30 protein-coding genes and 1 tRNA gene (1 of these 31 only partly in view) are annotated in these 57,671 nt (G+C 58.0%); 26 read left to right on the top strand and 5 right to left on the bottom strand.

What is annotated here, in order from left to right; all coding sequences use genetic code 11:
• From J5441_03495 to J5441_03485, 3 genes are all read left to right on the top strand, one after another.
• On the top strand, positions 1 to 214 hold a 214-nt coding region (locus J5441_03495; GenBank protein ID MBO4934219.1), incomplete at its 5' end, for a hypothetical protein.
• Between the two features lie 18 nt (positions 215 to 232).
• Positions 233 to 787: an adenine phosphoribosyltransferase gene (locus J5441_03490; GenBank protein MBO4934218.1), complete on the top strand. Its 555-nt coding sequence runs from the start codon at positions 233 to 235 to the stop codon at positions 785 to 787.
• A 171-nt stretch (positions 788 to 958) separates the two neighbouring features.
• Positions 959 to 1,960 carry a zinc ribbon domain-containing protein gene (locus J5441_03485; GenBank protein MBO4934217.1) on the top strand — a complete coding sequence of 334 codons (1,002 nt, stop codon included), beginning with the start codon at positions 959 to 961 and terminating at the stop codon, positions 1,958 to 1,960.
• 67 nt (positions 1,961 to 2,027) lie between these two features.
• Here J5441_03485 and J5441_03480 read toward each other — a convergent pair whose 3' ends face one another.
• Positions 2,028 to 3,626 carry an MBL fold metallo-hydrolase gene (locus tag J5441_03480; protein ID MBO4934216.1) on the bottom strand — a complete coding sequence of 533 codons (1,599 nt, stop codon included), beginning with the start codon at positions 3,624 to 3,626 and terminating at the stop codon, positions 2,028 to 2,030.
• 151 nt (positions 3,627 to 3,777) lie between these two features.
• Here J5441_03480 and J5441_03475 point away from each other — a divergent pair.
• From J5441_03475 to J5441_03455, 5 genes are all read left to right on the top strand, one after another.
• Positions 3,778 to 3,851: transfer RNA gene (locus J5441_03475), tRNA-Gly, on the top strand.
• 374 nt (positions 3,852 to 4,225) lie between these two features.
• A complete protein-coding gene (locus J5441_03470) occupies positions 4,226 to 5,173 on the top strand; it encodes an alpha/beta fold hydrolase (GenBank protein MBO4934215.1) in 948 nt (315 codons plus the stop codon).
• A 47-nt stretch (positions 5,174 to 5,220) separates the two neighbouring features.
• Entirely contained in the window at positions 5,221 to 6,039 is an 819-nt protein-coding gene (pgeF, locus tag J5441_03465) for a peptidoglycan editing factor PgeF (GenBank protein ID MBO4934214.1), read from the top strand.
• A gap of 9 nt (positions 6,040 to 6,048) precedes the next feature.
• Positions 6,049 to 7,131: a hypothetical protein gene (locus tag J5441_03460; GenBank protein MBO4934213.1), complete on the top strand. Its 1,083-nt coding sequence runs from the start codon at positions 6,049 to 6,051 to the stop codon at positions 7,129 to 7,131.
• 8 nt (positions 7,132 to 7,139) lie between these two features.
• Positions 7,140 to 7,694: a hypothetical protein gene (locus tag J5441_03455; GenBank protein ID MBO4934212.1), complete on the top strand. Its 555-nt coding sequence runs from the start codon at positions 7,140 to 7,142 to the stop codon at positions 7,692 to 7,694.
• Positions 7,695 to 7,909: 215 nt separating this feature from the next.
• Here the strand turns inward: J5441_03455 and J5441_03450 are convergent, their stop codons facing one another.
• On the bottom strand, positions 7,910 to 8,428 hold the full coding sequence (locus J5441_03450) for a spore maturation protein (GenBank protein MBO4934211.1): 519 nt from the start codon (positions 8,426 to 8,428) through the stop codon (positions 7,910 to 7,912).
• Positions 8,416 to 9,027, bottom strand: coding sequence for a spore maturation protein A (locus J5441_03445; GenBank protein ID MBO4934210.1), 612 nt, complete (start codon positions 9,025 to 9,027; stop codon positions 8,416 to 8,418). The genes J5441_03450 and J5441_03445 overlap by 13 nt, the downstream gene beginning before the upstream one ends.
• Before the next feature lie 147 nt (positions 9,028 to 9,174).
• On the opposite strand from J5441_03445, the gene mscL reads away from it, so the two are divergent.
• The 13 genes from mscL to wecB all read left to right on the top strand — a co-directional run bounded on the left by mscL (position 9,175) and on the right by wecB (position 50,570).
• Positions 9,175 to 9,570: a large conductance mechanosensitive channel protein MscL gene (gene mscL, locus J5441_03440; protein MBO4934209.1), complete on the top strand. Its 396-nt coding sequence runs from the start codon at positions 9,175 to 9,177 to the stop codon at positions 9,568 to 9,570.
• Between the two features lie 144 nt (positions 9,571 to 9,714).
• Positions 9,715 to 12,810 (top strand): hypothetical protein, encoded by a 3,096-nt coding sequence (locus tag J5441_03435; GenBank protein MBO4934208.1) that lies wholly within the window; start codon positions 9,715 to 9,717, stop codon positions 12,808 to 12,810.
• Positions 12,811 to 12,823: 13 nt separating this feature from the next.
• Entirely contained in the window at positions 12,824 to 13,996 is a 1,173-nt protein-coding gene (locus J5441_03430; protein MBO4934207.1) for an aminoacetone oxidase family FAD-binding enzyme, read from the top strand.
• Positions 13,993 to 15,558 carry an FAD-binding protein gene (locus J5441_03425; protein ID MBO4934206.1) on the top strand — a complete coding sequence of 522 codons (1,566 nt, stop codon included), beginning with the start codon at positions 13,993 to 13,995 and terminating at the stop codon, positions 15,556 to 15,558. The genes J5441_03430 and J5441_03425 overlap by 4 nt, the downstream gene beginning before the upstream one ends.
• 1 nt (position 15,559) lies before the next feature.
• The gene (locus J5441_03420) at positions 15,560 to 16,684 is read left to right on the top strand and encodes a class I SAM-dependent RNA methyltransferase (GenBank protein MBO4934205.1); all 1,125 of its coding nucleotides are present in this window, start codon (positions 15,560 to 15,562) and stop codon (positions 16,682 to 16,684) included.
• A 197-nt stretch (positions 16,685 to 16,881) separates the two neighbouring features.
• Complete coding sequence (locus tag J5441_03415; GenBank protein ID MBO4934204.1) at positions 16,882 to 21,333, top strand: fibronectin type III domain-containing protein; 4,452 nt, start codon at positions 16,882 to 16,884, stop codon at positions 21,331 to 21,333.
• Positions 21,334 to 21,574: 241 nt separating this feature from the next.
• The gene (locus tag J5441_03410; GenBank protein ID MBO4934203.1) at positions 21,575 to 26,365 is read left to right on the top strand and encodes a fibronectin type III domain-containing protein; all 4,791 of its coding nucleotides are present in this window, start codon (positions 21,575 to 21,577) and stop codon (positions 26,363 to 26,365) included.
• A 228-nt stretch (positions 26,366 to 26,593) separates the two neighbouring features.
• The gene (locus J5441_03405) at positions 26,594 to 30,442 is read left to right on the top strand and encodes a hypothetical protein (GenBank protein MBO4934202.1); all 3,849 of its coding nucleotides are present in this window, start codon (positions 26,594 to 26,596) and stop codon (positions 30,440 to 30,442) included.
• 503 nt (positions 30,443 to 30,945) lie between these two features.
• Positions 30,946 to 37,416: a hypothetical protein gene (locus J5441_03400; GenBank protein MBO4934201.1), complete on the top strand. Its 6,471-nt coding sequence runs from the start codon at positions 30,946 to 30,948 to the stop codon at positions 37,414 to 37,416.
• A 745-nt stretch (positions 37,417 to 38,161) separates the two neighbouring features.
• Positions 38,162 to 42,856 carry a hypothetical protein gene (locus J5441_03395; GenBank protein ID MBO4934200.1) on the top strand — a complete coding sequence of 1,565 codons (4,695 nt, stop codon included), beginning with the start codon at positions 38,162 to 38,164 and terminating at the stop codon, positions 42,854 to 42,856.
• Between the two features lie 665 nt (positions 42,857 to 43,521).
• On the top strand, positions 43,522 to 47,526 hold the full coding sequence (locus tag J5441_03390; GenBank protein ID MBO4934199.1) for an InlB B-repeat-containing protein: 4,005 nt from the start codon (positions 43,522 to 43,524) through the stop codon (positions 47,524 to 47,526).
• 16 nt (positions 47,527 to 47,542) lie between these two features.
• A complete protein-coding gene (locus J5441_03385; GenBank protein MBO4934198.1) occupies positions 47,543 to 49,399 on the top strand; it encodes an InlB B-repeat-containing protein in 1,857 nt (618 codons plus the stop codon).
• 88 nt (positions 49,400 to 49,487) lie between these two features.
• Complete coding sequence (gene wecB, locus J5441_03380; GenBank protein ID MBO4934197.1) at positions 49,488 to 50,570, top strand: UDP-N-acetylglucosamine 2-epimerase (non-hydrolyzing); 1,083 nt, start codon at positions 49,488 to 49,490, stop codon at positions 50,568 to 50,570.
• A 525-nt stretch (positions 50,571 to 51,095) separates the two neighbouring features.
• Here the strand turns inward: wecB and J5441_03375 are convergent.
• Positions 51,096 to 52,403 (bottom strand): trypsin-like peptidase domain-containing protein, encoded by a 1,308-nt coding sequence (locus J5441_03375; GenBank protein ID MBO4934196.1) that lies wholly within the window; start codon positions 52,401 to 52,403, stop codon positions 51,096 to 51,098.
• 183 nt (positions 52,404 to 52,586) lie between these two features.
• Between J5441_03375 and ychF the strand changes: the two genes are divergently transcribed.
• Genes ychF through J5441_03360 form a run of 3 tightly spaced genes read left to right on the top strand, consistent with a single transcriptional unit; the run spans position 52,587 to position 54,963 of the window.
• Positions 52,587 to 53,687, top strand: a complete 1,101-nt coding sequence (gene ychF, locus J5441_03370; GenBank protein MBO4934195.1) for a redox-regulated ATPase YchF — start codon at positions 52,587 to 52,589, stop codon at positions 53,685 to 53,687.
• Positions 53,687 to 54,427, top strand: coding sequence for a DUF1624 domain-containing protein (locus J5441_03365; protein MBO4934194.1), 741 nt, complete (start codon positions 53,687 to 53,689; stop codon positions 54,425 to 54,427). Before ychF ends, J5441_03365 begins: the two co-directional genes overlap by 1 nt.
• 2 nt (positions 54,428 to 54,429) lie before the next feature.
• A complete protein-coding gene (locus J5441_03360) occupies positions 54,430 to 54,963 on the top strand; it encodes a DNA-deoxyinosine glycosylase (GenBank protein ID MBO4934193.1) in 534 nt (177 codons plus the stop codon).
• An 89-nt stretch (positions 54,964 to 55,052) separates the two neighbouring features.
• Here the strand turns inward: J5441_03360 and J5441_03355 are convergent, their stop codons facing one another.
• A complete protein-coding gene (locus J5441_03355) occupies positions 55,053 to 55,271 on the bottom strand; it encodes a helix-turn-helix transcriptional regulator (GenBank protein MBO4934192.1) in 219 nt (72 codons plus the stop codon).
• 112 nt (positions 55,272 to 55,383) lie between these two features.
• On the opposite strand from J5441_03355, the gene J5441_03350 reads away from it, so the two are divergent.
• Complete coding sequence (locus J5441_03350) at positions 55,384 to 56,145, top strand: hypothetical protein (GenBank protein MBO4934191.1); 762 nt, start codon at positions 55,384 to 55,386, stop codon at positions 56,143 to 56,145.
• A 12-nt stretch (positions 56,146 to 56,157) separates the two neighbouring features.
• A protein-coding gene (locus tag J5441_03345; GenBank protein ID MBO4934190.1) for a leucine-rich repeat protein crosses the window boundary here: on the top strand, positions 56,158 to 57,671 show its start. Its footprint extends 2,230 nt past the window's final position; the window shows 1,514 of its 3,744 coding nt (coding positions 1-1,514); its start codon is at positions 56,158 to 56,160; its stop codon lies off the right edge, out of view.

Genomic DNA, 57,671 nt, shown 5'->3' with positions numbered 1-57,671 from the left:
TCGTTCAAAACTGCTCCGCATCTTAAAAAGAGAGATTTTTGTGTCGGACAAGGCGAAAGCGCGATGGAATACTGTATGTATTCCGAGCGCTTTCAACGCAGTCCGGCGCGAAAAGATCCTTTTTAAGACCGGCGTATCCCTGATTTGCGCGCCCAAAGTTTTTTCTATTGACCTTTTCACAAAAAAGTATTATCATATTACCGTGATGATTTGAGAATAAGGAGTTGGCAGTATGTTTTACAAAATGAAAATCGCGGGGCTTGACCGCGCGCTTCCTATTTGCAGAGTGACGGACGATCTTTATATCGCGGGCTTCGTCATCTTCGGCGATCAGGAGCTCACCGTCGCCTGCGCCCGGGAGCTGCTGAAGCTCGCGCCTGAATACGATTACCTCATCACCGCCGAGGCGAAGGGCATTCCGCTCGCGCACGAGATGGCGCGTCAGCACGGCGACGCCAAATACATGCTCGCCCGCAAGGCGACGAAGCTCTATATGCAGGAGGTCTTCGAGGTCGCGGTGCGTTCCATCACCACCGACCGCATCCAGCACCTCTATCTTGACAAGGCGGACGCCGATATGATGCGCGGAAAGCGCATACTCATCGTGGACGACGTCGTTTCGACGGGCGAATCCCTCGCCGCGATCGAGCAGCTCGTTGAAAAGGCGGGCGGCAACATCTGCGGAAAACTGACCATCCTCGCCGAAGGCGACGCCGCCGAGCGCACGGACATCAAGTATCTTGAAGTCCTCCCGCTCTTCAACCCCGACGGCACGATAAAGGAGTAATAAGCAAGCGCACATAAACAAAGCCATCCGCAACGGATGGCTTTTTGCTTTTTATTTTGTCTTGACACAATTATTATCTGATATTATAATTGTATCTATATAAATCGAAGCTGGTGCGTTGCATTTTTAATTACTGCTTGTAAGCTAATTCTATGAAGGAGTTGTGTTTTTATGAATAGAAGGAATGCTGGTATTATCTGTGCAATAATGAGCGCATCTGCGTTTTGTTGTTTTTTCGGGCCATTTATCAGCACTAGTCTATCGGGCGTAAGAATAGCGAATATTAGTGGCTTTGAATTAGCATTTGATTTGTTTAATGCGATCAAAGAAGAAGGAGTAACTTATGGTGAGCTCGCATCAATATTTGCTTGGGTTTCGTTGCTTGAAACTGTTAGTTTATTTTTCTCTTCGCTTGCTCTAATAGTCGAAGAAAAGAAACAGCAAAAAAACAAGTGGTTAGCAGTCGGGAATCTATGTTCGGGTATAATGGTCTTAATTCTAAATCTATCTATTGTCGCTGTTTCTGAATATAATAATATAGCACATTTGGGGGCGGGAGCGATAATATCGGGTTTGCTGCTTCTTATTGCTGGTATTATGCTGTTTGTTGCTATAAAGAATGATTACAGTGATAAAGCAGTCCAGAATTATCTTCAAGGATTAAAAACTGCCAATAATAGTAATGCAAAGCAGGTTTCAACTGGTAAAGTCTTCGGCAAAGAGGTGAAAGCAAAAGAATACTGTGATATATGCAATAGAAAAAGAGAAACATTGTACCATGTTGTGCATACGAGCGACAAGATGGCAGAAGCAGAAAAATATGTGTGCGATGAGTGCTTAAAAGAGTATAACTGTAGAATTATCGAGAAAAAAACAAACGAAAAAACTGATGATAAGCAGGGAAGTTATATGGGCGGCTGGGTAGTCTGCCCAAATTGCGGAAAACTCCGACAAGAGAGCGAATCATTCTGTGGAAATTGTGGGAAAAGTCTTTCAAAACTAGGTGACGATGATAATACAAATGATTCGACTATTAAAACCGATAATCAATCTATTGGCATTTTGAATGATTGGATTACTTGTCCGAATTGCGGTAAGATTCAACGAGTGAGTAAATCCGTATGTTGGAATTGTGGTAAGAGTATTATTGATAATACGCAAGGGAAAGGATAATACTTGTCTATATCAAAAAGCCATCCGCAACGGATGGCTTTTGTGTTATATCGAAAGTTGTTTACCCTCAGTCCGTTCTTCTGTCGACGTCGTCGGCGAGGGCGTTGACCTTGTCGGTCAGGGCGGAAAGCTCGCGGTTGCTGCGGCCTTCACAGCCGCGAAGCGCTTTCATGAGGCGCTCCGCCGCGGCGAGCAGCTTCGCGAAGACAGCGTTCTTCACGCCGTCCTTCCTGACCGGCTTGCCCTCCGTGCGCACTATCGCGGAGGCGTCCCTCAAGTCGAACACCGAGCCGCTGAACGGCGCTTCGGCGTCGTAGCCGAGCCCCTTCAGCGTTTCAACGAAGCTCGTGCAGGATACGTCGTCGCCGTGGTTGACGAAGATATGCCGCGGTCCCCTTCTGAACGCCTTTATCCACGCGATAAGCCCGTTTTTGTCCGCGTGGCCGCTTATCCCCGGCAGGAGCGAAACGCCGCAATTAACGGCGATTTCCTCGCCGAAAAGCTTGACCTTCTTCGCGCCGTCGTAGATTATCCTGCCGAGCGTGCCGTTCGCCTGGTAGCCGACGAAGAGCAGCATACTCTCCTTTCGCCAGAGGTTGTGCTTCAGGTGGTGGCGTATGCGCCCCGCCTCGCACATTCCGCTCGCGGAGATGATGACCTTCGGCGTCGGATCGAGGTTTATCGCCTTCGACTCCTCGGCGCTGACCGCGACGTGCAGGCCTTCGAACCAGACGGGGTTGACGCCGCTGTTCACGAGCGCGAGCGTTTCATCGTCGAAGCAGGCGTGGTCGCACTGCATGAAGACGTCGGTCGCCTCGAGCGCGAGCGGACTGTCGACGTATACCGGGAAGTCCGGGTGCTCGGGCAGCATATTCTCCTCTTTTATCCTGCGGATGAAGTAGAGTATCTCCTGCGTCCTGCCGACGGCGAACGAGGGGATGAGCACGTTGCCGCCCGCGTCGAGCGCGGTTTTGATGCAGTCGCGGAGGATTGCGACGTTGTTCGCGCCCTCCTCCTCGTGGAGGCGGTCGCCGTAGGTGGATTCGACGACGAGCCAGTCGCATTCCGCGACGGGCTGCGGATCCTTGATTATCGGCTGATTGACGTTGCCGACGTCGCCGCTGAAGACGATCTTGCGGTCGGTCCCGCCCTCGGAGAGCCATATCTCGATCGCCGCCGAACCGAGCAGGTGGCCGACGTCGTTGAAGCGGACGTCAATGCCCTCGAGCACGCGGATGCGCTCGCCGTAGTTGCAGGGGCGCAGCTTGGAGATGACTCCCTGCGCGTCGTTTGCCGTATACATCGGCTCGCAGCCCTCGCCGCCGGAGCGCTTCGCCTTGCGGGTGCGCCATTCGGCCTCTGCCTCCTGTATCTGCGCGGCGTCCATCAGCATTATCTGCGAGAGGTTGCAGGTCGCGGAGGTCGCGTAGACCGGCCCGCGGAACCCGTTTTTGTAAAGCAGCGGCAGCTTGCCGGAGTGGTCGATGTGCGCGTGAGTCAGCAGCACGCATTCGATCTCGCCCGGGTTGACCGGCAGCTCCGCGTTGACGAAGGTGTCCGCGCCCTGCTCCATTCCGCAGTCGACGAGCACGTTCCTGCCGTTTATTTCGATAAGGGTGCAGCTCCCAGTGACTTCGTGGTTCGCGCCCAAAAAGGTTACCTTCATACAGCCCTCCGTGTGTGTTTTCGTTGTGTTCTCTATTGATAATGTTACCGCCGTTTGCCCGATTTGTCAATATTTTGCGGCGCGGAAAATTATTGTTGACATCGGCGCGGCGCTGTGCTATAATGTTACGCGTTCGGAAAAAAGCGAATACGCGGGTGTAGTTCAATGGTAGAACACCAGCCTTCCAAGCTGGATACGTGGGTTCGATTCCCATCACCCGCTCCAGAAAGAGTCCGGCGCGTAAGCGCCGGACTCTTTCAACTCTATTCGCCTTCGACGGGTGATATTGCGCTTCGCGCGGTTCGGGAGGCGAATAGAATATCACTTTTTCGTTCGCTTAGAAAAACAGGTTTGTCAGCCCGTTCGTCCCGTTTGCGTATCCGTTCCGTGATCACGGAAAAAACCCCGTCGGTTTTGGGCGTGCAGGTAATCTGCGCGCCCTTTGGCGGGGGTTTTTCAATGCTGCAGGTTCGCGGGAGCTTTCACCTTGCCGCGGCGCTTGCGTCCGAGCCTTCATTTCGCTTTTCCCGTTGCATTTTCGACGGAATGATGATATTATATATAAGACAAAAGACAGATAAAAAACGGAGGTATGCGATATGTGCCTTGTTTCGATGATCTATAAAAAGAACGTCGTCAAGCGCTATGACGATGAACGTACGATAAAGTACTTCACCCACAAGGATTATCCCGGGCTCGACGCGGAGCCGATAGAGTTTCTGACCGCGCACGGGGACGAGCTGAAGGGTTACGTCTACTCCTATCCTGACGCGGACGGCGGGAGCCTCGTTGTTTTCGCGCACGGGCTCGGCGGCGGACATCAGGCGTATATGAGCGAGATCGAACGCATTTGCCGCGCCGGCTACCGCGTCGTCGGCTACGATAACTGCGGCTGCTTCGCCTCCGGCGGAAAGAATATCCGCGGTTTGACGGAGTCGCTCGCGGATCTTATCGCCTGCATCGACTGGCTGCGCGGACAGGAGGAGTACGCCGGCAAGCGCATTTCCGTGATAGGGCACTCCTGGGGCGGATACGCGGCGTCGAACATCCTGAATTACCGCAAGGTCTATGCCGTCGTTGCTATTTCCTGCTTCGTATCGGTGGAGGTGTTCGTCGACGCGTACCTGAAGGGGAAGCCCGCGTATATGAAGCGCGGAGTATACAACTTCGAGCGCAGAGCGAACCCCGATCTGGTCGCTTCCTGCGCCGTCGACGCGGTGAAGGATACAGACTCCAAAGTGCTCTTCGTCCACTCGCGGGACGACAATTTCGTCTCGGTTTACGTCGGCCTCGACTACGTCAGAAAGCGCGTGCACAACCCCAACGTCGACTACCTCGTCGTCGACGGCAAGAAGCACAATCCGAACTACACCGCAGACGCGGTCAAGTATATGAACTCCACCTTCGGCGAGTATAACCGCCTCGTCGCGGAGAAGAAGCTGCGCACGTTTGAAGAAAAATGCGCGTACTGCGCCGACTTCGATTTCAGAAGGATGACCGCGCAGGACGACGAGGTCTGGAACGTCATCCTCGAGCATATCAAATGATGCCGAAAGGACTTTACATTCCCGCGCTTTTGTGATAGAATACCGGTATGAAAAAAACGTTTTATAAAACAGAAAACAAGGGCGTAACGCTCGTCAAGAGCGGCCTTCTCGAAGCCGAGCAGTCGGTGCGGCACTGCTTCACCACGCGGCTCGGCGGCGTCAGCTCAGGCTATTGGGCGTCAACGAACCTCGGCTTCGGCAGGGGCGAGGAGCGGGATACCGTTCTGCGCAACTTCGAGCTCGTATGCGAAGCCGCGGGGCTGAACTTTTCGCGCCTGACGCGCTCCTTCCAGAAGCACGGTATAAACGTCACCGAGGTGACGGAGGAAAACGTAGGCAGCGGCTTTTTCGAGCCGCCTTTCGACGATACCGACGCGCTCATAACGCGGCTTGAAAACACCCCGCTGGTCGTGCATATCGCGGACTGTACTCCGGTGCTGCTCTACGACCGCGCGAACCGCGCCTGTGCCGCGATCCACGCCGGATGGCGCGGTATGGCCGCCGGCGTTATCGAGGCGGCGATAAACGCCATGGAGGATTCCTACGGCACCGATCCTACAGATCTCGCAGCCGCTGTCGGTCCGTGCATCGGGCCGTGCTGCTTCGAGGTCGACGAGGATGTGGCGGACGTCTTCCGCTCCGACTTCGGAGAGGGAGTCGTCATCCCTGCAAAGGACGGCAAAAAGACGCGGATTGACCTTCCGAAATGCGCTTTGGAGGCACTGACCGGCAGGGGAGTTCCGGAAAACAGCATAGACGTTTCCGGTGACTGCACGTTCTGCGATGAACGGTTATACTACTCCCACCGCCGCATGGGCGAAAACAGAGGCACTCAGACCGCGATCATTCAGATCTCCGGACGGTGAGGGAACGAAATGGTAATCGAGTATTTCAAGATCAAAAGCTTCGGCAACGTCGACAACGCCAGGGTGGAGCCCGGCGAGGTATCCTCTCTTGCCGGCAAGGGCGGACTCGGCATAGCCGCGCTGACTGCGTTTGAGCTTTTCATATTCTACGGAGTCAAGGAATGCGCCGCGGAGGTGCAGCCGTACCTCGACTCCGCGAAGGGGCCGGTCGCGGGCGGCTACGCTGTCGTCGCGGACGGCACGAGGCGCTATATAGTTGCGCGTGAATACCTGCACGGTGAAGAGCGTTTGCTCGTCAAGGACGCCGACACGGACGTTGAGATCAAGCTTCCCGGCAGCGCGGGAGAGTTCTTCTTTTCACGTACCGCCGCAGAGTTTATCAACGGTTCGGAGGGCGCGCCCGCCGACATCAGCGACATACTGAAAACGTCGCGCATACGCATCGATTCTACCGAAAAGATCAAGACCAACGAGATACTCGCCCTTCGCGAAAAGCTCGATTCGCTCGGCAAAAAGCAGATGCGCCTCGGCGCGGAGAGCATGGCCGCGCGCGGAGTTAATTCCGCGGAGCGCCTGCGCAAGGCGCGTCAGGTGCAGAAGGAGCTGCTCGAATGCGACAATCGCATCCGGAAGCTCGACGGCTCGGGAAAGAAGCCGCTGGCTATGAAAAGGCGGTATTTCATCGCCGTGCTGTCGACAGGCGCGGGGATACTCCTGCTCGGCGTGCTGTTTTTCCTGCTGATGGGCAGCATAAATATGGATAAGGCGAAGGCGTTTTTCATTTCGCTCGGACTGATCGGCGTCGGGCTGACGGTGCTGCTCTGGGTGCTGTTTTTCAAGATAACCGAGAAGCTCGTCATGAAAAGCGTTCCGGACGCCGAGAAGGCGCTCGCAGCGAGGCGGGACGAGCTTTCGGAGAAGCTGAATATACTGCTTGAAGGCTCCGATTTTGAGGAGCTTGAGAGGCAGGCGAAGCAATCAAAAGGCGTTTCTTCCGCCAGATCGGCGGAAGAAATAGAACGCGATCTCGAGCAGGTAAGCCGCGAGATCGACGAGGTAAGAAAGCAGCTGAACGAAAAATTATCCGCGTGAGGTGAATTATGGACGAGGAAAAGACATCCGGCGCGTCCGGCGGGGAGGGGCCGCCCTCCGAAACTTCAACGGCGAAGCGCGTCGTCGCGCTGGCGGCGGTCGCCGTGCTGCTCGTTGTGGGCATAGCCGTGATACCGATGTTTCTGGCCGGCAGGCAGGCCGAGATAAACAGAGAAACGAAGGCTTCAAACGTCTCGTATTCCGCCGCCGCGGAGCTGAAAATCATGGCTCCGACGAAGGGTTTGAACGACGGGGAGCTGCAAGCGCTCACCGCAGACAGCGAGTTTTTGAAAAGCGTTGAGGTGAAATTCGACGTTCCGTACACGAATGAAGACGAACGAGCCGTGCTTTTCTTTCCGTCGTCTGACGTTTCGGTCGAAGCGGAGAGCGGAAAGCTCGAAAAAACCGCCCTTTCTGACGGGATACTGATTGTCTGGACGCCCGAAGGAGCGGGCGCGGGAAAACTGAACGTCTCTGAAGGAGCGAAAAATTACGTTATCTCGCTCAAAAAAGGCGAGGAGGACGTTTTCGAGGCTGTCGTTTCGGCGTCGGATAACGGGTAAAAACAGACGAAACAGGTGCAAAAAGCGGTCGTTTTCGGGAGGATCACTCCGAAAACGACCGCTTTCGCGTTTACCGGCCGAAATCGCCGCTTTTGAAACCGGCTCAAGCTGCAAACCCTTTATTTATGCGGCTTCGCAGACAATATGAATAATATTGATATGAGCGTTATTCATATGAATAACGCTCATATATACGTTTTTGGGGTATTTTGGGGTTACAATCCGAGCCTGACAGCGACGACCGCGGCCACTGAAACGGTGAGGTCCGCAATCAGCGCGGCGGGTATCGCGTAGGAGGTCTTTTTAACTCCCGCTCCGCCGAAATAAACCGCAAGCGCGTAAAACGTGGTTTCTCCTCCGCCGCAAACTATGCTCGCGATTCTCCCGACGGCGGTATCGGCTCCGCTCTTTGCGAGTATGCTTTCGAGCACCGCCAGGGCGCCTCCGCCGGAGACGGGACGGAGCAGCGTAAGCGGCAGGACCTCCGCAGGAAACCCGACAGCTTCCGTGAGCGGCGAAATCAATCCCGCCAGCGCGTCGAGCGCGCCGGAGGAGGAGAGTATGCCGACCGCCGTTATCAGTCCGAGCATCGACGGCGCGATGTGTATGACCACGCGCAGTCCGTTTTTAGCTCCCTCCGTGAAAAGCGCGAATGCGTCGAGCTTTTTGAAAAGCGCGGCGCAGACTGCGGCGCAGATGAAAAGCGGCACGAGCGCCGCGCCTACGTAAGCCATAGCCGTTTCCTTCCTCCGAGTCCGCGCCGCCGCTCCGAAAGCCGCCTGAAAAACTCCGCCGAAGCGAGCCCCGCGGCGAGCGCGGCAAGCGAGCTGAGTAGCACGGCGGGAACGATATCGAATGGCGCGGCGGCACCGTATCTTCCGCGCATGGCGGCGACGGTCGTCGGTATAAGCTGCACCGACGCGGTGTTCAGCACGACGAAGCGTATCATCTCGGCGTCCGGCTCCGCGCCGCGTTCCTTCATCTCCGCGACCGCCTTGAGCCCGAACGGCGTCGCCGCGCTGCCGACGCCTATCATATTCGCCGCCACGTTCATGGAGATAGCCTCGGCGCAGGCTTCGTTCTCGAACGAGCGCGGGAAGAGCCGCCGCAGCAGCGGACGCAGCAGCTTTGCCGCGCCCTTCGTTACTCCCGCGGCGGAGGCGATATTCATTATCCCGCTCCAGAAGGGGATGACCGCCGCGAGAAAGAGCAGGAACCGAACGGCATTTTCCGCCGACGAGATCACCGAGGCGCCGAGCGCGTCGAGCCCGCCGGAGAACGCGGAATAAGCGAACGCGGCGAGTATCATTCCCGCCCAGACGAAAGAGAGCATACCATCACCCGTGCGATAATATGAGCCGGAGGATTGTCCGTATAACGAAAAAACGCGCAATTACGCGCGATATTAAAAAGAAAATATTGCAAAATCGCTTCGGATTTGTTATAATCGACTTACAAATAAAACTGCGAGGTGTCAAAAATGAAAAAATTCTTCAGGGAATTCAAAGAATTCGCGGTCAAGGGCAATATGATGGCTATGGCAGTCGGCATCATCATCGGCGGCGCTTTCACCGCCATCGTGACGAGCCTTGTCAACGACATCCTTATGCCTCTGATCACCGCCCTCACCGGCAAAGCGACCATCGAAGAGGTTTCTTTCACCGTCGGCGGGACCGAGATCTTCTACGGCAAGTTCATTCAGGCGATCATCGTCTTCCTGATCACCGCTTTCGTCGTATTCCTGCTCGTCAAGGGCATCGCGAAGATGACCGAGAAGAAAAAGAAGGAAGAGGAAGCCGCTCCCGAAGAGCCCGCGGGCCCGACCAGCGAGGAGCTGCTCACCGAGATCAGAGACCTGCTGAAAGAGAAGAAATAATTTCGCCGGTTTTCCGGACGGGATCATGAAATGAACGTGTGTCGGCGCGTCGGTTTCCGGCGCGCCGATTGCGTTACACGGCTTACCTGCCGGACGGCGGGAGTAAAGACGTCAATGAGCGAATAATCAATGAGCGAGCGTTTTATGAACGAAAACGAAAACCCGATAATCGAAAAGAGAGGTTCTCCGCTGCCGTGGATACTGCGCATAATATGCCTCGTGCTGTGCGTAGCCTTGTTCGTTGCGGTCTTTACGCTTCCGTCCTCTGAAGGGAACGGCGGCGCGACGCCCTCGCGTGATAAAAAGATACCCTCCTCCGCCGTTGCCGCCGCGTACAAGGAAAAGCAGAAGGCGCTGAAAGCGGAAGGCTCCGTCGCGCTGATAGTGCCGACGGATGAGCCGGCATACGCCGCCGACCTGAAAAAACAGCTGAAACAATACGGACTTACCGTCGACGTTTACACCTGGGAAAAGGCGGAGAACAATCCCGTCGCCTTCATGCCCGAGAAATACAGGACGGTCATATACACGGAGGCGTCGGGGATACCCGAGGGACTTATCGGTCCGGTGGGACATTATCTTCGCCGCAAGGGCGGTCTGATATGCATCGGCGGGCCGGCGTTTTCGGATATATACTCCAAGAGCGGCTCCGGCTACGTCAAGACGCGGCAGATGACCGCGACGAACGACGCTGATCAGAGCAACCAGTTTTCGGCGGAGCTGTTTGCAGACTGCCTTTCTCCGGCGTACCAGACGTATCCGGTGACCAACGCCGTGAAGCTGGTATCGCGTGATATTCAGGGCATACTGCCCGAGGCGGAATACACTACTCCGTACGAAATGTTTTCCCCCTCGCCGCGCACCTACGGCACCGGGATACTCAAAAACCGCAACCGCAGGTTCGTTCCTCTTATCGAAGCGATAGACGAGAAAGGCGAGACTGCAGGTTATCCGGCGTTTATGCTGCTCTCGACGGGCGTTGAGGAGCAGGTAAACTATCTGCCCGGAATGTGGGCGGGCTTCAATACCAACGATACGAACTTTCTCTGCAGCGACGAGGTCGTCGGCGCGATCGCGTGCGTGGCGGCGTACTTCAACGTGCGCACTATGCTTTACGGCGGCGGCGCGGGAGAATACACCTACTTCCCCGGCGACGAGTGGGAGCTCGGCGCGGAGGTTATAAGCGACGGTATGCTCTTTGACGGCGCCGACATAAACGCGGAGGCGGGCGCACTGTCGGACTGCACGGTCAACGTGACCGTCGCGTCGGGCGGCGCGAACGTCTTTGAGAAGGAGTTTCAGAATTACGAGTTCGAGCGCGTGACGGATACCGAGCTCGGCACGTATACGCTTTTCAAGACCGGCTGGACGCCGCCGGACGCGGGCGGCTACCGCGTAACCGCGGAACTGCGCTCCGGCGGAGTGGTGCTCGACAGACTCTCCCACGACGTCGGCGTTTACGTCGCGAAGCCGGAGAGCGAGCGCAAATACGTTACCGCCGCCGGCAAGGATCTCTATCTTGACGGCGAGGTCTGGAAGTGCTACGGCGTCAATTACATGCCTTCCACCGGCATCGCGCTCGTGGGCGACGATTACGAAAAATGGGTTTCGCCGTCGGCGTTCGATATCGACGTGGTGTCGAAGGATCTGCGCAGGATAAAAGCGATCGGATTCAACGCGGTCTCGGTCTTCGGATACGACGTCGCGATAGGCGACAACACGCTGCTGACGCTGCTGCGGCTGTGCGAAGAGAACGGCCTCAAGGTCTTTTTCTCGTTCAGAGAATTCGCCAACCCCGTCTATTTCAACGGCGGCAACGAGCAGCTTATACGCGATATGATAACCTCGTGCCGTCTTGCGGAAAGCGACACCCTGATCGGCTACGACGTTTCGTGGGAAACGATGCCCGGCTCTTATCAGCCGAGCTGGTGCAACGATATGGGAATGGTGTCCTTCGACGAGCTCTGGAGCAAGTGGGTCACCGACAACTACGGCAGCCTCGAAGCGGCAGAAGCCGCGTGGGAATGGAGTCCCGGCCGCACCGCCGGAGGCGCCATGAAGGGAGTCGACATAGGGCAGGTCGCGGGCCGCGGAGTCACGCAGGCTTCAAAAGCCGTGCTCGCATACCGCCGCTGGCTCGACGACTGGTGCGCGGACATTTACGGCAATGTCGCGGACATAATCAGGGATTCCGACCCCAACCATCTCGTCAGCGCGAGAAACGGAATGTACACGGGCTGGCCGAATGGCCGCTTCCGCGACGTCGGCTGGGAATACGGCGCGCTCGCTTCCGCGCTCGACGTTATGGGGCCGGAGGGCTACGGATACTATTACAAATGGGAGGACGACTTCGAGACCGCCGTCTATTCCGTCGCGTATTCGCGCTATTCCTGCGACAAACCGCTTATCTGGTTCGAGTTTGGCAAGAGCGCGTGGACAGGCTCCAACTACGATAACGAACGCGGACTCGCGATGCAGTCCGACTATATCGCGAACATTAATAAGGTGCTCGCCGAGAGCCGGTCAAACGGCGTCTTCTACTGGTGGTACGCCGGCGGCTTCCGTCTGAACGAAGCGAGCGACTACGGCATAATAAACCCCGACGGCTCGGACAGGCCCTCCACGGTTTTGATCCGCGGTTACGCGGAGGAGTTCAAAAACGGCGGCAGGGTCGGAGAACCGGAGGTCGTCGCGACCGCCGGCAGAGACGAATACACCTACGGCGTTATTGGCATGTACCTCGAGCACCAGTCGGAGTTCAAGCAAGCTATGGAATCCGGCAAGACCTTCGGCATCAGCTGCCGCTCCGACGCGATGACGTCGCTCGACGCGGAGCTTACGCGCCTCGGCGACCTCGACGTCGGCCCGCTGCGCTTCCTGAACGCGACGATACGCAGGGCGTACTACCGCGTCGAGGGCGGCGAATGGGCCGAGCTGAAGGACGGCGAAGTCATCACCGCCGCGCGCGGGAGCAGTATCGAGCTGAAGGTGACCGTCGTCAACACAGGCAGGGCGAAGTGGATATGCCGCGCGAACGCGGGCGCTTCCGCGGGAGCGGTCTGCGTCAACGCGGACGGCATGAGCTTCGATATCCCGTCGGACGCGGCGCGTCACGATATGATCACCGTCGACGGCATTTTCGTCACGGCGGATAAGTTCAAGACGGTAGCTTTGGAAATGGCCGCCGAGGGCAGAGCGCACTTCGGCGAGAGGATAAGATTCAATGTCAAGACGGTCTGACGGAGGTGAGCGTATGAAGGATATCTGCATTATCGGCGGAGGCGCGTCCGGAACGGCGGCGGCGATCGCAGCCGCGAGAAGCGGCGCGTCCGTCGTCATAGCCGAGGGCAACGCGAGAGTGGGGAAGAAGCTGCTCACCACCGGCAACGGCAGATGCAATCTCACACACGTTTCGCCGTCCGCGGAGGCGTACCGCGGCGACGCGGAGTTTATCGCCGACGTGCTCGGCGAGTTCGGCGCGACGGGCGCCTTCACATTTTTCAAGAGCTTGGGGCTTCTGCTCCACAGCGACGGCGAAGGCAGGGTATACCCCTACTCCAACAGCGCGAACACCGTGCTCGACGCGCTGCGCCGCGAACTCGACCGCTTCGGCGTTGAGACCGTCTGCGGTTTCAAGGTCAAAAGCGTGGCCGGACGCGACGGGGATTTTTCCGTTCGTTCGGCTGACGATAAAACGATAAAGGCGAAAAAAGTGATATTCGCCGCCGGAGGCAAGGCGGCTCCGTCGAGCGGAAGTGACGGCAGCGGCTTCGCGCTGCTCGGCACGCTCGGGATAAAATCAACTGAAACGCGCCCCGCGCTGACGGGTCTGAAATGCGGCGGCACGGCGCGCTTCAAGGGTATCCGCGCGAAGGCGCGGGTCACGCTGCTGCGCGGAGGCGTGGAGATATCCTCCGCCGCCGGCGAGGTGCAGTTCGGCGACGCGGGCCTTTCGGGGATATGCGTCTTTGACGTCTCGCGCTTCGCGCAAAAGGGCGACGAAGCGAAGGTCGATCTTCTGCCGGACTATACGCCGGAGCTTGCGGCTCAGGTGCTCGCGGAGCTCGACGGCGGCAGGGGATTGCCCGCCGCGGAACTGCTCTGCGGCGTCTTTAACCGCCGCCTCGCGGAGTACGCGGCCGCGAACGCTCACGGAAGCGGCTTCGCCGCGCTCGCGGAATCCGCGAAGTCGCTGCGCTTCACAGTCGAAGGCGTTATGCCGTTCGCGAACGCGCAGGTGACCGCGGGCGGAGTTCCCGCGTCCGAAGTCGGGCGCGACCTGCAGTCTGTGCGCGCGCCGGGCGTTTATATCGCGGGCGAGCTTCTCGACGTCGACGGGATCTGCGGCGGCTACAATCTCCACTGGGCGTGGTGCAGCGGCATCCGCGCCGGCGAAAGCGCCGCGTCCGCGCTGAAACGGTTATGAACACTTATATATTGAGAGAAATCAAGCTGCTTCCGGGCAGCGGAGATAAGGAACTGAGAGCGGCGGCGGCGTCGCGGCTCGGCGTGAGCGAAAGCGAGATCGCCGGAGTCGAGACCGTGCGCCGTTCAGTCGACGCGCGCAAAAAAGAGGATATACGCGTGGTTTATTCCGCGGCGGTCACGCTTGCGAAAAAGCTGAAAAACGCGGAGCTTTACGAGCGTCCGCGCTACGAACTGCCGACGGAAAGCCGCCTTTCGCGCCGTCCGCTCGTCGTCGGAGCCGGCCCCGCCGGACTTATGGCGGCGTATACGCTCGCTCACGCGGGAGCGCGCCCGATACTTATTGAGCGCGGTCTGCCCGTGGAGGAACGGGCGAAGAAGGCGGAGACCTTCTTCTCCTCCGGAGAGCTCGATGCCGAGTGCAACGTGCAGTTCGGCGAAGGCGGAGCGGGCGCGTTTTCGGACGGCAAGCTGACCACGGGCATAAAAAACGAACGCATCGGCAAGGTGCTTGAAATATTCGTCGAAAACGGCGCTCCCGCCGAGATCGTCTACGAGGCGAAGCCGCACGTCGGCACCGACCGCCTGCCCGCGATGGTCGCCTCCGTCCGCCGCCGCATAATCGATATGGGAGGCGAGGTGATCTTCTCCGCTAAGCTGACCGGCCTCGATATTTCCGGCGGCGCGGTGAAAGGCGCGAAGTGCCTCGTCTCCGGCCGCGAAGAATACTTTGAAACCGACCGCGTGATACTCGCCGTCGGGCATTCCGCGAGGGACGTTTTCGAGATGCTTTTCGCCAGGGGCGTCGCCATGAAGGCGAAGCCGTTCTCCGTCGGCGTCCGCGCGGAGCATCTGCAGAGCGAAATCAACAAGGCTATGTACGGCGCTCAGTGGGATAACCCGTACCTCGGCGCCGCCGACTACAAGCTCGCGGCGCACCTGCCGGACGGCAGGGGAGTCTACACCTTCTGCATGTGCCCCGGCGGCTTCGTAGTCGCCGCGGCGAGCGAGGAGGGAGGCGTCGTGACCAACGGCATGAGCGCCTACGCACGCGACGGAGCGAACGCGAACAGCGCCCTGCTCGTCGGCGTCGACGAACGCGACTGCGGCGAAGGACCGCTCGCGGGAGTGCGCTTCCAGCGCGAGCTGGAGCGGTGTGCGTTCGCGGCGGGGGGCGGCGGCTACCGCGCTCCCGCGTTCCGTATGGACGAGCTGCTTTCCGGCGCCGCGTTCGGCGGCTTCGGCAGCGTCGCTCCGACCTACCGCCCCGGCGTTTCGCACTGTCCGCCGGAGGAGTTTCTGCCGCGCTTCGTTTACGCTTCGATAGCGGAGGGAGTCAAACGCTTCGCCGCTAAGATAAAGGGCTTCGACTGCCCGGACGCCGTGCTGACCGGCGCGGAGACGCGGTCGTCCTCACCCGTGCGCGTCCTGCGCGGAGAGAATATGCAGTCGCTGAACGTCGCGGGGCTTTACCCCTGCGGCGAAGGCGCGGGCTACGCAGGAGGCATTATGTCCTCGGCGGTCGACGGCATAGCCGTCGCGGAAAGGGTGCTGGAGGGTTGATATGGAATACGTCGCTACCTGCCTTTTCGGCGTCGAGCGGATGCTCGCCGACGAGATAGACGCGCTCGGATACAAAAGAACGGACACCTCCGACGGCAGAATAACCTTCGAGGGCGACGCCGCCGCAATCGCGCGCTGCAACCTCTGGCTGCGCACGGCTGAGCGGCTTTACGCGAAGATCGGCGCGTTCGAAGCCGACACCTTCGACGCGCTGTTTGAAGGCGTCAGGGCGCTGCCGTGGGAGGAATGGCTCGACCGCGACGCCTGCTTCCCCGTCACGGGGCATTCACTGAAAAGCGCGCTCTTCAGCGTGCCGGACTGCCAGGCGATAATCAAAAAGGCGATCGTCGAGCGGCTCAAGGGCAAATACGGAATAAGCTGGTTCGGAGAGACCGGCGCGAAATACCGCGTCGAGTTTTTCATCTTTCACGATAAGGTAACGCTGATGATAGACGCGAGCGGCACGCCGCTGCACAAGCGCGGCTACCGCCTCGCCTCGAACGACGCGCCCCTGCGCGAAACGCTCGCCGCCGCGCTCGTCAAACTCTCACGCCCGCGCGAGGGAGTGCTGTTTCACGACCCCTTCTGCGGCTCCGGCACGATCCCGATAGAAGCGGCGCTGATAATGACCAACACCGCGCCGGGACTGCGGAGAAGCTTCGCCGCCGAGGAGTTCGCCTCCGTCGACAGGCGGCTTTTCGAGCGGGCGAGGGAGGAGGCGGAGACCGCGAAGACCGCCGCCGGCGGCTTCGAGGCGTGGGCTTCCGATATCGACCCGAAGTTCGTTTCGATAACGAAGGGCAACATCCGCCGCGCCGGAGTCGGCTCGCACGTCAAAGCGTTCGTCGCGGACGCGCTCGATATCTCGGCCGAAGGCAGACGCGGAACGGTCGTCTGCAACCCGCCATACGGCGAGCGGCTTTCCGACCGCCGCGCCTGCGAGGAACTTTACGCCGCGATGGGACGCGCCTTCGCGAAGCTCGGCACGTGGCAGATTTACGTGCTTTCGTCTCACGAGGATTTCGAGAGTTTCTACGGGCGCAAAGCCGACAAGGTGCGCAAGCTCTACAACGGCATGATAAAGTGCAACTACTATCAGTTTTTCCGCGCTCCGAAAGCGGATTAAAACCGCGCGAAAGCGCCCGGACTCTCCGTGAGTTCGGACGCTTTTTCCGTTTTGTCGTCGGGCACAATTTTTTTCATAAAAATCAGCAAGTTTTTGTTGATTTTTATTTTTTATTGTGCTAAAATGTGCATTAGGAATATTGTGAGTTTTCATCAATATCCCGTTTTGCGAAGGAAATTTTTAATAGGAGGAAAATTATGAAGAAACTCATGTCAACCATGATTGCCGTCTGCATGCTTCTCAGCCTGCTGAGCGGCGCCGTTCTGTTCAGCGGCTCGGCCGAAGCTTACGAAACCGTAAAGCTTGTCGGCTTCAGCAACTGGACGCAGGCGCAGCTCGATACGAGCAGCGGCAACAACGGCTATGCGAACGGCTGCGGCAGCGCCCTTTACGTTGAGACGAACGCCGCCTACTGCGTCGGCGGCACGACTCAGGCGATAAAGGCCGTCCACGGCGGCGGCACCGCTTACAACAACTGCATAGTCAACTGGAAATTCCAGACCGGCGGTCCCTGCACCGACGGCAGCGTATGGGCGACCGCCGACGGCGAGAGCGTCAGCGCTTCGGATTACGAAGGCATCCGTATCGCCGTGCTCAACAGCAAGGGCGAACCCGCTCAGTTCACCAGAGCCATTCTCAGACTCACTTACGCCTGGAACTATTCCAGCAATATGCGCTATTGGGACGGCGCCCCCGTCTCCGACGGCGACGGCTGGCTCTACTTCCCCTTCTCCGAGTTCCAGAGCAGCAACGGCGGGGGAACGGATATCTACGATTACTTCGATAACCTTGCCAAGGGCATCTCGATGCTGAACTACGGTTCGGCCGACGAGAACACCTGCTACTACTCCGGCGTTGAGCTTTACAGAACCGCCGGCGAAGTCCAGAAGGGCTCTCTCCTTTCCGCGATCGCGAAGCTCAAGGGCTACGATTCCGTGACCTACGCTTCTGAGATCTCCGCGGCCGAGGCCGTTGCCAACGACTCGAGCGCCACTCAGACGCAGGTCGACGGACAGCTTCTCATAATCAACACCTGCATCGACGAGTACATCAGCAACCTCTATACCGATTACGCTTACGTTCAGCTCACCGGCGTTCAGGACTGGACTGCCGACGATCTTGCGAGCCTGACCAAGTACGGCTCCACGTATGCGATTTCCGATAAGGGCCTTAAGGGTAAAGCGACGCAGTCCGTTGAGATGACGGTTAAAGATAACTTCAACCGTTTCTGCCTCGCCAGCAAGACGAGCAGCGGCTTCCTCGCGAAGAACCCCTTCCGCTTTATGGATACCTCCAAGGGCTACAAGCTCTCCGACTTCGACGGCATCGCCATCGCGTTCAACGACGCGGACGGCAAGCCCCTCGAGCTGAGTCAGTTCCAGGTCCGCCTTATGCGCGGCCAGGCCGACTGGGACAGCTACTGGTCTTATGAGGGCAACTACTACGACACTCCTCTCGTCTATCATGACGGTTACTATCACCTTTATTTCAAGGATTACGCCAACCTTGCCGGCGACGCGATAAACGAAATCTCCGTCATCTCCGCGCTGTTCTACAAGGTGCTGCAGGCCGGCGACAAGGCCTACTTCTCCGACATCTGCGCGTTCTCGACGGACGGCCTTGAAGAGCCTGAGGTCGACACCCACGACATCAACAAGGTCAAGGCCGACCTCGACGGTCTGCTCAACGAGGCCGACGCTCTCGGATTCTTTGATTCGAACTACGCGAATTACGAAGACATAAGCCTCGCGGATATAATGTACGCGGATCCGGAGAGCACCTACGACAAGCTCTTCATTCAGACGAAGATCGTCAGAATGCTCATCCTCGAAGAGACCGCCGACGACGACCTTTACAACGCCTTCGCGCAGTGCGTAAACGCCTGGGAATACAACTACACCGCGGCGAGCTACGCGAAGCTGCTCGAGGCGATCGACGACGCCTGGGCGATCTATGACGACGACGCCGCCGGCGCCATCGCGCTTCTCGACGCCGCTTACGACGCGCTCGTTCCGATAGAGACCGAAGCGCTCACCGCGAACTTCTTCGAAGGCTGGACCGATACCGACGTCAACGACGTCGTTGACGCGAACAGCGGCAAGCTTTGCGATTCCATCGGCGACGGCCTCAACGCGAAAGACGTCTGGAACGCGGGCGACTTCTCCAACAACACCGCTTTCGAAGCGAACAACAACTTCTCCATGACCGCGCTCGCCGACTTCACCGGCAAAGCGATGGGCTGGAAGAACATGGACCGCAGCAAGACCCTGCAGACCGAGAGCAACGGCGCGTTCCCGCCCATGAACGTTGCGGGACTTTCCGGCGCCGACGGCATCCGCTTCAAGCTCGAGTCCACCGGCCCGGTCGACAGGATCCTCATCGGTCTTTCCAACTGCTCCACCACTACCAGAGAAGACTACGCGCTGCTCCTCAGGCCCGAATTCGTCGCGGCCGACGGCTACATCAACGTGCCGTTCAGCTACTTCGAGAAGGCCTGGTGGTGCTCCGAGAAGTTCAATAAGAGCAACCTTGACGACGTCATAGTCTTCATCATCGAGTGCTTCGGCGTCGAGGAAGACACGACCATTACCGTTTCCGACCTCTACGGCTACAAGAAGCTCAGCAAGGCCTCCGCCGATCTGGTCGAGAAGGTCCACGACGCCGCCGAAAAACTCGAGGCGTTCGACGTTGACGGCAGATACGCTCAGCTTATCGGCGACGCCAAAGCGCTCGGCGCCGACAGCTACGAAGGCCAGTGCGCCGAAGCTTACGACGCGATCTTCGCGCTCCTCAAGGCTTACGGCGTTCCCGAAGCCGCGATCGTCGACGTCCCCGGCTTCAGCATTTACACTCAGGAAGAACTCGACAAGATGGACAGCCTCGACGGCGAGAGCTCGCTGACCAAGACCGAGAGAGGCGTCATCTACAACCTGCCCAAGACGAGCGGCGACTACGCCTTCGTTAACGGCATTTACGTCCCGGGCACCGGCTTTGACCTGGAGCATAACGGAGGCACGCACAAGAAGGACCCCTTCTACGGAAAGACCCTTCCGATCAACGGCAAGACCTTCATCGATATGCTCGGCGGCTACAAGCTGAGCGAGATCATCGCTTACCGCTATCAGGTCGAAAACGCCAACCCGAACAAGGGCAACGCCATCCATTACAGCAACGGCGCGGGTCTCTGGCACTCGATGCTTACCAAGAAGCACGACGTTAAGCCCGACGCCGACAACTGGTTCACCTATTACATTGACGAAACTCCGATCGACCCCGGCGACTGGTACTACAACGACTTCGATCTGGAGAAGGTCAAGGAACAGACCGTCTTTGCCGTTTTCGAGATCTTCGATCAGCGCGGCAAGGAAATGTATAACTGGCAGGTCATCCTGTATGAATCCATAGACCGCAGCGTGCTCAAGGAAGCGCTTGAGAGATTCGCCGGCATGGACGTCGAAGGCTACGGCGACGCGCTTGACGTCTACTACGACGAGAACGCCACCGAGGCCGAGCTGAACGCCGCCGCCGAAGCGCTCGTCAACTCCGCCAAGCCGAAGGCCCCCGCGGCCCCCGAGCTCAGCAAGGTCACCTATAACAGCGTCACGCTGATACCGGGCGCGAAGAACATCGAGTTCAGATGCGGCGACGGTGAATGGACCTCCTCCAACACCTTCGAGAATCTGACTCCCGATACCGAATACAGCTTCTACGCGAGAGTCATGGAGATCGGAGCGCTCCCGGCGTCCGATCCCTCCGAGGCGCTGGTCGTCAGAACGCTGAAGGCGCCCATCAAGGGCGAAGTCGGCATCGAAGGCGAAGCCGTTTACGGCGAGACTCTTACCGCTGTCACCGACGGTATTCCCGAAGGCGCGGGCGAACTGACCTACACCTGGTCGAGATCCAACGCGCTCGAGGCCGTTGAAATCGGCACCGGCGAGACTTACGTCATCGGCAAGGACGACATCGGTTACAACCTGAGCGTCGCCGTCACCGCCGCCAACTTCGACGGCAGCATCGTCAGCGAGAACACCGCCGAAGTCATCAAGGCGACTCCTGAGCTCATCACCGCTCCCGCTCCCGCGACCGTGATCGTCGGCGAGAAGCTCGGCACTGCCGCTCTTACCGGCGCCGAAGTCAGCACCGAAGGCACGTGGGCGTGGGTCGAACCCGACGTCATTCCCGATCTGTCCCAGTCCGGCAGCGTGTTCGCGGCGGTCTTCACTCCCGCGGATCCCGACTGCTACCTCGAGCTCTACGCCGACGTTATCGTGAACGTCTCCAGCAACACCGAAGAGACCACGATCACCGACGACGCGAGCGGACTTTCCGTCACCGGCGAGTTCCTCATCGGAGCCAACCCGGAGATGACCGTTGCGGATATCACCCCGGTCCAGACGGCTTATATCGACCTGCTCCGCGCCGCGAGAAACAGCGAGAGCGCCAACAACCTCATCCTCTTCAAGAACGTTTCCTTCGACAAGCAGTGCTTCGCCGGCAAGCTGACCCTCAGCGCTCAGCTCTCCGCGAGCAAGGCCGGTCAGGAATACACCGTCTGGTACTTCGCCGACGGCGAGGTTCAGAACGCGGTCGCGACAGTCGACGCTAACGGCGTCATCACCGTCGAGAATTTCATCGTCGACATCGCGTAAATCATGAAATCCGTTCTCCCCGGCGCCGCCGGGGAGAACGATCAATCTCTCCTTCACGGGGCAGCGCAGAGCTGCCCCGTGTTTTTTTGCGCGGAGAGGTGAGAAGTGGGAAAAACCGTCAATTATTTTTCAAAAATTCATCAAATATTTATTGATTTTTGTCCGATTATGTGCTAAAATCTGCAATAGGAGTATTGTCAGATACAATATTCGGAAAATCATAATTTTGAGGAGGAGAATCATGAAGAAAATACTCAGTTCATTGCTTGCTTTTGCGATGATGCTGGCTGTGTTCAGCGGCATGGTGATATTCACCGCGTCCGCCGAGGAAGTGGAGATGCACATCCCCTTCATCAACCAGTACACGCTTGCGCAGGCGCAGAAAATGGGCACGAAAAACACGTGGGTCGGATCGGGCGACAATTCGTCGAACGCGTCCAACTACTCCATCTCCAAAGACGATGAGGGCAGAACGGTTATTTCGTTCACGACGCCCGCGGAGCTGAGCGCGCAGTGGAAAGTCTGCACCGGTTACCTTTCCACCGGCACGAGCGCCACGCCCTTCGTCAAGGACGGGCTTATCGACGGCATCAACATTTTCGGCGACGCCGAGCTGTCGAACAAGACCAAGCTGGCGTTAAAGCTCGACGGCGACGCCAACTTCAAGAGCGCTTTTTCCAACATCAACCTGATGCTCAACAGCGGCACCGAGAGAGTCTGTCTCTCGCTTCAGGGCCCGACGAAGTCGAACGGATATCTTATCTATGACTTCTCGAAGATCACCCGCAACAACTACGACGAAAGCGCCATAGCGCTCCCCAGCGCCGCCGGCAATCTCCACGACGCTTTCGACGGCCGCATCAGCACCCTCAACATGGCGATAATCTTCAATAAGACCAATCTTCCCGTAACCTTCTGGTTCGAGGACGTTTACCTTATCGGCGCCGCCGATACGGTCGACCTCCACAGAGCGATCAGAGAGGGCAAGCAGGCGGGAGTTGAGGACGAATTGATCACCAACGCCGAAGCCCTCTATCTCAGCGACGCTCCCGCTCAGGCGGACATAGCCGCCGCGATCGCCGCGATCGACGAAGCGATCGAAGCGATGACGACCGGCTTTGAGAAGGAAAAGAGAGACCTCGACGCTCTGCTTACGATGGCGGACGACCTCGGCTTCTTCGATTCGAGCTATGAGCGTTACGGCGACGTTACCGAAGCGGATATCGCTCTTGCGAGCCCCGCTCTGACGAGCGAGACCCTGCGCTTCCACACCAAGGTCGTCAGAAGGCTGATCGCGGACGAACTCTTCAACGGCGATCTTCACGACGCCTTTATCCGCTGCATCAACGCCTGGGAATACAACTACACCTCTGCGAGCTACAAGAACCTGCTCGAGGCTGTCAGCGAAGCGTGGGATCTCTGCGCCGGGCTCTCGAAGGCCGGCGGCAACGAAGCCGAAGCCATAGCGATTCTCGACGCCGCCTATGACGAGCTCGTTCCGGTAGATACCGAAGCGACCACCGCCGACTTCTTCGAAGGCTGGACCACCACTCAGGTCAACGACGTCGTCGACGCGAACAGCGCCAAGCTGTGCGATTCCATCGGCGACGGCCTTAACGCCGACGGCGTATGGAACGCCGGCGACTTCTCCAGAAACACCACCTTCGAGGCCGACGGCAACTTCTCCATGACCGCCGACGCCGACTTCGCCGGCAAGTCCATGGGCTGGAAGAACATGGACCGCAGCGGAACGCTTGCCGTTAAGGCAAACGCCGCGTATCCGACCATGAACGTCGCCGGCCTTTCCGCTTCCGAAGGCATCCGTTTCAAGGTCGCTGCCGACGGATACGTCAGCAGGATCCTCATCGGTCTTTCCAACTGCGCCGATACGACCAGAGAGCAGTACGCTCTCCGCATCAGACCGGAGTTTGCCGATGAGAACGGTTATATCACCATCCCGTTCAGCTATTTCGAGCCCGCCTTCTGGTGCAACGCTTTCTCCCAGGACGAGCTTGAAAACGTCATCGTCTTCATCGTCGAAGCTTACGGCGTCGACGAAGATACGACGATAACCTTCTCCGACTTCCGCGGTTACAAGAAGCGCGATACCACGTTTGACCGCCTCAACGACGTGTGGGAGTACAACTACACCGCCGACAGCTGGGCCGCCTTCCGGACCGCTGCCGACGCCGCGCAGAACGCCGCCGACGTTAACGCCGCGCTCGCGCTCCTCGTTCCCCGCAAGACGGTTGCCGTCACCGAGGACTTCTTCAAGGGCTGGACTACCGACGACGTCAACGCGGTCGTCACCGCGAACAGCGACAAGCTCTGCGACTCCATCGGCGAAGGCCTGAACGTTGACGGCGCGTGGAACGCCGGCGACTTCTCCAACAACACCACCTTCGCGATGGAGAACGGCGCGTTCACAATGACCGCGACCGCCGACTTCACCGGCAAGGCCATGGGCTGGAAGAACATGGACCGCAGCCAGACCCTGCAGCCCGCCAACAACGGCGCTTATCCGGCGCTGACTGTTGAAGGACTCTCCAAGGCGGAAGGCATCCGCTTCAAGCTTGAGGCGAACAAGCCCGTCGAGAGAATCCTCATCGGTCTGTCCAACTGCTCGAAGTTCGTCCGCGAGATGTACGCGATGCAGATCAAGCCCGAATACGTTGACGCGGACGGCTACATCAATATCCCGTTCAGCTACTTCGAGAAGGCTTTCTGGTGCAGCGCGTTTGCCCAGAGCGAGCTTGAAGACGTCATCGTCTTCATCGTCGAAGCTTACGGCGCCGCGAACGGCACCAAGATCGCTATTTCCGACGTACGCGGTTACTTCACCCGCGACTTCGACGACAGCGCACTTCCGGCATGGCAGTATAACTACACCGCCGACAGCTGGGCTGCTTACAGCGACGCCATCAGCGTTGCCAAGACCGCTGACGAGCGCGACGCCGCTCTGGCTCTGCTCAAGGCGTATCCCGTCAAGACCGTAACTGAGGACTTCTTCAAGGGCTGGACTACCGACGACGTCAACGCGGTCGTCAACGCGAACAGCGACAAGCTCTGCGATTCCATCGGCGAAGGCTTGAACATCAACAACGCCTGGAACGCCGGCGACTTCTCCAGAAACACCACCTTCGCGATGGAGAACGGCGCGTTCACCATGACCGCGACCGCCGACTTCACCGGCAAGGCCATGGGCTGGAAGAACATGGACCGCAGCCAGACCCTGCAGCCCGCCAAGAACGGCGCTTATCCGCCTCTGACCGTTGAAGGACTCTCCAAGGCCGAAGGCATCCGCTTCAAGCTTGAGGCGAACAAGCCCGTCGAGAGGATCCTCATCGGTCTGTCCAACTGCTCGAAGTTCGTCCGCGAGATGTACGCGATGCAGATCAAGCCCGAGTACGTTGCTGAAGACGGTTACATCAATATCCCGTTCAGCTACTTCGAGAAGGCCTTCTGGTGCGACGCGTTCGCGCAGAGCGAACTCGAAGACGTCATCGTCTTCATCATCGAAGCTTACGGCGCCGAGAACGGCACCAAGATCGCTGTCTCCGACGTCCGCGGCTACAAGCTGCTTATCCCCGCGACCGAAGAAGACTTTGCGGCGCTGAAGACTGCCGTCGACACCCTTAAGGAATTCGATCTCGACGGAACGCACTTCGCCGACGCTTACGCGCTCGCCGAGTCGGTAGCCGACTCTGACGATCACGAGGAAGTCGCTCCCGTTGTCGAGGAGCTCCAGGGCATCGTCGACAGCTTCTGCGCTCCCATCAGAAAGAACATCAAGGCGAAGATTGAAGAGCTCGAAGTTCTCGACGTCACCGGTTACTTCGCCGACGAGATCGCGGACTTCAAAGACAGATACTACGGAGAGCTTTCGAACAACTCCGCGGTTATGCTTATGCAGGAGATTCAGGGCTGCATCGATCAGTTCTCGACTCCGGACGCCCCCGCGGCTCCCGAGGTTGCCGAGATCGGCACCGACAAAATCGTCCTCACCGCCGTTGAAGGCGTTGAGTACAAGTGCGGCGACGGCGAATGGCAGGCGAGCGCCGAGTTCACCGGCCTGACCCCGAACACCGAATACACCTTCTACGCCAGATACTTCGCGCAGGGCGTATCCTCCGCTTCCGAAGCTTCCGAAGGCACGGTCGCCAAGACCGCCAAGGAAGAGATCAACGGTGCGCTTTCCGTTGACGGCGACTTCAGATACGGCGCCACGGCGACCGCGACCTTCGAGCCCGACGTTGTCGGTGATTACGACTACGTCATCGAATGGTACGCCGCCGGCGGCGATCTGCTCGGAACCGGCGAGACCTACACCTTCGTCGCCGACGACATCGGCATCAGCTTCAATGTGAAGGTCACCTCCGAAGACCTCGAAGGATTTATCAGCGCCTCTGACCTCGGACCCGTCGAGAAGGGCCTCGTTACCGTTAACGCCGAGCCCACCGCGGAGCTCCTGCCCCTCGGTATGTCTCTCGCCAACGCCGTCCTCACCGGCGGCGACACCGACGTTGCCGGCACCTGGGCGTTCGTAACTCCGGACGTCATCCCCGAGTACGAGCAGTCCGGCAGCGAGTTCGACGTGACCTTCACTCCCGACGACGCGGACCTCTACGAAGTTTACACCTGCAAGGTGGCCGTTGAGATCAACGCCGTCACCGAGCCGAAGACCGTCGTCAACACCGACTTCGGTTACGTCGAGCTTTCCGGCGACTTCCACGACCTGAGCGTCACGACCTTCGAAATGGAGAAGATCACGCCCAGACAGACCGCGTACTTCGACCTGCTCCGCGCCGCGAACCGCAGCGGCTCCGAGAAGAACATCATCTTCATGTACGCGATCGAGTTCGATACCGCGATCGCTCCGTACATCGGAACGCTCACCTTCAAGGCCGACCTCAGCGCCGACCGCGCGGGCGAGACCTACACCGTCTGGTTCTTCACCAAGGACGGCGTGGTAGGCAAGGAAGGCACAGTCAATGCCGACGGCACCATCACCGTCGAGGGACTGAAGTTCTGATTCCCGCCTCTTAATAAACCGAAGCAGCGCCCCGCGCGGGGCGCTGCTTCTTTCATTTATTTAATATTATTTACGCCGCGAGCGCGGGGCGGGGGAGTCGAGCTGCACAATTAATCCGCAAAAAATCAAAAATAAGTGTTGTAAATGTAAAAATAATGTGATATAATCGCAGTATAGTGTCAGTAGTGATACTGTCAGAAGGATCATTATAAACTTAGGAGGATAACTATGAAGAAGCTACTCAGCGTATTGCTTGCGGTTACTATGCTGCTCGCAATGGGAAGCGGACTCGTCATCTTCACGTCGTCGGCTGCCGACTACGCAAAAATGGCGCTGCCCGGCTTCAATCAGTACACGCCCGCTCAGATGGACCGTATGGCTAAGAGAGCCGACGACACCTATGAGTACGGCAGCAACTGGCAGTTCGAGAAGGACGACGAAGGTCACACGATCTTCAACGTCACCGTTCCCGCCACAGGAGACACCTACGGCGGATACAAGTGTGCTTTCGCCACTGCCGATCAGTATAACCAGTGGAGACAGAACAAGCTTATCGACGGGCTCTCTCCGTTTGGTGACGTCGATATGTCCAACAAGCTCGGCTTCAAGTTCAAGGTAGTCAACGTGGGCGACGTTGCTTTTACGGGCAACATCGGCTTCTGCTTCGGCAGCTCCACTAAGAGAGTCGCCGTTGACTTCAGAGCTTGCGACCGCGAAGGCGATTACTATGTTGTCCGCTTTGGCAAGACCGGCTGGTACGGCTACACCGTCGTCGGCGAGAGCTGGTACTATGACTGCCCGACGCTTGCCGATACTTACTACGGCGTGATCGACCAGTTCCAGATGTATTTCGAGAACAGCGCCTCCATGGCGGGCAAGCGCCTGAAGTTCTACATCGACGACTTCCACGCTTACGGCACCGTCGACAGCGCCGATCTCGGCAGAGCGATCCAGGCCGCGAAAGCTGCCCAGGTCACTCCTTCTCTCATCGAGACCGCCGAGGCGACCTACAGAGCCGCCGAGGATCACACTCAGGATGAGATCGACGCCATCGCCAAGAAGCTCAACGACGTGATCGAAGAGCAGAAGTACGGCTTTGAAAAGGCGAAGAACGACCTCGACGAGCTCCTTACGCTTGCCGACGACCTCGGATTCTTCGATTCCACCTACGAGCATTATGAGGACGTCTCCGACGCCGATCTGGCTTACGCCGATCCCAACGCCACGCTCGACGAGCTGCGCTATCACGTCAGAGTCGTCAGAATGCTCGTCCTCGCCGAGACCGCGAATCAGGACGTCTACGACGCCTTTGCCCGCTGCGTCAACGCGTGGCAGTACAACTACACCGACAAGAGCTACAAGGACGTTCTTACCGCCATCGACGAGGCGTGGGCGATCTATGAAGACGACGCTGACGGCGCCATCGCGATCCTCGACGCCGCTTACGACGCGCTCGAGCTCCTGCCCGTCAAGGCGACCACGGCCGACTTCTTCGAAGGCTGGACCACCACCCAGGTCAACGACGTTGTCGACGCCAACTCCGACAGACTCTGCGATTCCATCGGTGAAGGCCTCAACATTGACGGCGCGTGGAACGCCGGCGACTTCTCCAATAACACTATCTTTGAAGCGGACGGCAACTTCTCCATGACCGCGCTTGCCGACTTCACCGGCAAGGCGATGGGCTGGAAGAACATGGACCGCAGCAAGACCCTGCAGACCGAGAGCAACGGAGCGTTCCCGCCCATGAACGTCGCGGGACTTTCCGGCGCCGACGGCGTACGCTTCAAGCTCGAGTCCACCGGCTCGATAGACAGAATCCTCATCGGCCTGTCCAACTGCTCCTCCATGACGAGAGAGATGTACGCGATGCGCATTAGACCCGAGCTGGTCGCTTCCGACGGATACATCAACATCCCGTTCAGCTATTTCCAGAAGGCTTTCTGGTGCAACGCGTTCGCTCAGGAAGAGCTTGACAACGTCATCGTTTTCATCATCGAAGCTTACGGCCTCGAGGAAGACACGACCGTCACGGTCTCCGACTTCCGCGGTTATAAGCGCCTTGAGAACGCCACCTCCGCCGACGCCGAGAAGCTTGCCGGCATAGTCGCCAAGCTCGAAGCGTTCGACATCGACGGCAAATACGCCGATCTGCTTGCGGAAGCCGGCGAACTGAACCTCGCCGACAACTACAGCTCCGACTATGAAGATATGTACAACGCGATCTTCGCGGTCCTGAAGGACTACGCGGATCCCTCCGTCGCGATCGTCGACGTCCCCGGCTTCAGCATCTTCACTCAGGAAGAAATGAGCCAGTTCCCGGCGTATGACGGCGGCGGATGCACCTTCATCAAGACAGAGAGAGGCATTAAACACACTCTTTCCAACGGAAGCTGGGCTTTCGTTCCCGCCAAGTTCACCTATGTTGACGACGGCAGCTCTTTCGGCGAGCACGACTGCTTCTTCGGAGCGGTCGAGCCTTTCGACGGCAAGGACCTGAAGGCGATGCTCGGCGGCTACACGCTGAATGACATTTACGCTTATCGCTTTAAGGTTGAGAATGCCGCTGCCGGAAAGTTTATGAACATTACCTATAAGGACGGCGTCGGACTTTGGAACGGAATGCTCACAGGTGATAACAAGGTCTACGAAGGCGAAGACGGCTACTTCACCTGGATTATCGACGAAACCAACACAAACGGTGCCGGTGATCCCCCATGGTATCCGAAAGTACCATGGACTCTCGATGACATTAAGACAAAGGCAAAGTACTTTGTATGCTCTTTCTATAACAACGTCAACAGAGACATCTACGGCTGGCAGGTCATTCTCTTCGAAGCGATCGACCGCAGCGAGCTGAAGGCCGCTCTCGAGCAGTATAAGGACCTCGGCCTCGCCTCCTACGACGACGCCATGGATACCTACTACGACAAGGCTGCCGACGCCGACGCCATTGCCGCCGCCGCCAAGGCGCTGAACGACGCTGCGACTCCGGACGCCCCCGCGGCGCCCACCGCCGCCGAGATCACCTACAACAGCGTAACGCTGACTCTCGGCCCCGACAACATCGAGTACAGAATGGGCGAGAACGGCGAGTGGACCGGCAACGTTGAGTTCACCGGCCTGACCCCGAACACCGAGTATAAGTTCTACGCCCGCGTTGCCGCCATCGGCGGATACAACGCCTCCGAGCCCTCCAAGCCGCTGACCGTCAAGACCGCGAAGGCCCCCGTCGAAGGCGAAGTCGCCATTGAAGGCGACGCCGTCTACGGCGCGACGCTGACCGCTTCCGTCACCGGCATCGGCAGCAATCCCGGCGAACTGACCTACAGCTGGATCAAGGACGGCGCCGAAGTCGGCTCCGGCTCCGAATACGTGATCGTTAAGGAAGACATCGGCGCGACCCTGACGGTTTCCGTCACCGCCGCCAACTACGAAGGCGCTCTCACCAGCGAGCCCACCGCCGCTGTTGAGAAGGCGACCCCCGTTGTCGCCGTCGCCCCCACGGCTTCCGCCATTATGATCGGCGAGAAGCTCGGCGCTTCCCAGCTCAGCGGCGGCGAAGCCGACGTTGAAGGCGAATGGGCGTGGGTCGATCCGGAAACCGTTCCCGAACTCGACCAGTCCGGCACTACCTTCCCGGTCATCTTCACTCCGGCCGACACCGATTGCTACAACACCGTAACCGTCGACGTGGCCGTAACCGTTACCAACAACGTTGAAGAGATCTCCGTCACCGACGACGCCTCCGGCATCACGCTGACCGGCGAATTCGCGGTCGGCGCCGCCCCGACGATCGCCGTCGAGGAGATCAAGGCCGGTAAGCCCTCCTACCTCGCGCTGCTCCGCGCCGCGAGAAACAGCCAGGGCAACACCCTGATCCTCTTCAAGAACGTCTCGGTCGACAGCCGCTACGTCGGAACGCTCACCCTCAGCGCTCAGCTCAGCGCCGACCGCGCGGGCGAGACCTACACCGTCTGGTTCTTCGCCGACGGCGAGGTCATGAGCGCGCAGGGCGTTGTTGACGCCAACGGCGTGATCGCCGTCAGCGACTTCATCGCGGACGTCGTTGCGTAAGCGATACGAGGAGTTTCTCAAAGAAACCGAATAGTTAAACCTCTTTTCACGGGGCGGCTCGAGAGAGCCGCCCCGTGATTGTTATATACCGCCATTATATATTATGAAAGAAGGCGAGGGTGGAGTCGGCCGGACCGCGTACGGCGCTCCTCCGCGCCGTTTTCGGGCATAATTCGCGAAATGTGAAATCTTAATGAAAAAAATCTTGAAAAAAATCCAAATTACTCTTGCCAAATTGAAATAATTATGCTAATATAGCGGTATGTAGACAGAAAATGTGAGTCAGTATACCCATACGCATTTTCAAACAGGTTTACAAACGCGGCGGAAAGCCGTTTCTTCTGGGCCGGAAAACCCGCGGCCCTATTACAAGAAGGAGGAGAAGGGGATGAAGCACGTCTGACGGTGGAACCGTCAACACCCGACGGGGAATCCGTCAAATGATTAAGTCTTAAAATCGTGAATCACACTCGCGAAATTTTTAAAGAAATGAGGAAGCACTTATGAAAAAAATCCTTAGTTCACTGCTTGCTTTCGCGATGGTACTGGCTCTGTTCAGCGGCGTGATTGTTTTCAACGCCTCTGCAGACGATACTCAGGAATTCCATATTCCGTTTATCAACCAGTACACGCTTGCGCAAGCGCAACAGATGGCGAAGGGTACTAACGGCACCGTGTCTTTCGACAAGACCGGTGACGGAAAGACCGTCATCATCGGCACCACCGGCGCGACTGCCAGCTGGGGTAACTACTACTTCCAGTTCGACACCGCGAAGGGTATCGATCAGTGGGCGAAGAACGCGCTGGTCGACGGCATCAAAATCTTTAAGGGTGCGGATTTCTCCAACAAGTCCGCCATTGCCGTTAAGTTCGCCGACGTCGACGGCTATGACGCTACCGCCAGCATAGACGATGCGAAGGGTATGTTCCTTACCCTCGGCAGCTCCACCAAGGCCGTCGCGATCGACTTCAAGAATCCGACCAAGCAGAACGGCTACTTCTACTTTGACTTCACCGGCGCTCAGTTCGTCGGCGCGAGCTGGTACTATGACTGCCCGACCTTCAAGGACGCTTTCTTCCACACGATCGATCAGACCAAGGTCCAGATCAACATGAACGTCGGCGAAGCGAAGCTCGCTTTCGTCGTAGAGGATATGTACCTTGTCGGCCGCAACGACACCGAGAAGCTCGGCGAGCTGATCGTTGAAGCCGAGGCCGAAGGCATCGACTGCACCGCGGAAAGAGAGCTGTATTTCAGCGATACCGCCACGCAGGACGACGTTGACGCCGCTGCCGCAGCGCTGAACACCGTGCTGCATCCTTACGAGTATTACGATCTGGTCGGTTTCACCCAGACCACCCAGGCCGAGCTCGACACCCTCTCCGGCAACATCGGTTACGTTGACGGCAAGATTTATAACGCCGTTGTCAGCAAGCTTGAGCTGACCGAGAACGCCGGCGAGATTAAGCTCACCCACAATCCTGCCAGCACGAGCGGCTACACTCAGTCGATCGTTACCTACGTCAAGAGCAACGGCGCGACGCTGGCGAACAGCCCCTGGACTCCCGTTGATGCTTCCAAGAAGCTCGGCGATATGGACGGTATCCGCTTCAAGCTGACCGACGCCGACGGCAAGCCCGTCAGCTTCTACGGCCAGTACAGATTCGTCGTTCAGGCCAGCGGCTGGGGCAACTACTGGTATTACAGAGGCAAGCCCTCTATCGACGAAGACGGCTACAACTTCATCGACTTCGGCCGTATTTACAGAGCGAGCACGACCAATACCGAGCAGCTGCTCTCCGACGAGCTCAACAAGCTCGACGGTATCTCCTTCCTGATGTACGGCGCCCCGGAGACCGTATACTTCTCCGACTTCCAGGGCTACGTCAGAAACGTCAAGAGATCCGAAGGCCTCGAGTTTGTCGACCTGCCCGGCTTCAATGACTGGACTCAGGACAACCTCGATCTGACCAACGCCGCCGCGCTCGCCGATTCCGGCGCTGTCGGTACTGCGATGCAGTTCTATGACAAGGCCGGCGTTATGAGAGGCAACTCGACTCACGGCCTGCTCCCGACCAAGGACTATAAGCCCAACAACTATACTCAGATATGGGGCACCCAGACCAGCACCGATACTGCCGCCGAGCAGCAGAACGGCGACGTTTTCGGCGCCTACAAGGCTATCGGCGAACTCCAGAAGTACGACGGCATCCGTATCGGTATCTCCACGACCGCGACCGGCGGCGGAGATCCCGTTACCTACAGCTGGGACGGACACAAGAGAGTCAACATCAGCTTCAAGCTGGTCGGCTCCGGCCAGAAGGCCTTCAACAACACCTGGTATCCGACCTTCTCCTGCGACTACAGCTGCGCCAGCGGCGAGCTGTTCCCGAACTATGAGGACGGTTACCTCTACTTCTACTTCGACGACATGAAGAGCGGCTGGGCCGATCAGGTCCTCTCCCAGTACGCCAACACCACTCAGCTTTACGGCAACTTCCAGATGAGCTACGTCGGCGGCGGTTGTAACACCGAATGGAAGAGACTCGTCGTCTCCGACATGCAGCTCTTCAGAAACGCTCTTGCCGATCCCACCGAGGGACTCTGGGCGCCCAACTACACCGAAGAATCCTGGGCCGCTCTCGAAGCCGCGGTTGAAGCCCGCGACGTGCCGGCAATAGCCGAAGCGAAGGCCAACCTCAAGCCCGCCGTCATCGATCTCACCACCGATAACATGATGCAGGGCTGGACCACCGAGAACGTCAACGCGCCTGTCACTCTTAATGCCGACAGACTCTGCGATTCCATCGGCGACGGACTCAACGCTCCGAACGTCTGGAACGGCGGCGACTTCTCCAACAACACCGTGTTCGAGGCGAACAACAACTTCTCCATGACCGCGACCGCCGACTTCACCGGCAAGTCCATGGGCTGGAAGAACCTCGACCGTACCACGATGAACACCGCTTCCGCGGGCGCATATCCTATCCTTAACACCGTCGGCATCGAGAACGGCGCCGGCATCCGCTTCAAGCTGGACGTTGAAGGCGGTTCCTTCGAGAGACTGCTCGTCGGTCTTTCCAACTGCGGCTCGGGCGGCAATAAGGAAATGTACGTCACCAAGATACTTCCCGATTACTTCGACGAGGAAGGTTACATCAACCTCCCGTTCAGCGCCTTTGAGAAGGCCTGGTGGGGCACCGCGTTCACCGAGGAGAATATCGCTGACGTCAAGGTCCTCATCGTCGAAGCTTACGGCGTGACCGACGGCACGAAGCTGACCATCTCCGACCTCACCGGCTACAAGCCCTTCGATCCCGCCGATTACGTCGGCGATCTGTGGGAGTACAACTACACCTCCGACAGCTGGGCTGCCGTTCAGGCGGCTGCCGAAGCCGGCGACAAGGACGCCCTCATCGCTGCCAAGGCCGCGCTTGAGCCCCTCTTTGTCAAGCCCGTTACCGGCAACTTCTTCGAAGGCTGGACCACGAGAGACGTCAACAATACCGTCAACGCCAACAGCGGCAAGCTCTGCGACTCCATCGGCGACGGCCTCAACGCTCCGAACGTATGGAACAACGGCGACTTCTCCAACAACACTTCCTTCGAAGCGAACAACAACTTCTCCATGATGGCTACCGCCGACTTCACCGGCAAGTCCATGGGCTGGAAGAATATGGACCGCAGCAAGACCCTGCAGACCGCTGACAACGGCGCTTATCCGGCGATGAACGTTACCGGACTCTCCAAGGCCGACGGCGTCCGCTTCAAGATCGAAGTCGAGGACGGCACTGCGGAAAGACTGCTCATCGGTCTGTCCAACTGCTCCAAGTTCGTCCGCGAGATGTACGCGACCCAGATCAAGCCCGAATACGCTGCGGAAGACGGTTACATCAACATTCCGTTCAGCGTTTTCGAGAAGGCCTGGTGGTGCGATGCGTTCGCCCAGAACGAGCTCGAGGACGTCATAGTCTTCATTATTGAAGCTTACAACGTTTCCAAGTTTACCACTATCAGAATTTCCGATATGTACGGTTACGTCGGCAGAGACTTCGACATTGACGAAGAATCTCTGACCAACCTGTGGCAGTACAACTACACCGCCGACAGCTGGGCCGCTTATGAAGACGCCATCGCTGCCGCGAAGACCGTTGAAGAACGCGACGCCGCTCTTGCGCTGCTCGCTCCTTACGAGACCATCGCGACGACCGACAGCTTCTTCAAGGGTTGGACCAATGAGGCTGTCAACGCTGTCGTCACCGCGAACAGCGACAAGCTCTGCGACTCCATCGGCGAAGGCCTCAACATCAACAACGCCTGGAACGCCGGCGACTTCTCCAGAAACACCACGTTCGACGCGGGCGACGGCTGGTTCTCCATGACTGCGACCGCCGACTTCACCGGCAAGGCCATGGGCTGGAAGAACATGGACCGCAGCGAGACCCTGCAGCCAGACAAGAACGGCGCTTATCCGGCGCTGACCGTCAAGGGACTTTCCGAGGCGGAAGGTATCCGCATGAAGATTGAGGCCAACAAGCCCATCGAGAGAATCCTTATCGGTCTGTCCAACTGCTCCAAGTTCGTTCGCGAGATGTACGCGATGAAGATCAAGCCCGAATTCGTTGAAGAAGACGGCTACATCAACATCCCGTTCAGCTACTTCGAGAAGGCCTTCTGGTGCAGCGCGTTTGCGCAGGATGAGCTTGAAGACGTCATCGTCTTCATCGTCGAAGCTTACGGCGCCGAAGAAGGCACCGAGCTGAAGCTCTCCGACGTCCGCGGCTACAGAGCCCTGACCACTCAGGATCTGATCGCCGACCTCTGGGAAAGCAACTACACCGATGAGAGCTGGGCCGCTCTGCAGACCGCCGTCAACAGCGGCGACCTCGACGCCACCCGCACCGCCATCGGCGAGCTGGTTCTCAGAAACGTCAAGACCGTAACCGAAGACTTCTTCACCGGCTGGACCACCGAGGCTGTCAACGCTGTCGTCACCGCGAACAGCGACAAGCTCTGCGACTCCATCGGCGAAGGCCTCAACATCAACAACGCCTGGAACGCCGGCGACTTCTCCAGAAACACCACCTTTGCGATAGATGCTGACGGCGCGTTCGTTATGACCGCGACCGCCGACTTCACCGGCAAGGCCATGGGCTGGAAGAACATGGACCGCAGCGAGACCCTGCAGCCCGACAAGAACGGCGCTTATCCGGCGCTGACCGTTGCCGGTCTCTCCAAGGCCGAAGGTATCCGTCTCAAGATCGAGGCCAACAAGCCCATCGAGAGAATCCTCATCGGTCTGTCCAACTGCTCCAAGTTCGTCCGCGAGATGTACGCGATGAAGATCAAGCCCGAATTCGTTGCTGAAGACGGCTACATCAACATCCCGTTCAGCTACTTCGAGAAGGCCTTCTGGTGCAACGCGTTTGCGCAGGATGAGCTCGAAGACGTCATCGTCTTCATCGTCGAAGCTTACGGCGCCGAAGAAGGCACCGAGTTGAAGCTCGCCGACGTCAAGGGCTACACCACGATCGTTCCTCCGTCCGCGGAAGAGATCGCCGCCCTCGAAGCCGTCATCGCGACCCTCAAGGCCGACGACATCGACAATCGCTTCGCCGCCGACATCACGGCTGCCGAAGCGACCAAGACCTCCGAAGACCATGACGACGTCCTCGACGCCACCGCTGCTATCCAGGCGATAGTTGACGAGCTCGAGTCCGACGGCCGTCCGGCTCTGAAGGAAGCCATCAGCAAGGTCGACGCGACCAAGTATCCCGACGAAGTAGCCGCCGGCATCGCCGCCTACTACGACGAGACCGCTACCGCCGACGACGTCGCTGCCGCCACCAAGGCGCTGCAGAGAATCATCGACCAGCCCGCTGCCCCGACCGTGACCTATGAGGTTACCGACAGCAGCATCACCGTCACCGCCGTTGAAGGCGCCGAATACAAGCTCGGCACCGGCGAATGGCAGGACAGCAACGTCTTCGAGAACCTCGGCGCCAACGTTGAGTATCAGCTCTCCGTCCGCATCAAGGCGACCGACGACTTCATCGCTTCCGAAGCCACCGTCGTTAACGTGACGACCGCCAAGACCAGCTTCGGCGAAGCTACCGTCACCGTCAGCGGCACCGAGAAGTATGACGAGACCCTGACCGCCACCGTCGCCGACGTACCGGAACTCATCGGCACGAACTACACGATCGAGTGGCACAACGCCGACGGCGAGAAGATCGGCACCGGCGAGACCTACGTCCTCGCTGCCGACGAAATCGGCACCACGGTTTACGCTGAGCTCGTTTCCGACGTCGCTTCCGACACCGTCAAGAGCGACGCGACCGGAACCATCGGCAAGGGCGTCATCAAGAATTACACTCTGCCGACTGCCGGCGAGATCACTTATCCTCAGACTCTGGCCGACTCCGTCCTCAGCGGAGGCGACACCGGAACCGTCACCGGCACCTGGGCCTGGGCGGCTCCCGAGACCAGACCTCTGATCTCCCAGAGCGGCAGCCTGTTCGCGATCACCTTCACTCCGGACGCCGCGTTTGCGGATCTGTATGAAGGCATCGAGGCCGATATCGCCGTGACCGTCAACGCTCCCGCGTATGGCGACACGACCTTTACCGACGTCAACGGCATGACCGTCAGCGGCCAGTTCATGGCCGGCGTCGAGATGCACGTTGAGCCCATCGGCTACGCTGAGCCCGCCTATCAGTCCCTGCTTCGTGCTTCCAGCAAGGACACCTCCGGTCTCAAGAAGCTGGTGCTCTTCAAGCGCATCACCTTCACCTACAACGGTGAAGAGATCACCGACCTCTACACCGGCGGCCTGACCGTCACCTCCTTCGTCGGCGCGAACCGCGCGGGCCAGGATTACAGCACCTGGTTCTTCGTCGGCAACAAGCCCACGAACTTCGGCGGCACCGTCGATCCGACCGGTCTGCTGGTCGTTGAGAACGTCATCCTCTGAGGATAACTTCTCAAAAGCGTGAGGCGAACGCCGAACGCATAGGTTAATACCTCTGAACGCGGAGTCGTCTTTGACGGCTCCGCGTTTTTGTTTTTTCCGGGGCAGGGGAGGCGGGCGAACGCGGGGCGTTCGCAGATAATAGTGAAGAGTGAAGAGTGAATAGTGAAGGAACAAATCGCCTGCGGCGATTTGAATTATCCCTATGCAGCGCGTCTGTCATCCTGAGCGGAGCGATGCGAAGCATCGCGCAGTCGAAGGATCTTAAAGACGAGCTGTCCTTCTCAGCGAGACAGCGTGAAAAGACGCTTCGCGTCGCCGCAAGCGCAAACCGTAGGGAAGGGCGTTGCCCGTCCGTGCAGACGTCCGCCGGCCCCCGCGCCTTATTGCCGCGTTTTGCGCAAAATAGCCAAAAGCGTCGAGCTTTTTTATGCTTTTTGCCCAAAACACTTGACAATTGTGTGATAGAATTGTTATAATACAAGCGTATATATACGGGGTGGTAGTGTTTTTTGTGAGGAGAAAAAGCGAAGAACGCCGCCGTCCGATACTTTCGCCGCCGGGTAGATTCAGCAGCGAAATAAATGTATATAAAAACCCGACAATCAAGGAGGAGTGATGCAAAAATGACCGGACGCGCGCCGTCACCCATCGGCGCAAACGAAACCGTCCGATCGAAACCTATGTTCAGTCGATCAAAGCAAACCCAATTTCGCGAAAATTATTCAAGAAAAGAGGAAGCAACAAAATGAAAAAAATCCTTAGTACCCTGCTTGCTTTCGCGATGGTACTGGCTCTGTTCAGCGGAGTAGTCGTTTTCAACGCCTCCGCCGAGATAGAGAACGATGACGTTTGGATGAGCATCCCCTTCGTCAACCAGTATACCGATGCGGAACTGCTAAAAATGGTCGTGTCGGGCAACAACTCGATACATAACGACTACTGGTCCGATGCCAGAAACGCCTCCAATGTCACTCTTACCAAGGACGAACAGGGCAGAGTCGTTTTCAACGCCACTACCGGAAGCGAGCTCTATTACGGCAGAAGCTATTTCGTATGGAGCACCTCCGCGCGCGCGAACCCCATCAAGAAGGTCGGGCTTATCAACAGCATCAACGTTTTCGGTGACGCTGAGCTCTCCAACAAGAAGGGCATCGCTATCAAGTTCGGCGGTAACGATACGTTCTTTGCTCAATTGAAGAAGGTAAACCTTACCCTCAACAGCAGCAAGCAGATCGCTATCGTCAAGCTCGAGAACGGCGTGAAGCAGGGCGATTATTACGTATATGATTTCGCCGGCGCCACTTACGACAGCGGCAACAGCAACACGGTATTCAGCATTCCCGAGACCTATGACGGAATCCTTGACTCCGTGAACTTCGCGATGCAGTTCGGCACCGCCTCGTCGGAAATCCAGTTCTGGATCGAAGACTTCTGCGTCATAGGCGAAACCGATTCGAGACTGCTTTACAACGACATTGCCAACGGCAAAGCGAACGGACTCGACGTTACCGCTGCCGAGGCGGTCTATAAAGATCCCACCGCTACTCAGGAGCAGATCAACGCCGCCAGAGGACTTATGTCCGGCGCCATCATGCACCTTCCGCTGATCAACCAGTATACTCTGAGCCAGGCGGCGAAGATGGGCGTTAAGAACGGCTGGCAGTCTACTGCGAAGAACCTGTCTAACGTTACTTATTCCAAGGACGCTCAGGGCAAGCTCATCATTTCTGCGACGACTCCTGCCGAAGGCGACCAGTGGGGACTTTACGGTTATATATCCACCGCAAAGAACGCTACCTTCTATAACAGGATTGATCTGATCGATAGCGTCGATATCTTCGGCGACGCGGAAATTTCCAACAAGTCGAAGCTCGCGATAAAGGTCAACGGCGATGCTGCGTTCCAGTCCGCGTTCAACAAGATCTCGCAGGTCACCCTCGGCACGTCTCAGACCCTTCCGAGTGATGACAATTATCACGGCGTGGTCGTTTACGCCAAGTCGCCCACCAAGATCAACGGCTACTGGGTATTCGACCTTTCCGCCCTTACCGTCAACGGCTACGACAGAAGCGGAATCGATACGATCGACAAGGCGTATGACGGAATCGTCGACTCCATCACGATGAACTTTGCGTTCAAGACGGCTTCTCCGTCCGTAGACGTCAAGTTCTGGATCGAGGACGCGTTCCTGATCGGCGCAGCCGATACCACGGAGCTCCACAGAGCCATCCGTGACGCGAAGGCGGCCAACGTCGACGCCGCTCTGATTAGCTCCGCGGAAACGGTCTATAAAGACACCGCCACTACTCAGGAGCAGGTCGATGCGCAGACCGCCATTCTCAAGAGCGCGCTCAATGCCGACGCGTTCGATAAGGATTATATCTTCCAGCAGCTCCCCGGCATCCAGAACTGGACTCAGGCAACTGTCGACGCCTATAACGCGCAGTCCGCTCTTGCCGGTAGCGATTCCGGCACGAAGGCCGAACTGGTCAACCACCACACCGTCGGTCAGGCCACTCAGGCGCTGAAGCTCGAGCTCGGCACTAACACTCCGAACTCCTGGTCCGCGGTCTTCTCCACCTCCTCCAACGTCGCGGACAGAGCCGCCGTCAGCCAGCTCGGCGATATCTTCGGCGACTACAAGGCGGTCAATAAGATGAATGCGTTCGACGGCATCAGGATCGCCATCCAGAACTCTTACGGCGACAAGCCCAGCTTTAATGCGGCTTCCGCCAAGCAGCATATAGTTCAGCTTATGCTCGTCGGGTCCGGTGCGAAATCCTGGAACAACACCAGTTATCCTTACGCCACCGATAAGACATTCGAGAATAACCCCGATGATCCCGACAACGCCTATACCGCTGTCTATCACGACGGTTATTACTACTTCTACTTCAAGGATTTCGTAAGCGGCTGGAGTTCCAGCACGAAGTTCTTCGAGAAGTACGGCGGCTACAGCTGGATTTACGACAATATCAAGCTCATTGTCCAGACCAGCAACTTCAACTCTTCCAGTAGCTATAACGGCGGTGCGCTGTATCTGTCCGATATGCAGCTGTTCAGAACGGGGCCCGCTGACAAGACCGCTCTCGGCGAAGCTATCGCGACGCTGACCGGCCTCAACTCCACCGCATACGCCTCTCAGCTCGCCGCGGCGCAGGCAGTCTATGACGAATACGCCGCTTTCCAGAGCGAAGTCGACGCGCAGACCGACATCATCAACGGCTGCATCAAGGAGGCCATTATCGGCAACTATTGGGAGTACAACTATACTCCCGAGAGCTGGGCTCCTCTTGCTCAGGCCGCCGCGGCGCTCGACGTTGACGCCGCTGCCGCCGCCAAGGCGAACCTCGTTCCCGCCAACGTCAAGACCGTTACCGGCAACCTGATGGAAGGCTGGACCACCGACGACGTCAACGCCACCGTTACCGCGAACAGCGACAAGCTGTGCGACTCCATCGGCGAAGGACTTAACGTCAACGGCGCCTGGAACGCCGGCGACTTCTCCAGAAACACCACCTTTGCTGCTGACGGCAACCTCTCCATGACCGCGACCGCCGACTTCACCGGCAAGGCCATGGGCTGGAAGAACATGGACCGCAGTCAGACCCTGCAGCCTGATGAAAACGGCGCTTTCCCGGCGCTCAACGTCGCCGGACTTTCCAAGGCGGAAGGTATCCGCTTCAAGCTCGAGGCGGATAAGCCCGTTGAGAGAATCCTTATCGGTCTCTCCAACTGCGCTCCGAGCGCTCCTTTCTCCGGCCACAGAGAAATGTACGCGATGAAGATCAAGCCCGAATACGTTGCCGCGGACGGCTATATCAACATTCCGTTCAGCTACTTCGAGGCGGCCTTCTGGTCCGCGAAGTTCGCGCAGACCGAGCTTGAGAACGTTATCGTCTTCATCATCGAAGCCTACGGCGCCGAGAACGGCACCACGGTCGCCGTTTCCGACCTCCGCGGCTACAAGACGATCGTCGCCCCGACTCAGGCCGACGTCACCGCTCTTGAAACCGAGATTACGAAGCTTCAGGGCTACGACTTCGATAACAAGTACGCCGATCTCATCGCCGAAGCCGAAGCCGCCAAGAGCTCCGTTGATCAGGATGACGTACTCGAAGCGACCGCCGCTGTCAAGGAAGTCAACGATAAGTTCGACGCTGTCGACCGTTCCGCTCTTAAGGCGAACATCGACGCCGTCAAGGCGATCGACGCGACCCTGTGGGCGACCGAAATCGCCGCCGGCGTTGACGCTTACTACGACCTCGATGCGGCCGCGACCGATATCGCCGCCGCCGCGAAGGTCCTCCAGAGGATCATCGACAAGCCCGAGACTCCTGTCGTCGAGATGGCCGAGACCACCGATACCTCCATCACCGTTACCCCCATCACGGGAGCCAAGTATAAGCTGAACGACGGCGAGTGGCAGGACAGCAACGTCTTCACCGGCCTGCTCCCGAACACCGCCTACGCGATCAGCGCCTACATCGCCGAGAATGACGATCACATCGCTTCCGACGTTTCCGTCGCGGTTGAAATCACCACCGCGAAGGGCTCCGTCGCCGGCACTGTCGTCACCATCAGCGGCACCGAGAGATACGACGAAGTCCTGACCGCCACGGTCACCGACGTTCCCGAATATCTCGGCGGCGTTTACGCCATCGAGTGGCGCAACGAAGCGGGCGAAACCGTCGGCACCGGCGAGACCTACACGATCGCCGCCGCCGACATCGGCTCCTTCGTCTACGCGGTCGTCGTTTCCGACAACGCGCTCGACACCGTCGCTTCCGATCCTACCGGAACCATCGGCAAGGGCGTCATCAAGGGCTACACGCTGCCCACCGCCTCCGCGATCCAGTATCCGCAGACCGTCGGCGACTCCGTCCTCTCCGGCGCGGACACCGGCATCGTGACCGGCACCTGGTCCTGGGTAACTCCGGACGCTCAGCCGCTCTCCAGCCAGACCGGCAGCGCGTTTGACGTCGTCTTCACTCCGGACGCCAACTTCATCGATCTCTACGAGATCATCGAAGCGAGAGTCGTCCTGACCGTCAATCCCGCTCCGTATGAGCCCGCCTCCCTCGAGGATGAGGACACCAACACCGACCTCGTCGTCACCGGCGAGTTCATGCAGAACGTCGAGATGCACGTGACCGAAATCACCCACAAGGAGCCCGCGTATCTGGCTCTGCTCCGTGCCTCCGGCAAGGACAACTCCGGCCTGCCGAAGCTGGTCCTCTTCAAGAGCTTCAGCTTCACCGTCAACGGCGAAGAGATCGACGACGTTTACGACGGCGACCTGACGGTCACCTCCTACGTCGGAACCTCCCGCGCCGGCCAGACCGTCAGCGCGTGGTTCTTCATCGACGGCAAGCCCGTCAACTATGAAGGCACCGTCGACGCCGCAGGCATCCTCACCGTCACCGGCGTCAAGCTCTGAGTTTGCGCCGCGACAAGCGGGAGGCGCGAGCCGACCGCACAGGTAATATGTAAATAATACCGCTGAACGCGGAGTCGTCTTCGGACGGCTCCGCGTTTTTGCGTTTGTGATACCGCGCCGTTTCACGCGGGGCGCGGCGGGAAAGGCGCAAGCGTGCGCGGCGGGGGAGAACGGGCGCGCCGGTCACGCGGAACGTATATTTATTATGTAGAAAGTCCCGGCCCGCCGATCGGATAAACTTATCACATTTCCATTATATTTTTTTGCGCTTTTTTCACAAAACCCTTGACAAAATCGGCATCTGATTGCTATAATACAATCGTATATATACGGGTGATAGTGTTTCCGGGTGGAAAAGTGTCCCGAAGCGCTCGCTTTGCGTACTGTGAAAAAGCGCGCGGAGTTTTTCCGCCGGACAAGCGCCGCGCCCCCGCGTTCGACGGGCGCAGGAGGGGACGCCGCGTATTCACTCGTCTACGAGAGAGACGCCGTCGATTCATTTGACCGGTCTTTTCGACCGCAAAGAGGAGTGACAGAATGAAAGCATCTTTCGCGCAAACTTCGGTTATCTTACCTGCTTTCGGCATGATAGAGGCGGCACTGCCGACGTCATGCTTACTGCCGGGTTTTGATTACACAACAACTATTGGAAAGGAGCACTAACATTGAAGAGTTCTAACACCAAAAAAGTATTGACTTCAATACTGTCTTCATGCTTAGTTGTTATGCTCCTGCTCAGCACTCTGGTGATTTCACCTGTCGCGCTCACCGCGAGCGCCGCTGGGCAGCACGGTATAACCATCAACCACATTTTCAGCGACGGCTACAACGCCGCCAACTCGTATGACGAGCTTTACGGCTCCTACGAGGAGGGGGAGACTCCTCTCGTAACGGTCATCGCTCCGCAGGGCTACATCATCGAGGACGTTTACTTTACGACTCCCAGCGGAGCCGACTTCTCGCTGTTCGTAGAAGACCTTCAGTATGATAATCCCGTTCAGGGCGTTTATCACATCACGATGCCTGACTACGACCTCGAGATGAACGTCATCTACCGCTGCATACTTAACAGCGCCGTCGTCAACCACATTTATGACGGCGGACACAGCGACGACGCGGACTATCAGGTCATCATCGACGATGAGATAGCCGCGGGCGACGCCGTTGTCTTCAACGTCGATCCCAAGGCGGGATACGCCGTCGATACCATCTACGTTCTCGGTTACGCCGGCACGTCCTTCGCGACCCTGCTCGATCTCCCGATCGAGAACATCGGCGCGAACAGCTACAGACTGACGATGCCCGATCAGCCGATAACCATCAACGTCGTCTACACCGCCAACAGGCACGACATCACTCCCGTCGCGCTGTTTGACGGAGCCGAGAGCGCCGATCCGGAGACCTATTACAACGGACCCGCCACCGCGGATCCCGGTGAGACCGTAGTCTTCTACGGCGCCGAGATCAACGGCTACAGTGCGCCCGAAGTATTCGTCACCGCCGGAGCCGGAATGGACTTCGTCGAGGTCGTTGAACTTGAGGAGATCGCCGGCGCTTACTCCTTCGTAATGCCCGACGCGCCCGTCACCGTTCACCTGATCTACAGCAACACCGAATACGGCATTACCTCCGCGAATATCTTCGAGGACGGCAACGATGACGACACCGTTTATTACGACGGCGCCGACACCGCCGTTGTCGGCGAGAGAGTGTTCTTCACCGTCGCCAATCCCGACGGCTATACCCTCAAGGAAATCTACGGCGTTATGACCGCGGGAACCGCGTTCGTCGAAGTGTTCCCGATCGACTCCATCGCCGGCGCGTATTACTTCGATATGCCCGAGGGCGAAGTCAAGATCTGCCTGGTCTATGCCAAGTCGCAGTTCACCATTACCGCCGTGAACGTTTTCGAGGACGGCACGGTTGACGATACCGATTACTACGTCGGCCCCGACTCCGCCAACGTCGGCGATAAGGTCATCTTCACCGTCGAAGCGCCTCAGGGCTACGCCGTAAGCGAGATTTTCGGCACCTATGAGACCGGCGACGCGTTCGTCGAAGTCTTCGCGCTCGATTCCATCGCCGGCGCTTACTACTTCGATATGCCGGAAGGCAACGTCACCCTCACGGTCGACTTCACCGCGACTCTGTTCGACATCGACTTCGTTTCCTACAAGGGAAGCGAGATCGCCGATCAGTGGACGGTCGAGGACATCGCCGTCGGTTCGACCTTCGTCTTTGCGGGTAACGCTCCCGCCGGATACGCCGTCGAAGACGTCTTCGCGCTCGCCACCATCAGCGATACCTTCGTTGAGGTGATCGACGTCGAGGATCTCGGCAACGGATCCTACTCCTTCACGATGCCCGCCGCTAAGGTCGACGTCGTCATCATTTACAAGTCCGTGCTCTTCGACGTGAACTACGCGTCCTATGACGGAACCGACGTCGTCGCCGAGTGGACCGACACCGGCGTTATGGTCGGCGACAAGCACATCTTCGCGATCGACGTTCCCGACGGCTACGCCGTTGAAGACGTCATCGCCACCACCGCCGTGAACGGTCTCTTCGTCGAGGTTCTGAACGTCGGCAACCTCGCCGGCGCCTACTACTTCACGATGCCCGAGGCTGACGTTGACGTCACCGTCGTGCTCAAGAAGATCACCTTCAACGTCACGATCAACGACCTCGTCAACGGCCAGGTGATCGAGACCGAAACCGTTCCCACCGACGCCGGCACCACCGCGATCATCATCGCGACCGCTCCCGCCGGATACGAAGACGGCTACGTGATCAATGAGATCACCGCCGTCAGCGCCGCCGACGAAACCGTCTCGTACGATCTTGTCGCCGTCGGCGAGAACGTCTACTCCTTTGAAATGCCCGAGGACGACGTCATCGTCAACATCGATTGGAAGGCCAATATGTTCAAAGTAACGGTTTCCAACGTCGACGAGAGCGGCCTCCTCATCAGCAGCCGCGAGATCAACAACAATCCCGCGGGTTCCGAAACATCCGTCACGCTCGAAGCTCCGGGCGCGGACTACATGATCGCTGAGTATTACATCGTTGCGGAAATTGCTCCTTTCCATGAATTTATCGACGCCGCGCTTGTCGGCGATACGACGCTCACCTTCACGCAGCCCGAAGCAGACGTTGACGTCACGATCGTGTGGCGCAGAAACGCCTACACCGTCACCGAGAGATACATCGTCAACGAGACCGAGGTCCTCGACGATCTGACCGCCGAGTGGAACGTCAGACCCGGCGACAACTGGATCTCCCTCAGCACCGTTCCCGAGGGCTATGAAGTCTCCGAGCTCTACGTCACCGCCATGGACGGCGCGTTCGGCGAGCCTCTTGATTTCATCCGTCTGAACGACCTCGCGATACTCTTCGTCGTTCCCGACGGCGACGTCTTCGTCGACTACTACCTCACGAAGATAGTCAACAACGTCAACTACTACGCCTACGTCGACGGCGAGCTCGCCGTTGTCAAGAACGAAGAGGTTGAGTACGGCGAGAAGGCCGTCTGGGGCAAAGACAACGCCGCCGACAACCTTCCCGACGGTCACGCCTTCGTCGCCTGGTACCTCGGAGCCGCTGAGTACGACTTCGAGACCGCGGTGACCGGCGATATCGATCTGTTCGCGGTTTATGAATTCGCGAGCTGCACCGTTTCCTTCAACTCCGACGGCGGCAGCGACGTCGCTTCGCAGACCGTCATCAAGGGCGGCAAGGCCGTCGAGCCCGCTGCTCCCGAGAAGGAAGGCTACGACTTCGCAGGCTGGCAGCTGAACGGCGCCGCGTACGACTTCTCCGCTGAAGTCACCGCCGACATCGAGCTGACTGCCACATGGACCGAGAAGACCTACACCGTCACGCTTCCGACCTCCGTCGATTACGAAGTGAAGACCGCCGACGGCTATGACACCACCGTCAAGTACGACGGCAGCTACGCCTTCACGGTCGAGTACGCTGACGGAGTCGACGGCGAGAACGCCGTCGTCACCGCCAACGGCGAGACGCTCACTCCCGACGCTTCCGGTCTTTACACCGTCGAAAACATCAAGTCCGACGTTTATATCAGCGTCAACGTCGCCGGCACGCAGGAACCCGTCCTCTACACCGTGAGGTTCAACTACTTCCACGGCGACGACGCCGTCAGCGTTGCTAACGTAGTCGCCGAAGGCGGCAGCGTCACCGCTCCCGCGGACACCGACCGCTACGCTTACAGATTCCTCGGCTGGTACGACAACGCCGAGGGCACCGGCGAAGCCGTCACCGACTTCACCAATATCACCGCGGACGCCGAATACTTCGCCGTCTACGAGCAGAACCCGCTCGCCGACTACACCTTCGGCGAACACACCGTGACCGATTCCGCCTACGGCATCGGCTTCAAGGAAGTCAAGATTGAGGTCGTCAAGAACGACGCCGGGTATATGGACCGTGACGTTTACGTCATCGCCGCCGCTCAGCTGAAGGACGGTTCCACCGTTCTGTTCTACGTCCCCGTCTACGTCGAGAAGGGCGAAGCCAAGGCTGACGTTTCCCTGATCCTCAACTCCAACACCTTCGAGTACGTCGATATGTACATCGTATACGACGAGGTTGATCTCTCCGGTTCGCTGAACTGGATCGACATCGAATCCGGCATCCAGGTTGCTTAATTCGAGGAGGTACGCAATGAAAATGAAAACAGGCAAAAGACTTGCCTCGTTCTTCCTCTCGGCGTGCATAGCTCTGTCGGTGCTTTTCGGCGCGGTGGTTTTCGCCGCGGCCGATACCGTGCCGACCTCCGAGTCCGTCTCGGAGCTCAGCGCGGTCTACACCTACGCTGACGGCGCCGAGGTCGGAACTATTGCCGCCAACGCGAAGGCGCAGAACATCGGCGAAGAAGAATACGTCATGTTCTACGTCTACCAGAACGTCGACGACATCTCCGACCCCACGAACGGCAGGCAGAACGCTCAGGTTACCTCAAAGGGCTTCTACGCTTCCGACATACTGTCCGGCGAAGCGCTTGCCAAGGAGCTTCCGCTCACTCCTCTCAAGCTTAACGGCAAATGCGTCCTCGGCGTTCAGGTCACCAACAGAGGCGACGAGAACGACTGGGTGTACGCCTACGTCACCACCGCGCTCAAGCTCAACCCCAACGGCGGCACGCTGACGGGCGAGGACGAGCTGCAGGCCAGACTCGGCTTCAGCATCCTTGACGAGCTCGGCGACGGCGAGTACGTGACCAGAGAGTATTATAAGCTCGCCGGCTGGTCCGAGACCGAAGACGGCGCAGCCATCGGCAGCGATCTGCTCATGACTCAGTACGGCGATGAGATATTCGCCCTCTGGGAGCAGCTCACCACCACCGTTACCTTTGATCCCAACGGCGGCGAAGGCGATATGGATCCCGTCGTTATCAACGCCGGCGAACCCACCGAGCTTCCGGCCCCCGAATTCGACAAGCCCGGCAGCAGATTCGTCGGCTGGGGCACCAGCCCCGACGGTCCCGTCGTCTACGACGGCACCGAGCCGATAACCCTCACCGGCGACGAAGCGGAGCTTCCGCTCTACGCCATCTGGGCCGACGCCGATAAATTCGTCGTTACCTTCAACGCCAACGGCGGCGACGGCGAAATGGCCGATCAGGAAGTCGAAGCCGGCGTCGCTACCGCGCTGAACGCCAACGAGTTCATCTTAGCGGGCAGCGAGTTCATCGGATGGGCGACCTCCGCCGACGGCGAAGTCGTCTACGCCGACAAGGCTGAAGTCACGCTCACCGACTCCGACCTCAAGCTTTACGCGGTCTGGAAGCAGCTCGTGGCGACCGTCACCTTCAACGCCAACGGCGGCGACGGCGAGATGGCCGATCAGGAAGTCGAAACCGGTGTCGCTACCGCGCTGAACGCCAACGAGTTTACCCGCGGCGGCTTCAAGTTCCAGGGCTGGGCGACCTCCGCCGAAGGCGAAGTCGTCTACGCCGACAAGGCTGAAGTCACCCTTGACTCCGATCTCGCGCTGTTCGCGGTCTGGAAGCAGAACAATATCGCCGTTATCTACAGCCCCAACGGAGGCACCGGTCTTATGACTCCCCACAAGCTGAACGTCAACGAGACCATCAACCTCGACAAGGTTGCCTACGTCTGCGAAGGCAAGACCTTCGCCGGCTGGTCCACCGCGGCTGACGGCGAGGTCGAATACGCCGACGAGGCCGAGTTCACCATCGGCGTGAAGTCCGTCGTACTCTACGCGATCTGGACGGACGACTCCGGCTCCGGATCCGACCCGGAAGATCCTCCGGTCGATCCCGATCCCAAGCCGAAGGCGATCCTGTTCAGCACCGGCGGCGGTTACGGGCTTATGAACCCGATCAAGAACCTCAGCAAGGGTCAGGTCGTTGAACTCCCCGCCTGCGAATACACCAAAGAAGGCTACACCTTCGGCGGCTGGTCGCTTACTTCCGGCGGCGCTGTCGCTTATAACGACTGCGACAGCGTGACCATCGGCGACTCTACCATAGTCCTTTACGCTGTTTGGGTCGCTTGATTCCAACCACACATTTCACAAGGGCGGACGGTTTCGTCCGCCCTTGTGTGATTTTCAGCCGCTGAAAAGCGAAACCGGAGGAACGCCAATGAAGGTGCTTGCCGCTTTCGGTACGAGGCCGGAAGCTATCAAAATGTGTCCCGTGATAATCGAACTGCGCCGCAGGGGATGCGGCGTTTGCGTCTGTCTCACGGGGCAGCATAAGGAGATGCTGGCGGACGTGATGAACGCGTTCGGCGTCGGCGCGGATATAAACCTCGGCGTAATGCGCCCGGGGCAAACGCTGTTTGATATAAACCGCGAGGTGCTTTCCGGCATGGACCGCGTGCTCGACGCCGAAAATCCGGACGTTGTGCTCGTCCACGGGGACACCACGACGACCTTCGCCGCCGCGCTCTCCGCCTACTACAAGCGCATAAAGGTCGGCCACGTCGAGGCGGGGCTTCGAACCGGCGATATCTTCTCGCCTTATCCGGAGGAGTTCAACCGCCGCGCCGTGACGATAGTCGCGGACTATAATTTCGCCCCGACCGAAGCGGCGAAGGAGAACCTCCTGCGCGAGGGCGTGCCCGCGGAGCGCGTCTTTGTCACCGGCAACACCGAGATCGACGCGCTGAAAACGACCGTCCGCGAGGACTACGCGCACCCGCTGCTCGACTGGGCGCGGGGAAGCCGCCTCGTGCTGATGACCGCGCACCGCCGCGAGAACTTCGGCGAGCCATTCGCGAATATCTTTTCCGCCGTGCGCCGCGCCGTCGAGGAGACGCCGGACGTCAAGCTCGTCTATCCCGTCCACCTCAACCCGAACGTGCGCGAGGCCGCGAAGGCGCTTGAGGGATGCGACCGCATCAAGCTCACCGAGCCGCTCGGCGTGCTCGATTTCCACAATATGCTCGCGCGCTGCTGCCTGGCGCTGACCGACAGCGGCGGCATACAGGAGGACGCGCCCGCGCTGAATAAGCCGGTGCTCGTCCTGCGCCGCACGACCGAACGCCCCGAGGGCGTCGCCACCGGCGCGCTGAAGCTCGTCGGCACGGACGAAGCCGCCGTTTACGCGGAGTTCCGCCGCCTGCTCGACGACGATGCGGAATACGCGCGTATGGCGTCCGCGGCGAACCCCTACGGCGACGGCAACGCCGCCGCCCGCATCGCCGACGTCCTGCTTTCGTAAGCCGCGCAGCGATAATATCACCGCCGATGGAGTCGGCGCAACCGAGGCTCCCCTGTGCAAGGGGAGCTGTCTTATTATCGGCTGAAAGCCGATAATAAGACTGAGGGGTTGTTGGCTCCTAAAAGCTTGGCGCGTAATTGCGCGGGCTCAAGATCGCCCCTGCGTCTGAGGGAGCCGCCTGAACGCGCTGCGCGCCTTTGGAGCAAAATATTCACTAAAACAGCGTCACCCGCGCTTGCACGTTCAAACGCGGGTGACTCTTTTATTGCCTTTCGGCTGTGCCGATATGCAGGTCGGCCTTGTCGGAGAAGGAACCGCCCTTGCGGGCGGGCGCCGCCACGGGAGCGGCAAGTCAAAGGGTATATGAAGGGAGTTGCGATGTACGCATTATATCACGGACAAGCGCGGAAATATGCCGAAAACCGTCGAACCCGAAAAATAATTATAAAACGAAACGCCGTCCCGGGGGACGGCGTTTCGCATAGGAAGGAATTAAAATGAAAACCCTGTCGGGGTGCGTTCGGATCAGTTCATCGTTTCCGTGGGTTTGTACTCCGAGAGCACGACGCTCACCGTGAAGGAGCGGCCTTCGGAATAGCGGTAGATGCCGAGCTCGACGGTGTCGCCGGCGGAATACTTCTCCTTCTCGGCGTTGAGTTCGTCCATTGTCTTGACGGTGACTCCGCCGATGGAGGTGATGATGTCGTTCTTCTTCAGCCCCTTCGCAGCGGCGTCGGTGTTGGCGTCGACGGAGGTTATCAGCACTCCGCGCGGCACGTTGTTGAAGTAGGCGACGTATTCGTCTATCGTGTTGCCGCTGATGCCGATCATCGGCCTGCCGGGCACGTAGCCGTAGGTCATTATGCTGTCGACGATGGGCTTGACGGTGTTGGAGGGGATCGCGAAGCCCATTCCCTCATACTGCGTGTCGACTATCTTCTGCGAGGTGATGCCGATGACGTTGCCGTAGAGGTCGATCAGTGGGCCGCCGGAGTTGCCGGGGTTGATCGCCGCGTCTGTCTGTATCAGCTTGACGTTGCCGGAAAGGTCGGTCTTGACGTTGATGCCGGAGACGATGCCGCGGGTGACGGTGCCGGCGAATTCAAGGCCGCCGGGGTTGCCTATCGCGATGACGGTCTCGGCGAGCTGCACCTCGTCGGAGTTGCCGAAGGTGGCGTAAACGAGGTCGCTGTGCTTGATCGTGTCGTCTTCGATTATCTGCAGCACCGCGAGGTCGGTCTGCTGATCGGAGCCGACGATGCTCGCGAGCGCTTCCTTCTTGTCGTAAAGCACGATCTTGACGCGGTCCGCGCCCTCGATGACGTGGTAGTTGGTCACGACGTAGCCCTCGGCGTTGATGATGACGCCGGAGCCGTAGCCGGAAGCGGTCAGCGAGTTCATCTTATAGTTGACGACGCCGACGACCGCGGGGCGTATCTTCTGCGCGGCGTCCTTGACGGAGATCTCGTCGGCCTCGGTGCGGCCGCTGAGGTCGAAGCCGGTCTTCTGCTCGACCGGAGCTTCCGTCGAAGACTCGGGAGCCGTGCTGCTGCCGCCGGCGTTCTGCACAATGTGCACGACGCCGAAGGAGGCGAGCACCAGCACCGCGCATATCAGGATCGCGAGCAGCGAAACGCCGAAGGCGTATCCGCGTCCGTGCTCCTTCTTCTTTTTCTTATCCTGCGCGGCTTCGGCCCAGACGTAGCTGTTGTGCTCCGCCGGAGCGGGCTGCGGCTGAACGGGGGTATCGGGCGCCTCCGCCTGCGGAGCGGAGAACTGCCGGTTTTCGTAGCTTTCGGGAGTAGGGTTATCTCTGTTGAAATCTTCTGTCATAATTATCCCTTCTTTCTTACTACCTTCTATTATAATCTATTTTTTCAAATATTAGTTAAAAATATTGGAAAAAATGTTAAAAATGCAGCGCGTAAAGCGCGGGAAAGATAAAAACCGCGTCTTTACATTTTCGTTAAACGGGTATATAATATATTTGTGCAAATATTGCGAGGATGTGAAAATATGAAAATCGGAATAATCGGACTGCCGAACGTCGGCAAATCAACGCTCTTCAACGCCCTTGTCGGCGGCGGCGCGGAGGCGGCGAACTACCCCTTCTGCACGATCGAGCCGAACGTCGGCGTAGTGCCCGTGCCGGACGCGCGTCTGGACAAGCTGACGGAGATGTATTCGCCCGTCAAGACGACTCCCGCGACGGTGGAGTTCGTCGACATTGCGGGCATCGTCAAGGGCGCCTCCGCCGGCGAAGGGCTCGGCAACAAGTTCCTCTCGCACATCCGCGAAGTCGACGCCCTCGTTCACACCGTCCGCTGCTTTGAGGATGAGAACATCACCCACGTCAGCGCGTCCGTCGACCCGGTCGCGGACAGCGAAACGATAAACGTCGAGCTTATCCTCGCCGACCTCGAGGTGCTCGAGCGCTGCATTGACAAGACTGCGAAGGCGCTGAAGGGCGGCGACAAGAAGTTCGAGAAGGAATACGACCTGCTGAAGCGCCTCGAGAAGCACCTTTCCGACGGCAACCCCGCCCGCAGCTTCGAATGCACGGATGACGAACGCGCCGTCATCGAGACGGTGTCGCTGCTTTCGCTCAAGCCGGTCATCTACGCGGCGAACATGAGCGAGGCGGACTTCGCCGGCGGCATCGAGAACAACGCCGGCTACCGCGCCCTGCGCGAAACCGCGGAGCGCGAGCACGCGGGCATCATCCCCGTCTGCGCGAAGCTGGAGCAGGACCTCAACGACTTTGACGACCCCGAGGAGCGGAAGATGTTCCTCGAGGAGATCGGGCTTGAGGAGTCGGGGCTCAACCGCCTCATCCGCGAGTGCTACGCGCTGCTCGGCTACATATCCTACTTCACCGCCGGACAGCCCGAGGTCCGCGCCTGGACGATCACGAAGGGCACAAAGGCGCCCGACGCGGCGGGGAAGATACACACCGACTTCAAGCGCGGCTTTATCCGCGCCGAGATAGTCTCCTACGAAGACCTCGTCGCCTGCGGCAGCATCGCCGCCGCGCGCGAGAAGGGGCTCTACCGCAGCGAGGGCAAGGAATACGTCGTCCGCGACGGCGACGTGATACTCTTCAGGTTCAACGTCTGATGGAAAACGGCATCTTTTTCAAACGCGCCGACCCTTCGCGCATCGCGCTTTACGATACGCTGCGCGGCTTTATGATGATACTCGTCATCATATTCCACACCGCGTTCGATCTCTACTGGGTGTTCGGCAAGGACTTCGGCTTCCTGCATATAGTGGACGCGCCGTTCGTGCTTTTCCTGCGCGATTTCTTCGCCGTCTGCTTTATAATACTGTCCGGGATATGCACGAACTATTCGCGCAATCCGCTGCGCAGGGGAATCATAGTCTTTCTGTTCGGGCTGATCGTGACGCTCTTTTCGGCGCTCGTGACGCCGGATATGACGGTGCGCTACGGGATACTCAGTCTGATCGGAGCTTCGATGATCGTCGTCGCGCTGATGCGCCCGTTCCACGCGCAGGTGCATCCGCTTTTCGGAGCGGCGGTGGGGATGGCGGCCTTCTTCGCGACGGTGTTCGTCTTCCCGGTCGAGGTGGAGATAAAGCACCTGTATTTCCTCGGCTTCGTCACGCGGGACTTCGTCTCCGGCGATTTCTACCCGATGATACCGTACTACTTCGCCTTCCTCGCCGGGCACTTCTTCGGCAGGTGGCTGAAGGAGAAGGAGTACGACGTGAAATACGGCGGGCTTGATATAAAGCCGCTGTCGTTCATCGGGCGCAACAGCGTGTATTTCTACCTGCTTCACCAGCCGGTCGTCTACGGCGTCTGCTGGCTGCTTTTCACGAAGATGGGGCTGTAGCCGTGTTTAAGAGAAAAAAGGAAAAAGTCGTTCACGAGATCGCGCCGGTTTATGACGAAAACAGCGCCGTGCTGGTCCTCGGCACGATGCCGTCGCCGCTTTCGCGCGAGACGGGTTTCTATTACGGCAACCCGAACAACCGCTTCTGGCGCGTGCTCGCCGCGGTTTTCGGCGAGGAAACGCCGGAGACGGTCGCGGATAAGAAGGCGCTCCTGCTGCGCAACCGCGTCGCGCTCTGGGACGTCTGCGCCTCCTGCGAGATAGAGGGCGCCGCCGACGCGAGCATCTGCGAGGTCATACCCAACGACGTCGGCGGGCTTATCGCGAAGCTGAATATCAGGCGCGTCTTCTTCAACGGCGCGAAGGCGGAGGAGCTTTTCGGGCGCTTCGCGCCTCCGCCGGCGGGCGTCGGGTTTACGCGCCTGCCGTCTACCAGCCCCGCGAACGCGTCGTGGGACCTGCCCCGCCTCGTCGAAGAGTGGAGCGCGCTCCGCGCCGCCTGCGAACTCATCACTGACGCGTCAGCGGCATCATAACTCTAAACTCTAAACTCGCGGCAATCCTCATAATAAAAAACGCCGGCAAAACCGGCAAATCGTATATAAAACATACGTTCCGTTTGACGTTACAACCTCTGGTCGGCGTCCGACGGAACGTATTTCATTATATCGGAAACGGGGCAGGCGAGGATCATACAGAGATCGTTTATCGTCGTGGTGGTGATTGGCTTGTTTTTGCGGAGCTTATCGATGGTGGAGCTGGATATGTTATGCTTCTTTATCAGCGTATAAGTCGACTCGTTCGAGGCCTTCAGCGTCCGCCAGAACGGCTCATAGCTTATCATCGTATCACCCCCCGTGAATTCCTTGATACAATGATAAAATATAATCACTATCTTGACAATAGTCGTTAAAGAGACTATAATGTTGTTGTAATTGTTAGGAGGTGGGGAGAACATGAAACTGTATAGATATATGTGTTTTAAAGAGTTTGAAAACACATTTCTTAATAAGTATTATAGGTTTAGATATGCTGGCATATGGAAAGATACATTAGAAAGCCTTTATGTAAGAAAAGCGAGTACAATAAAAGGGTGTGAAGAACTAATTGGTATATACCATAGGTACTATCCGCATATGCCGAACAATGATATTTATACAGAAATCACCAATATAGTTGCCCTTTCTTTGCAAACGCGTTGTCAGTGCTGGTGCACAAACGGCAATTCAGGTGTTTTTTGGAACCGTAATAAGGATTATATATGTTTGGGAATTGATTATGTTGAAGATAATGAGTTTCTGTCAAATTATAAGATCAAAGGTCACAGCATTAAGTATATTGAGCAAGTCGATATAGAAAAAATAGTTGATTATTTTGAACAAGGACGCTATTTATCAAATCTTCAAACAGTGAAGGACAAGGATGTTTATCAAAAAGAGGAAGAGTATCGTCTTGTTGCCACACCAATGAATCCAGAATTCCCACAAAAGCTTCGTTTGTTTCAATATGACGAAATAGTTAAAAGTAATGATGCTCTTGTTAGGTCGATTGTTGATTATACAAATTGGGTGAATAGTACGGTACTCAATCCGAGCGATGAGTATTTTCAACTTCGCAACCTCAAATTAACATCAATAAGAACACATCCGGATATGAGTGAAAAGTCATTAAAGCAATTCGATGAGTTCTGTAATAAATATTGTGTGAGAATCTCATGAGGTGACTGACAAATGAAAAAGTATCATAGAATAATAAGCTTGCTAATAGTATCTATAATGCTCATCGCCCTATTGCCGACAGGTATTATCACCGTTTCCGCCGCCACTGCTGAAAGCGGTACCTGCGGTGAGAGTCTCACGTGGACGCTTGAAGACGGCGTGCTGACTATTAGCGGTACTGGGGAGATGACTAATTATATTTCTTCTTATGTTCCGTGGAGATACGAAAGTTTTTCCACAGTAATTATTAATAGCGGTGTGACGAGCATCGGCAATTGGGCGTTCTACCGGTGCACCGACCTGACGAACGTGACGATACCGGATAGCGTGACGAGTATCGGCGATTATGCGTTCCAGGGCTGCTCCGGTCTGACGAGCGTTACGATACCGAACAGCGTGACATGGATTGGCAGATATGCGTTCCAGGGCTGCTCCGGTCTGACGGGCGTGACGATACCCGACAGCGTGACGATCATCGGTTTGTGTGCGTTCGAAGGCTGCACCGGTCTGACGGGCGTGACGATACCGGACAGCGTCACGAGCATCGGCGGATGGGCATTCAAAGTCTGCACCGGTCTGACGAGCGTGACGATACCGGACAGCGTGACGAGCATAGGCGAATGGGCGTTCTATAATACCGGGTATTACAATAACGCATCAAATTGGAAAAACAGTGTGCTTTATATCGGCAATTGGCTGATAGTAGCGAGAAGCAGTATATCAGGAAAATATACGATAAAAAGCGGAACGGTTGGCATTGCCTGTTCTGCGTTCTGCGACTGCAAAGGCCTGACGAGCGTGACGATACCGGACAGCGTGACGAGCATCGGCGAAAATGCGTTCAACGGCTGCACCGGTCTGAAGAGCGTGACGATACCGGACAGCGTGACGAGCATCGGCGCAAATGCGTTCAAAAATACCGGATATTACAATAATGCATCAAATTGGGAAAATGACGTGCTTTATATCGGTAAGTGGCTGATAAATGCGAATGGCAGTATATCAGGAAAATATACGATAAAAAGCGGAACGGTCGGCATTGCCTATTCCGCGTTCCACAGCTGCACCGGTCTGACAAGCGTGACGATACCGGACAGCGTGACGAGCATCGGCGATGGTGCGTTCGGATACTGCAGCGGCCTTGAAACGATAACCGTCGCAGAGAATAATTCCGTCTATCACAGCGCTAGCAACTGTTTGATTGAAACAGAATCAAAAACGCTTATGTGCGGTTGCAAAAACAGCGTTATCCCTGCAGACGGCAGCGTGACGAGCATCAGCTATTGGGCGTTCGGTGGATGCACCGGTCTTACGAGCGTGACGATACCGGACAGTGTGACAAGCATCGGCGATGGTGCGTTCGGATACTGCAGCGGTCCTGAAACCATAACCGTTGAGAATAATAATCCCGTCTATCACAGCGCAAGCAACTGCCTGATAGAAACTGAATCAAAAACGCTTATACTTGGTTGCAATAACAGCGTTATCCCCGCAGACGGTAGCGTGACGAGCATCGGCGATTATGC

Source organism: Clostridia bacterium (assembly GCA_017620395.1).
Classification (GTDB): domain Bacteria; phylum Bacillota; class Clostridia; order Oscillospirales; family RGIG8002; genus RGIG8002.
Note: the sequence above shows the minus strand (reverse complement) of the source record. Positions and strands in the feature narration are given on the sequence as shown.

Bases quoted from the DNA above. Each gene is read 5' to 3' on its own strand.
- J5441_03490 (MBO4934218.1), top strand. From the start codon at position 233: ATGTTTTACAAAATGAAAATCGCGGGGCTTGACCGCGCGCTTCCTATT.
- J5441_03485 (MBO4934217.1), top strand. From the start codon at position 959: ATGAATAGAAGGAATGCTGGTATTATCTGTGCAATAATGAGCGCATCT.
- J5441_03480 (MBO4934216.1), bottom strand. From the start codon at position 3,626: ATGAAGGTAACCTTTTTGGGCGCGAACCACGAAGTCACTGGGAGCTGC.
- J5441_03470 (MBO4934215.1), top strand. From the start codon at position 4,226: ATGTGCCTTGTTTCGATGATCTATAAAAAGAACGTCGTCAAGCGCTAT.
- pgeF (MBO4934214.1), top strand. From the start codon at position 5,221: ATGAAAAAAACGTTTTATAAAACAGAAAACAAGGGCGTAACGCTCGTC.
- J5441_03460 (MBO4934213.1), top strand. From the start codon at position 6,049: ATGGTAATCGAGTATTTCAAGATCAAAAGCTTCGGCAACGTCGACAAC.
- J5441_03455 (MBO4934212.1), top strand. From the start codon at position 7,140: ATGGACGAGGAAAAGACATCCGGCGCGTCCGGCGGGGAGGGGCCGCCC.
- J5441_03450 (MBO4934211.1), bottom strand. From the start codon at position 8,428: ATGGCTTACGTAGGCGCGGCGCTCGTGCCGCTTTTCATCTGCGCCGCA.
- J5441_03445 (MBO4934210.1), bottom strand. From the start codon at position 9,027: ATGCTCTCTTTCGTCTGGGCGGGAATGATACTCGCCGCGTTCGCTTAT.
- mscL (MBO4934209.1), top strand. From the start codon at position 9,175: ATGAAAAAATTCTTCAGGGAATTCAAAGAATTCGCGGTCAAGGGCAAT.
- J5441_03435 (MBO4934208.1), top strand. From the start codon at position 9,715: ATGAACGAAAACGAAAACCCGATAATCGAAAAGAGAGGTTCTCCGCTG.
- J5441_03430 (MBO4934207.1), top strand. From the start codon at position 12,824: ATGAAGGATATCTGCATTATCGGCGGAGGCGCGTCCGGAACGGCGGCG.
- J5441_03425 (MBO4934206.1), top strand. From the start codon at position 13,993: ATGAACACTTATATATTGAGAGAAATCAAGCTGCTTCCGGGCAGCGGA.
- J5441_03420 (MBO4934205.1), top strand. From the start codon at position 15,560: ATGGAATACGTCGCTACCTGCCTTTTCGGCGTCGAGCGGATGCTCGCC.
- J5441_03415 (MBO4934204.1), top strand. From the start codon at position 16,882: ATGAAGAAACTCATGTCAACCATGATTGCCGTCTGCATGCTTCTCAGC.
- J5441_03410 (MBO4934203.1), top strand. From the start codon at position 21,575: ATGAAGAAAATACTCAGTTCATTGCTTGCTTTTGCGATGATGCTGGCT.
- J5441_03405 (MBO4934202.1), top strand. From the start codon at position 26,594: ATGAAGAAGCTACTCAGCGTATTGCTTGCGGTTACTATGCTGCTCGCA.
- J5441_03400 (MBO4934201.1), top strand. From the start codon at position 30,946: ATGAAAAAAATCCTTAGTTCACTGCTTGCTTTCGCGATGGTACTGGCT.
- J5441_03395 (MBO4934200.1), top strand. From the start codon at position 38,162: ATGAAAAAAATCCTTAGTACCCTGCTTGCTTTCGCGATGGTACTGGCT.
- J5441_03385 (MBO4934198.1), top strand. From the start codon at position 47,543: ATGAAAATGAAAACAGGCAAAAGACTTGCCTCGTTCTTCCTCTCGGCG.
- wecB (MBO4934197.1), top strand. From the start codon at position 49,488: ATGAAGGTGCTTGCCGCTTTCGGTACGAGGCCGGAAGCTATCAAAATG.
- J5441_03375 (MBO4934196.1), bottom strand. From the start codon at position 52,403: ATGACAGAAGATTTCAACAGAGATAACCCTACTCCCGAAAGCTACGAA.
- ychF (MBO4934195.1), top strand. From the start codon at position 52,587: ATGAAAATCGGAATAATCGGACTGCCGAACGTCGGCAAATCAACGCTC.
- J5441_03365 (MBO4934194.1), top strand. From the start codon at position 53,687: ATGGAAAACGGCATCTTTTTCAAACGCGCCGACCCTTCGCGCATCGCG.
- J5441_03355 (MBO4934192.1), bottom strand. From the start codon at position 55,271: ATGATAAGCTATGAGCCGTTCTGGCGGACGCTGAAGGCCTCGAACGAG.
- J5441_03350 (MBO4934191.1), top strand. From the start codon at position 55,384: ATGAAACTGTATAGATATATGTGTTTTAAAGAGTTTGAAAACACATTT.